Source organism: Lacticaseibacillus saniviri JCM 17471 = DSM 24301 (assembly GCF_001311785.1).
Classification (GTDB): domain Bacteria; phylum Bacillota; class Bacilli; order Lactobacillales; family Lactobacillaceae; genus Lacticaseibacillus; species Lacticaseibacillus saniviri.
In genome coordinates, this window is the sequence record NZ_BBBX01000017.1 from 1 (window position 1) to 57,671 (window position 57,671).

At 49.9% G+C, this 57,671-nt stretch carries 45 protein-coding genes, 11 pseudogenes and 1 riboswitch (1 of these 57 running past the window's edge); of the genes and pseudogenes, 38 read left to right on the forward strand and 18 right to left on the reverse strand.

All coding sequences use genetic code 11. From position 1 onward, the window contains the following. Positions 1–386: 386 nt before the first annotated feature. Complete coding sequence (locus JCM17471_RS09110; RefSeq protein WP_054777628.1) at positions 387–1,457, forward strand: iron-containing alcohol dehydrogenase family protein; 1,071 nt, start codon at positions 387–389, stop codon at positions 1,455–1,457. An 80-nt stretch (positions 1,458–1,537) separates the two neighbouring features. Here JCM17471_RS09110 and mnmG read toward each other — a convergent pair whose 3' ends face one another. The 6 genes and pseudogenes from mnmG to rpmH form a co-directional block, all read right to left on the reverse strand. Next, complete coding sequence (mnmG, locus tag JCM17471_RS09115; RefSeq protein WP_054777629.1) at positions 1,538–3,427, reverse strand: tRNA uridine-5-carboxymethylaminomethyl(34) synthesis enzyme MnmG; 1,890 nt, start codon at positions 3,425–3,427, stop codon at positions 1,538–1,540. An 8-nt stretch (positions 3,428–3,435) separates the two neighbouring features. Next, positions 3,436–4,824, reverse strand: a complete 1,389-nt coding sequence (gene mnmE / locus JCM17471_RS09120) for a tRNA uridine-5-carboxymethylaminomethyl(34) synthesis GTPase MnmE (protein ID WP_054777630.1) — start codon at positions 4,822–4,824, stop codon at positions 3,436–3,438. Between the two features lie 149 nt (positions 4,825–4,973). Next, positions 4,974–5,663, reverse strand: coding sequence for an RNA-binding cell elongation regulator Jag/EloR (jag, locus tag JCM17471_RS09125; protein ID WP_054777631.1), 690 nt, complete (start codon positions 5,661–5,663; stop codon positions 4,974–4,976). Positions 5,664–5,686: 23 nt separating this feature from the next. Then, a complete protein-coding gene (gene yidC, locus JCM17471_RS09130) occupies positions 5,687–6,481 on the reverse strand; it encodes a membrane protein insertase YidC (protein WP_054777677.1) in 795 nt (264 codons plus the stop codon). A 61-nt stretch (positions 6,482–6,542) separates the two neighbouring features. Beyond that, positions 6,543–6,898: pseudogene (rnpA, locus tag JCM17471_RS09135) on the reverse strand (ribonuclease P protein component). 133 nt (positions 6,899–7,031) lie between these two features. Next, positions 7,032–7,172: a 50S ribosomal protein L34 gene (gene rpmH / locus JCM17471_RS09140; RefSeq protein ID WP_003568442.1), complete on the reverse strand. Its 141-nt coding sequence runs from the start codon at positions 7,170–7,172 to the stop codon at positions 7,032–7,034. Positions 7,173–7,685: 513 nt separating this feature from the next. Here rpmH and dnaA point away from each other — a divergent pair. The 14 genes and pseudogenes from dnaA to JCM17471_RS09215 all read left to right on the forward strand — a co-directional run bounded on the left by dnaA (position 7,686) and on the right by JCM17471_RS09215 (position 21,537). Beyond that, positions 7,686–9,022, forward strand: a pseudogene (dnaA, locus tag JCM17471_RS09150) (chromosomal replication initiator protein DnaA). A 164-nt stretch (positions 9,023–9,186) separates the two neighbouring features. After that, positions 9,187–10,326, forward strand: a complete 1,140-nt coding sequence (dnaN, locus tag JCM17471_RS09155; protein WP_054777633.1) for a DNA polymerase III subunit beta — start codon at positions 9,187–9,189, stop codon at positions 10,324–10,326. Positions 10,327–10,633: 307 nt separating this feature from the next. Continuing rightward, entirely contained in the window at positions 10,634–10,969 is a 336-nt protein-coding gene (locus JCM17471_RS09160) for a hypothetical protein (protein WP_156321663.1), read from the forward strand. An 8-nt stretch (positions 10,970–10,977) separates the two neighbouring features. Beyond that, the gene (locus JCM17471_RS09165; protein ID WP_054777635.1) at positions 10,978–11,382 is read left to right on the forward strand and encodes a hypothetical protein; all 405 of its coding nucleotides are present in this window, start codon (positions 10,978–10,980) and stop codon (positions 11,380–11,382) included. After that, positions 11,346–11,765 carry a hypothetical protein gene (locus tag JCM17471_RS09170; RefSeq protein WP_156321664.1) on the forward strand — a complete coding sequence of 140 codons (420 nt, stop codon included), beginning with the start codon at positions 11,346–11,348 and terminating at the stop codon, positions 11,763–11,765. The genes JCM17471_RS09165 and JCM17471_RS09170 overlap by 37 nt, the downstream gene beginning before the upstream one ends. A gap of 248 nt (positions 11,766–12,013) precedes the next feature. Beyond that, positions 12,014–12,232, forward strand: a complete 219-nt coding sequence (gene yaaA, locus JCM17471_RS09175; protein WP_054777637.1) for a S4 domain-containing protein YaaA — start codon at positions 12,014–12,016, stop codon at positions 12,230–12,232. Next, a pseudogene (gene recF / locus JCM17471_RS09180) lies at positions 12,229–13,346 on the forward strand (DNA replication/repair protein RecF). The gene yaaA and the pseudogene recF overlap by 4 nt, the downstream one beginning before the upstream one ends. A gap of 21 nt (positions 13,347–13,367) precedes the next feature. Next, positions 13,368–15,331, forward strand: a pseudogene (gene gyrB / locus JCM17471_RS09185) (DNA topoisomerase (ATP-hydrolyzing) subunit B). Between the two features lie 261 nt (positions 15,332–15,592). Then, positions 15,593–18,157 (forward strand): DNA gyrase subunit A, encoded by a 2,565-nt coding sequence (gyrA, locus tag JCM17471_RS09190; protein ID WP_054777638.1) that lies wholly within the window; start codon positions 15,593–15,595, stop codon positions 18,155–18,157. Between the two features lie 263 nt (positions 18,158–18,420). After that, positions 18,421–19,134 carry a VIT1/CCC1 transporter family protein gene (locus tag JCM17471_RS09195; protein WP_054777639.1) on the forward strand — a complete coding sequence of 238 codons (714 nt, stop codon included), beginning with the start codon at positions 18,421–18,423 and terminating at the stop codon, positions 19,132–19,134. A 432-nt stretch (positions 19,135–19,566) separates the two neighbouring features. After that, positions 19,567–19,863 carry a 30S ribosomal protein S6 gene (gene rpsF, locus JCM17471_RS09200; RefSeq protein WP_054777640.1) on the forward strand — a complete coding sequence of 99 codons (297 nt, stop codon included), beginning with the start codon at positions 19,567–19,569 and terminating at the stop codon, positions 19,861–19,863. A gap of 32 nt (positions 19,864–19,895) precedes the next feature. Then, a complete protein-coding gene (gene ssb, locus JCM17471_RS09205) occupies positions 19,896–20,453 on the forward strand; it encodes a single-stranded DNA-binding protein (RefSeq protein WP_054777641.1) in 558 nt (185 codons plus the stop codon). Positions 20,454–20,491: 38 nt separating this feature from the next. Beyond that, positions 20,492–20,728, forward strand: a complete 237-nt coding sequence (gene rpsR, locus JCM17471_RS09210; RefSeq protein WP_054777642.1) for a 30S ribosomal protein S18 — start codon at positions 20,492–20,494, stop codon at positions 20,726–20,728. A gap of 104 nt (positions 20,729–20,832) precedes the next feature. Then, complete coding sequence (locus tag JCM17471_RS09215; protein WP_054777643.1) at positions 20,833–21,537, forward strand: hypothetical protein; 705 nt, start codon at positions 20,833–20,835, stop codon at positions 21,535–21,537. Here JCM17471_RS09215 and JCM17471_RS09220 read toward each other — a convergent pair. Next, positions 21,475–22,113, reverse strand: coding sequence for a bifunctional transcriptional activator/DNA repair enzyme AdaA (locus JCM17471_RS09220; protein WP_156321665.1), 639 nt, complete (start codon positions 22,111–22,113; stop codon positions 21,475–21,477). The genes JCM17471_RS09215 and JCM17471_RS09220 overlap by 63 nt on opposite strands. Before the next feature lie 92 nt (positions 22,114–22,205). On the opposite strand from JCM17471_RS09220, the gene JCM17471_RS09225 reads away from it, so the two are divergent. After that, positions 22,206–22,694: a methylated-DNA--[protein]-cysteine S-methyltransferase gene (locus JCM17471_RS09225; protein ID WP_054777644.1), complete on the forward strand. Its 489-nt coding sequence runs from the start codon at positions 22,206–22,208 to the stop codon at positions 22,692–22,694. A 365-nt stretch (positions 22,695–23,059) separates the two neighbouring features. Here the strand turns inward: JCM17471_RS09225 and JCM17471_RS09230 are convergent, their stop codons facing one another. The 3 genes from JCM17471_RS09230 to JCM17471_RS09240 form a co-directional block, all read right to left on the reverse strand. Further along, positions 23,060–24,418: a DUF2252 domain-containing protein gene (locus JCM17471_RS09230; protein WP_054777645.1), complete on the reverse strand. Its 1,359-nt coding sequence runs from the start codon at positions 24,416–24,418 to the stop codon at positions 23,060–23,062. A gap of 63 nt (positions 24,419–24,481) precedes the next feature. After that, positions 24,482–25,135, reverse strand: a complete 654-nt coding sequence (locus JCM17471_RS09235) for a potassium channel family protein (RefSeq protein ID WP_054777646.1) — start codon at positions 25,133–25,135, stop codon at positions 24,482–24,484. A 4-nt stretch (positions 25,136–25,139) separates the two neighbouring features. Beyond that, positions 25,140–26,528, reverse strand: coding sequence for a TrkH family potassium uptake protein (locus tag JCM17471_RS09240; RefSeq protein WP_054777647.1), 1,389 nt, complete (start codon positions 26,526–26,528; stop codon positions 25,140–25,142). Between the two features lie 96 nt (positions 26,529–26,624). Here JCM17471_RS09240 and JCM17471_RS09245 point away from each other — a divergent pair, with 96 nt between their 5' ends. Both JCM17471_RS09245 and JCM17471_RS09250 read left to right on the forward strand, forming a co-directional pair. Continuing rightward, a complete protein-coding gene (locus JCM17471_RS09245) occupies positions 26,625–27,143 on the forward strand; it encodes a transcription repressor NadR (protein ID WP_054777648.1) in 519 nt (172 codons plus the stop codon). A gap of 579 nt (positions 27,144–27,722) precedes the next feature. Next, positions 27,723–28,914 (forward strand): annotated as a pseudogene (locus tag JCM17471_RS09250) (MFS transporter). A gap of 315 nt (positions 28,915–29,229) precedes the next feature. On the opposite strand, the gene dapB reads toward JCM17471_RS09250, so the two are convergent. The 5 genes and pseudogenes from dapB to lysA all read right to left on the reverse strand — a co-directional run bounded on the left by dapB (position 29,230) and on the right by lysA (position 34,049). Further along, positions 29,230–29,985, reverse strand: coding sequence for a 4-hydroxy-tetrahydrodipicolinate reductase (gene dapB, locus JCM17471_RS09255; protein ID WP_054777649.1), 756 nt, complete (start codon positions 29,983–29,985; stop codon positions 29,230–29,232). Further along, positions 29,982–30,883: pseudogene (gene dapA / locus JCM17471_RS09260) on the reverse strand (4-hydroxy-tetrahydrodipicolinate synthase). Before dapA ends, dapB begins: the two are co-directional and overlap by 4 nt. Further along, positions 30,880–32,024, reverse strand: a pseudogene (locus JCM17471_RS09265) (N-acetyldiaminopimelate deacetylase). The pseudogenes dapA and JCM17471_RS09265 overlap by 4 nt, the downstream one beginning before the upstream one ends. A 4-nt stretch (positions 32,025–32,028) precedes the next feature. Beyond that, a pseudogene (gene dapD / locus JCM17471_RS09270) lies at positions 32,029–32,738 on the reverse strand (2,3,4,5-tetrahydropyridine-2,6-dicarboxylate N-acetyltransferase). Positions 32,739–32,756: 18 nt separating this feature from the next. After that, positions 32,757–34,049: a diaminopimelate decarboxylase gene (gene lysA / locus JCM17471_RS09275; protein ID WP_054777650.1), complete on the reverse strand. Its 1,293-nt coding sequence runs from the start codon at positions 34,047–34,049 to the stop codon at positions 32,757–32,759. Between the two features lie 107 nt (positions 34,050–34,156). Beyond that, a riboswitch (Lysine riboswitch) is annotated at positions 34,157–34,334 on the reverse strand. Between the two features lie 178 nt (positions 34,335–34,512). Between lysA and JCM17471_RS09280 the strand changes: the two genes are divergently transcribed. The 5 genes and pseudogenes from JCM17471_RS09280 (at position 34,513) to rplI (ending at position 40,568) form a co-directional block, all read left to right on the forward strand. Beyond that, positions 34,513–35,865, forward strand: a complete 1,353-nt coding sequence (locus JCM17471_RS09280) for an aspartate kinase (protein WP_054777651.1) — start codon at positions 34,513–34,515, stop codon at positions 35,863–35,865. Positions 35,866–35,867: 2 nt separating this feature from the next. After that, positions 35,868–36,833, forward strand: coding sequence for a diaminopimelate epimerase (dapF, locus tag JCM17471_RS09285; protein WP_054777652.1), 966 nt, complete (start codon positions 35,868–35,870; stop codon positions 36,831–36,833). An 11-nt stretch (positions 36,834–36,844) separates the two neighbouring features. Next, the gene (locus tag JCM17471_RS09290) at positions 36,845–37,888 is read left to right on the forward strand and encodes an aspartate-semialdehyde dehydrogenase (RefSeq protein WP_054777653.1); all 1,044 of its coding nucleotides are present in this window, start codon (positions 36,845–36,847) and stop codon (positions 37,886–37,888) included. 204 nt (positions 37,889–38,092) lie between these two features. Beyond that, positions 38,093–40,098, forward strand: a pseudogene (locus JCM17471_RS09295) (DHH family phosphoesterase). Between the two features lie 18 nt (positions 40,099–40,116). Continuing rightward, a pseudogene (rplI, locus tag JCM17471_RS09300) lies at positions 40,117–40,568 on the forward strand (50S ribosomal protein L9). Positions 40,569–40,753: 185 nt separating this feature from the next. On the opposite strand, the gene JCM17471_RS09305 reads toward rplI, so the two are convergent. After that, entirely contained in the window at positions 40,754–41,176 is a 423-nt protein-coding gene (locus JCM17471_RS09305) for a VOC family protein (RefSeq protein WP_054777655.1), read from the reverse strand. 256 nt (positions 41,177–41,432) lie between these two features. Between JCM17471_RS09305 and dnaB the strand changes: the two genes are divergently transcribed. The 5 genes from dnaB to JCM17471_RS09330 all read left to right on the forward strand — a co-directional run bounded on the left by dnaB (position 41,433) and on the right by JCM17471_RS09330 (position 47,313). Beyond that, a complete protein-coding gene (gene dnaB / locus JCM17471_RS09310; RefSeq protein WP_054777656.1) occupies positions 41,433–42,830 on the forward strand; it encodes a replicative DNA helicase in 1,398 nt (465 codons plus the stop codon). A gap of 43 nt (positions 42,831–42,873) precedes the next feature. Continuing rightward, positions 42,874–44,034, forward strand: a complete 1,161-nt coding sequence (locus JCM17471_RS09315) for a hypothetical protein (protein WP_054777678.1) — start codon at positions 42,874–42,876, stop codon at positions 44,032–44,034. 172 nt (positions 44,035–44,206) lie between these two features. Beyond that, positions 44,207–45,499 carry an adenylosuccinate synthase gene (locus tag JCM17471_RS09320; RefSeq protein WP_054777657.1) on the forward strand — a complete coding sequence of 431 codons (1,293 nt, stop codon included), beginning with the start codon at positions 44,207–44,209 and terminating at the stop codon, positions 45,497–45,499. Between the two features lie 360 nt (positions 45,500–45,859). Next, complete coding sequence (locus JCM17471_RS09325; RefSeq protein WP_054777658.1) at positions 45,860–46,603, forward strand: helix-turn-helix domain-containing protein; 744 nt, start codon at positions 45,860–45,862, stop codon at positions 46,601–46,603. Further along, positions 46,498–47,313, forward strand: coding sequence for a hypothetical protein (locus tag JCM17471_RS09330; RefSeq protein WP_156321666.1), 816 nt, complete (start codon positions 46,498–46,500; stop codon positions 47,311–47,313). The genes JCM17471_RS09325 and JCM17471_RS09330 overlap by 106 nt, the downstream gene beginning before the upstream one ends. Before the next feature lie 345 nt (positions 47,314–47,658). Here the strand turns inward: JCM17471_RS09330 and JCM17471_RS09335 are convergent, their stop codons facing one another. Both JCM17471_RS09335 and JCM17471_RS09340 read right to left on the reverse strand, forming a co-directional pair. Next, positions 47,659–47,973, reverse strand: a complete 315-nt coding sequence (locus JCM17471_RS09335) for a hypothetical protein (protein ID WP_054777660.1) — start codon at positions 47,971–47,973, stop codon at positions 47,659–47,661. A gap of 102 nt (positions 47,974–48,075) precedes the next feature. Beyond that, positions 48,076–49,086: a LacI family DNA-binding transcriptional regulator gene (locus JCM17471_RS09340; RefSeq protein ID WP_054777661.1), complete on the reverse strand. Its 1,011-nt coding sequence runs from the start codon at positions 49,084–49,086 to the stop codon at positions 48,076–48,078. A 251-nt stretch (positions 49,087–49,337) separates the two neighbouring features. On the opposite strand from JCM17471_RS09340, the pseudogene JCM17471_RS09345 reads away from it, so the two are divergent. The 10 genes and pseudogenes from JCM17471_RS09345 to JCM17471_RS09385 all read left to right on the forward strand — a co-directional run. After that, positions 49,338–51,543: pseudogene (locus JCM17471_RS09345) on the forward strand (alpha-galactosidase). A gap of 91 nt (positions 51,544–51,634) precedes the next feature. After that, positions 51,635–52,081, forward strand: coding sequence for a hypothetical protein (locus JCM17471_RS09350; RefSeq protein WP_263849476.1), 447 nt, complete (start codon positions 51,635–51,637; stop codon positions 52,079–52,081). Then, positions 52,015–52,935 (forward strand): glycoside hydrolase family 65 protein, encoded by a 921-nt coding sequence (locus JCM17471_RS15990; RefSeq protein ID WP_054777663.1) that lies wholly within the window; start codon positions 52,015–52,017, stop codon positions 52,933–52,935. Before JCM17471_RS09350 ends, JCM17471_RS15990 begins: the two co-directional genes overlap by 67 nt. Then, positions 52,935–53,678 (forward strand): glycosyl hydrolase family 65 domain-containing protein, encoded by a 744-nt coding sequence (locus JCM17471_RS15995; protein ID WP_054777664.1) that lies wholly within the window; start codon positions 52,935–52,937, stop codon positions 53,676–53,678. The genes JCM17471_RS15990 and JCM17471_RS15995 overlap by 1 nt, the downstream gene beginning before the upstream one ends. A 262-nt stretch (positions 53,679–53,940) precedes the next feature. Continuing rightward, positions 53,941–55,095, forward strand: coding sequence for an ABC transporter substrate-binding protein (locus JCM17471_RS09365; protein WP_054777665.1), 1,155 nt, complete (start codon positions 53,941–53,943; stop codon positions 55,093–55,095). Then, entirely contained in the window at positions 55,056–55,220 is a 165-nt protein-coding gene (locus tag JCM17471_RS14125) for a hypothetical protein (RefSeq protein WP_156321667.1), read from the forward strand. Before JCM17471_RS09365 ends, JCM17471_RS14125 begins: the two co-directional genes overlap by 40 nt. A 26-nt stretch (positions 55,221–55,246) precedes the next feature. Continuing rightward, the gene (locus JCM17471_RS09370) at positions 55,247–56,125 is read left to right on the forward strand and encodes a carbohydrate ABC transporter permease (RefSeq protein WP_054777666.1); all 879 of its coding nucleotides are present in this window, start codon (positions 55,247–55,249) and stop codon (positions 56,123–56,125) included. After that, positions 56,125–56,937, forward strand: coding sequence for a carbohydrate ABC transporter permease (locus tag JCM17471_RS09375; RefSeq protein ID WP_225354244.1), 813 nt, complete (start codon positions 56,125–56,127; stop codon positions 56,935–56,937). Before JCM17471_RS09370 ends, JCM17471_RS09375 begins: the two co-directional genes overlap by 1 nt. A 387-nt stretch (positions 56,938–57,324) precedes the next feature. After that, positions 57,325–57,564: a zinc ribbon domain-containing protein gene (locus JCM17471_RS09380; RefSeq protein WP_156321668.1), complete on the forward strand. Its 240-nt coding sequence runs from the start codon at positions 57,325–57,327 to the stop codon at positions 57,562–57,564. Then, positions 57,561–57,671, forward strand: the beginning of a protein-coding gene (locus tag JCM17471_RS09385) for a zinc ribbon domain-containing protein (RefSeq protein ID WP_054777668.1). Its footprint extends 1,272 nt past the window's final position; 111 of the gene's 1,383 nt are visible here — the first part of the coding sequence; its start codon is at positions 57,561–57,563; the stop codon falls past the right edge of the window. Before JCM17471_RS09380 ends, JCM17471_RS09385 begins: the two co-directional genes overlap by 4 nt.

Sequence of the window (57,671 nt, forward strand, 5' to 3'; positions counted from 1 at the left end):
GCCCTTCTGAAAAATTCAGAAGGGCCGACAATAGTGCCGGGGGTACCACCCAGGTTCGTCTCCATACGAAGACCTTTAAATGCGTAATCACATCGTAACCCGGTAACGGAGGCACCCGTATTCGACTCAGATTGCCGAATCCATTCAGAGATCATTTTCACCGTCAGCCCGCTCACTGCCTTCTCACCTACTGGCAATTCTCTGTGCTTTGCGCTGCCGATTACTCTTCTCGTCACATCGTTTTTTATCAGTTAAATTTAATTTTTCATTATCATACGGCAGGCAATGAACCCTGTCAACACAAATTTAAGCTTGACAAAAAAATTTTCGAACTCTAACATGACATCATTCGTGAAAAATAAATGAGAAAATGAGAGGTGCTATTTATGAGCATAGAAGACCTCATTCGACCAGGAGCAAACCAATATGTGAGCGCGGAACACGCGCTCGATGAGTTGCCAGATTTACTGACACCCTTTCACCACCCCGTCATCATCACGGGTGACAAATCTTACGCGGCATTCACAGCGCATAGCAACACCGCATTCGACTATCCAGTCCTGCGCTATGACGGTTCCGCCAGTGATGAAGACGGTCAACATCTGGCCGATCAGGCACCCGATGCCGATGTCATTATCGGCATTGGTGGCGGCCGGGTCCTCGACACCGCCAAAGTGAGTGCGGAAGTGCTCGCCATCCCGATTATCACGGTACCGACACTCGCCTCTAACTGTGCGCCATACACCCCAATCGGCGCCATCTACCATCAGGATCACACCTTTAAGCGTGTCGCCTATTTCAGCCAAGCACCCTATGCGACTGTAGTCGACTGGTCATTGATTTTGGATGCCCCACGCGATTACTTCATCGCCGGAATCGGTGATACATTGGCGAAGTGGTATGAGATCCAAGGCATTGTGGCAACGCTCGATCAGCCACTACCCGCTTTTAACCAGCTGGGTTATCTGGCCGCGCAAAATATTCGCGAGGTCATCACCAATCACGCCTTGAATGCCACCCATGACTTTGATGACCATCACCTAACGCAGGAACTAGTTGACGTGATTGATGCCATTATCGGCATTGCGGGGACCGTTGGGGGATTTGCCGTGGCGTATGGCCGCACATCGGGCGCGCATGCAATCCATAATGGACTGTCGTATATCAACGAAACTCATGCGATTCTGCACGGCTCAAAGGTCGCCTATGGCATTCTGGTGCAACTCGCTTACACCGGCCAAACAGATGAAATCGAGTCCCTACTGCCGCTCTATCACGCGCTCGGCTTGCCAACGACACTGGCCGATCTCAACGTCACGACGCAACCGATTGCGCCTGTCGCAGAATGGGCCGCCCAACCCCAAGAATCTTTCAAGTTGATCGATCCCGCGGTCACACCTGACAAGATTGAAGCGGCGATTGAAGCCGTTGAGAAAGTCACCACTGCGGCACATTAACCTGGGAAATATTGTGCACGAGGCACATAAAAAGCGGTTGTGACAAAACCAAATTGGTTTTGTCACAACCGCTTTTATTTTTATGCCGTTACCTTCGCAATCCGGCCCTGTTCGATATAGACGGACAGAATCGCGATATCAGCGGGATTGACACCACTGATTCGGCTAGCCTGGGCAATCGTCTCTGGCTGAATCTTGGTCAACTTTTGACGGGCTTCTGTGGCTAACCCGTTGATGGCTTCATAGTCCAAGCGTTCTGGAATCTTCTTGGCTTCCAACCGCTTCAAGCGATCGATGCTCTGTTGTTCTTTAGCGATGTAACCCGCATACTTGATCTGAATTTCAACCTGTTCAACGACCCGGTGATCCAGATTCTCGGCTGGAATGAACTGCAATAAGTCGTTGTAGGTCACTTCTGGCCGCTTCAAGAAATCACTCGCGAGCACGCCATCCTTGAGAGGTGCTGCACCTAAGCTTGCCAACCAATCATTGACCTGGGCTGGCTTCAAGCGAATGCTATCCAACCGGGCGAGTTCTGCTTCAATCTGTGCCTTCTTGGTTTCAAATTGCGCAAACCGCACATCATTGATTAAGCCCAATCCGTGGCCCATTTCGGTGAGTCGCAAGTCGGCATTATCGTGCCGCAAAATCAAGCGGTACTCTGCACGGCTCGTCAGCAAGCGATAGGGTTCGTTGGTGCCCTTGGTCACCAAGTCATCGATCATCACCCCGATGTAAGCATCGGAGCGCTTGAGCGTGAATGGTGCCTTATTTTCGGCACGTAATGCGGCGTTGATACCAGCGATCAGACCTTGGCCGGCTGCTTCTTCGTAACCGGAAGTCCCATTCATTTGGCCCGCGGTATACAAGTTCTTAACGACCTTGGTTTCAAGGGTTGGGTGCAGTTGCCATGGTTCGATCACATCGTACTCGATGGCGTAACCGGGACGCATCATTTCGGCGTGCTCGAGGCCAGCCACACTGTGTAACATCTTCAATTGCACTTCTTCTGGCATGGAGGTGGAGAAGTCGCCAACGTAATATTCATCGGTGTCACGGCCTTCTGGTTCCAAGAATAGTTGGTGGCGTGGCTTGTCAGCGAAACGCACAACCTTATCTTCGATGGATGGGCAATAACGTGGGCCAACACCCTTGATGACACCAGAGAACATTGGGGCGCGATCGAGATTTTCACGAATAATTTCGTGCGTCTTATCGTTGGTGTAGGTCATCCAGCAAGACAGTTGATCCTTCAGATAGACCGCGTCACTGGTTTCATAACTGAAGTGGTTAGGGGTCGTATCGCCGGGTTGTTCCTCGGTCTTGTCAAAATCAATGGTGTTGCCATCCACACGTGGTGGTGTCCCGGTCTTGAAGCGACGCAGGCTGAAGCCCAATTCCTCGAGATTCTCGGAGAGCTTCACACTAGGCAAGCTGTTATTAGGGCCAGAGCTGTACATCAGTTCACCGATGATAATCTTACCGCGGGAGCTGGTTCCAGCTGTCAGCACAACACTCTTAGCGTGATAACGCGCACCTGTCGCGGTCACAACACCGACACAGACGCCATCTTCAACCAACAAGCGTTCCGCCATCCCTTGACGCAAGGTCAGGTTAGGTTGGGCTTCGATGACTGCCTTCATGCTGCGGTGGTAAGCGGCCTTATCTGCTTGGGCCCGCAATGCACGCACAGCGGGGCCTTTACCGGTATTTAACATCCGCATCTGGATATAGGTCTTATCGATGTTGCGGCCCATTTCGCCACCCAAAGCATCAATTTCTCGCACCACGATTCCCTTCGCTGGGCCACCCAGTGAGGGATTACATGGCATAAACGCTAACATGTCGACATTGATCGTCAACAACAGGGTCTTTTCACCCATCCGTGCCGCTGCCAAAGCCGCTTCAGAACCCGCATGGCCCGCACCGACGACAATCACATCATATTCGTTTGAATCGTACTCGCGCATGTTTTTTCCTACTTTCCTAAACAAAATTGACTAAAGAGTTGTGTAATCAGCTCATCAGGTGCTGCATCACCCGTGATTTGACCCAAGTTATCCCAGGCGCTGGTCATATCGATCTGCACCAAATCGATTGGCATGCCCGCTTGAATGCCATCAATCACGCCATCGAGATCGTGCTGCGCTTGCCGCAACAGGCCGATCTGACGCGAGTTAGAAACCATCACGGTGGTTTGACTGTTCTCGATGCCGCCAAAGAACAATTCCGCAATGCGTTCATCGAGTGCCGTCATGCCTTCACTGGTCAACGCGGAAGTGGTCAACACATCCTTGGCATCGACCAAGGTCGCCAGTTCCTGTTGATCCAGCTGTGCCGGTAGGTCTTGCTTGTTCAAAATCACGATGCGTTTCTTGTCGGCAGTCGCTGCCAACAAGTCGCGATCCTCTTGGGTGAGCGGCCGACTCTGATCCAATACCAGCAGAATCAAATCCGCTTGCGTAATCGCAGCTCGTGAGCGTTCCACCCCGATTTTTTCGACCTTGTCGTCGGTATCATGAATCCCGGCCGTGTCAATCAGCTTGAGCGGCACGCCGCGCACATTGACATACTCTTCCAAGGTGTCACGCGTGGTACCCGCCACATCCGTCACAATCGCCTTATCTTCATGCAACATGTGATTCAGCAGCGAAGATTTCCCAACGTTAGGGCGGCCCACAATCGCGGTGGCCAGTCCTTCGCGCAAGACCTTACCTTGTCCCGCCGTCTGCAGGAGTTGGGCAATCGCGGCCTTCACCACCTGCGCCTTTTCCAGCAACAATTGGGTGGTCATCTCATCGGTATCATACTCTGGGTAATCAATATTGACCTCGACTTGTGCCAACACCTCGAGAATCTCTTGGCGCAGATTCGTAATCAGGTGGTTCAGATTCCCGTCCAGTTGATTGACCGCCACTTGCATCGCGCGATCGGTCTTGGCCCGAATCAGATCCATGACGGATTCCGCTTGGGTCAAGTCGATGCGGCCATTCAAGAAGGCACGTTTGGTGAATTCACCGGGTTCTGCCAGTCGCGCGCCCTGACCGAGCAACAACTGTAAGATCCGATTCGTCGCCACAATCCCACCGTGACAGTTGATTTCGATGACATCCTCACGCGTGAACGTCTTAGGTGCGCGCATCACACTGACCATCACCTCATCCACTGTTTCGTCGTTATCGGGATCGATAATGTGACCGTAATTGATGGTGTGGCTCGCCACTTCCGTCAAATCACGCCCCTTAAATACCGAATTGGCCACCTCTAATGCGGTCAATCCGCTGAGCCGAACGATTGAAATCGCCCCTTCACCAGGTGGCGTTGAAATCGCGGCAATGGTTTCATCTGCTGTTATCACTTGTTCCATAACTGTTGACATCCTCCTTTCGAGCAACAAAAAAGCGCAGTATCCACGAGCCGCACTCAAAAAGGCGACCGTGGACAAAGCACTTTGACTACTTCATCTCGTTATTTAATTGCGTTCATCATAACTAAAAATAAGCGCATTGTCAAAACTTAATGTTGTTTTTGCGGCACAATCACCACGTAACGATAGGGATCATGACCATCCGAACGCGTGTGCACGTACGGATTATCCGCTAAGGCGGCGTGAATGGCCTTGCGTTCAAACGATGGCATCGGGTCGAGATAGACCGGCTGCCCCGTCGCAATCACATCACGCGCACTGCGCTGAGCGAGGCGCTTCACGGTATCCTGACGACGTTCGCGATAGTCACCGACATCGAGCATCAGTGTGAGCTTGTGTTGGCCGTGATGATTGAACAAGGTCTGCGCTAATTCCTGTAACGCATTGATAATACGACCATGCTTCCCAATCAATAGCGCTTCCTTGTCCGTCGCAAATGTAAAGGTAACAACATTGCCTTTTCGCGACTGACTGACAGTGGCATCAATTGCCATGGCCTTGGTCACACTTTGCAGATAAGTTTCAACCAACTGCAGCGCTGTTGCATCATCCGGTTTTTCAGCCGTTTCAGGTGCCGTCTGCGCCTCATCGGGTGCAGCTGCTTCAGGCACCACAACTTTGGGTGTGAGTTCGACGGTAGCTAAACGCCGACCAAACCCCAAGAAACCACGTTTACCTTCATCCACCACTTCAATCGTGACGGTATCACGAGGCACTTGCATCACCTGCAAACCCAGCTCAATGGCAGCCTGCATGGTTTTTCCTTGAAACGTTGGCATCACTGTTCTCCTATAATGAACGTTTAACGGCGCAACGCACGCTTCTTGGCCTTAGCCAGGGCACGCTTGCGTTCTTTTTCCGCTTCCAACTTAGCCTCACGTTCGCGACGAATCTTGAACGGATTTTGGATAATCATGGTCTGTAACAGTGAGAAGGCGTTCGTGACAACCCAGTAGATTGAGATCGCACTTGGCAAGCTGAAGGCCATGAACAAGATCATGATTGGGGTGACCCCAACCATAATCCAGCTCGTCGCATTCCGTGTTGGTTGTGACAACATCGACATGTAACTGGTCAGAGCGGTAAAGAGGGCCGCAACAATTGGCATCACCCAATAAGGATCGGGATGTGCCAGGTTCATCCATAAGAATGAGCCGGCCTTTAAGGCATCGGTCCGCGCAATCGCTTGATACAACGCGAACAGGAACGGCATTTGAATTACTAATGGTAAACAACCCATCACTGGATTGATGCCGGCTTCCGCGTAAAGCTTTTGCGTCTCTTCACGGAGTTTTTGCTGGGTAGCTTGATCCTTACTACTATATTTCTGTTGTAATTCTTTCATCTGAGGCGCAATTTCTTGTTGCTTCCCCATGCTCTTCATTGAGATGTAACTCAATGGGAAGATAATAATCCGAACCAATAAGGTAAAGACGATGATCCCAACACCAGGATTGCCGCCAAAGATGTTTGCGAGCCACAAGATGAATTGGGCTGCGTTATACACGATATATCGGTCCCAGAAGCCAGTACTATTCGCATTGACAGCAGATGTGCCACATGCGGCTAAGAAGACGACCAGACTCATCAGCGCCATGCTGACGAGCAGTCGTTTGGTTGTACGCTTACTCACAAGAATACCTCACTTATATGTATGATTAAATCACGTCAACTTCATCAGCCAGAATGCCGGCCAACGTTAGGGCATGAATTAGATTCTTTTTGGTTTCGGCCATGGTCAATCGCGTAGCCGGTTTGCGGGCGATGACGAGAAATCCGCCTGCGGGTCAATCCGTGGTTTGAGTTCTAAAAGGCTTTGCCGAATGTAACGCTTCACTTGATTTCGCATCACTGCGGTATGGCCAACTTTCTTCCCCACCGAGATCCCCACCCGAAAATGGGGTTGATCGCGTTTGAGCTGATAGATCACGAAGTTCCGGTTGGCCACCGATTGCCCGTGCTCAAACACATCCTGAAACTCGGCTTCTTTTTTAATACGGTATGATTTGCGCACGCTGCTCCCTCACATTCAATGATACGGTTGCCTGAACTGACAATCGGTTGATAGCACAATTGAAGGCAACCACCTCAACAAAGTGCGATGATCGCCTTCTGATAAAAAAACCACTGACCGCGGTCAGTGGTTTTTAGGCAGATAATACTTTACGTCCCTTAGCGCGGCGACGTGCTAAAACTTTACGGCCGTTCTTTGTGCTCATCCGCTTCATGAAACCGTGAACGCGTTCGCGGTGACGTTTCTTTGGTTGGAATGTACGCTTTGTTGTCATTGTATGCACCTCCTGTTTGTAACTTGATATTTAATCAATTAGCTACAGTCATATCAAACATCTCACAATTATACGGGTCACCCACTGATTCGTCAAGTTAGAATGCACGCATTTTCATAAAAAACTTATCCACAAATCCGCGAAATAGCGGATTTTTGTTGATAACTTGTGATTTTAACCCGGACTTGCTTTTATCCACCACAGGTAATTCGCAGGCTTTTCCAGAAATTAACAGCCTGTTTTTATGTTTATCCACAAGGTGAATTTCAGCGGTTAATAACTTGTGAAACATGCATTGCGATAACATTTTAAGATTGCGTCTCATTGTTGATAAGTCGAATATTTTGCGGAGTTTTCCGCAATCATTACTCATCTGTGGATAACGAGTTATGCACCTGTGGTTTTCGCCTTTTTATTTTTGAGGATTGTGTGGATAGTTTGATTGTCTGTGGAAAACTTTTTTAGTCATGCTACACTAAGTCAGTGAACATTTTGGGAATAGGAGGAGCGCATGTGCCAAATTTAGATGAGCTGTGGGCGTATTTGAAAGACAAATTCCGCGCGGACTTGACGCAAGTCGGTTTTAACACCTGGATCGAAACTGCCAAGCCCGTACGCCTCACGCAAACGACGTTAGAAATCAGTGTGCCGGCACAACTGCATAAGAACTACTGGGAAAAGAATCTCGCCACAAAAGTGGTTGAAGGCGTTTATGAATTTGCGCGGTTAGAAGTGACACCCGTCATCAAAACCGGCGACGAATTAGAACCCGACCCTTTAAGCGATATTCAGACCGACCAGCCGATTCCAACGTTTAAGGAAAAGAGTCACCTTAATAGTAAATACACGTTTGAAACATTCGTGACGGGTAAGGGTAATCAGATGGCGCACGCCGCGGCATTAGTGGTTTCCGAAGAACCCGGGGTCTTATATAATCCATTATTCCTGTATGGTGGCGTGGGTTTGGGTAAAACGCATTTGATGCAGGCGATTGGGCATCAGCTTCTGACATCCAATCCAGAAGCCAAGGTCAAGTACGTGACCAGTGAAGCCTTCACCAATGACTTCATCAACTCCATTCGGACCAAGACTCAAGAAGAATTCCGGCAAGAATATCGTAACGTGGACCTCTTGCTGGTCGATGATATTCAGTTCTTTGCTGATAAGGAAGGGATTCAAGAAGAATTCTTCCATACATTCAATGCCTTATATGAAGACAAAAACAAATCGTCCTCACCAGTGATCGCCTACCAAACGAAATTCCAAAGCTGCAAGATCGCTTGGTATCGCGGTTTAAGTGGGGTTTATCTGTCGATGTGACACCGCCTGATTTAGAGACGCGGATTGCCATTTTGCGCAATAAGGCCAACGCCGAGAATCTGGTCATTCCAGATGACACGTTGTCTTACATCGCCGGCCAGATCGATAGTAACGTGCGTGAACTCGAGGGTTCTTTGGTGCGGGTTCAAGCTTATGCGAACCTCAAGCACGAAGCGATCACGACCAGCTTGGCCGCGGACGCGCTGAAGAGTTTGAAGCTCAACACCAAGAATCACGCCCTCTCGATCAGTCGCATCCAGGAGATTGTCGCCAAATATTACGGCACAACCGTCAGCGAACTCAAAGGTAAGAAGCGCGTCAAACAGATTGTGATGCCGCGCCAAATTGCCATGTACTTAGCGCGTGAGATGACCGACAATAGCCTGCCAAAAATCGGTCAGGCCTTTGGTGGCAAGGATCATACGACTGTCATTCACGCACACGAAAAAATCACCGATATGATTACAACCGATGATAGTTTGAAAGCTGATATTCTCGAATTACGCAATCGATTAAAGAATGAACATTGATGGGTGTGAACAAGTCGACAGATATCCTCACTTTTATCTACCGACTTATCCACAGGTGTATAACTGCTGTGCTTAAGTTTCACAGGATTTTCCACATTACCCACAGCCCCTACTACTATTACTAAAAATCTTAAATAATATATATATACTGGAGGTCCCCAGCTATGAAATTTACGATTACCCGTTCGGTATTCCTCAAAACATTGAATGACGTCTCCCGTGCGATTTCATCCAAGACAACAATTCCTATTTTGACCGGACTCAAGTTAGTGCTCAGTGATACCGGTCTTGTGTTAACTGGTAGTGACGCTGATATCTCAATTGAATCACGCATTGATGCCACCAGTGAAAACAACGATCTTCAAATTGAAAGTACCGGTTCGATTGTGTTGCCAGCCCGTTTCTTCAGTGAGATCGTGAAGCGACTGCCTGAAAACACGATGACGTTAGAGGTCAAAGATAACTTCCAAACCTTGATTACATCCGGGTCTTCCGAATTTACGATCAATGGTTTAGATGCCAACAACTATCCACGGTTACCAGAAATCAGCGCCCCACAACCATTGATGTTGAACGCTGAAGTGCTCAAGCAATTGATCAATCAAACGGTCATTGCGGTTTCTAATCAAGAGAGTCGTCCCGTGTTGACTGGGGTCCACTTTGTGATTAGTGGCGCCCAATTGATGGCGGTCGCAACGGATTCTCACCGCTTATCCCAGCGGACATTGGATTTGGAACAACCCACAACCACCGATTACGACGTGATTATTCCCGGGAAAAGTCTGGTTGAACTCAGTCGGATGCTGACGGATGACATCGATCAAGTTGAATTACGAATTGCTGAAAACCAAGTCTTGTTTATCATCGGCCAAACCGCCTTTTACTCACGGCTGTTAGAAGGCAATTACCCTGATACCACGCGCTTGATCCCAACAAGCAGCACCACGACAGTTGAATTTGCGGCACCCGCATTGTTGGCAGCCATTCAACGTGCAAGTCTGTTGAGTCATGAAAGTCGCAACAATGTGGTTCGGTTGACACTGGATGTGGCGACCCAAAGCGCCATCATTTATGGGAACTCTCCTGATGTCGGGAATGTTGAAGAAGTGCTCCAGTTCAGCGCCTTAAGCGGGGAAAACTTAGAAATTTCATTCAACCCTGATTACATGAAAGAAGCGTTGCAAGCCTTTGGTCAGACAACCGTTGAAGTGGCCTTCACCGCACCATTACGGCCTTTCACCTTGGTGCCTTCTGAAGATCGTGACCACTTCATTCAACTGATTACACCGGTCCGCACCTACTAATTGAATAATTATGCATCCTAGTTGTGATTTGTTTCACAATAAGAGCTGAAGCTGTAACCAAAGGATTTCTCAACCTTTTGAAACAAGATTAGCCAATCATGCTCTTAGCAACCATGAGCCTGTGACACCCCGAAAGGGGCTATGTCACAGGCTCTTTTTTTGTGGCTTCGCGTAATTTTAAGCATTAAGGAGGCGAGACCATGTTGAAGAAAATTGTGTTGGGTGTCTTACTCGTTCTTTGGTGGTTACCAAGTGTTCACGTCGATGCACAACTTGACAGTGATTATGATCCCTTTTTGGTGGGTTTGTGGCGCGACCGCCGGAACACTTCATCTTGCCGCGCGGTGTTCAGGTCCGACTAGCGCCAATGGTTTATCCGCCTGCCGCAGCAACCGGGCAAAAGCCGGCCAGGTTCAGCTGGCAAATGCCAAAGGAAATCTCATTGCAGGTTTTTGACAACGCGCAAAGCATGGTGAGTCTGCAGGCACATGCAGTTGGGCAGTATTCAATGACGGTAACGGCAAGCGTTGGCACCTGGCAGTACACGCAGACTTTCTCGGTGACCGTTCAAGAGAACTCGTTGGCGATTCCACCCATGCGCCTCGATCCGGTGAGTCTCAGTAGTTTGTCGGCTTTCCGCTGACACCAATCGTGCGCAATGCCAATGATGAAGTGGTGCTTGAGGTGGATATGATCCGCGGTGTGAAGCCGATTCCGGGGATTGAGCGGACTTATAACACGTTCCATCCCAATCCACCCAGTGTTCAACCCGAGTGGGGCAAAAACATGCCGGAGAGCACACCCGTTCAGGCGGATGTGAACTATATTGAACAGCCCATGATTGCACACATTCAATACGGCGGGACCATGCCGCTCACCATTACGGCCAATCGCGCCTTGACGCTGACGGTAGCGGGAATGCCCGGTCATCGCGATGACACCAGTTTGGATTACACCTGGTACATCAATGGCCAGGTTGTGGGTAGCAGCCAAGCGCCTGCATTCGATGTGCCGGCGTCATGGCCCTTATTAGAGAAGGGCAACACTTATTTGTGAAATTGACCTATCGTCGCGCTAATCAAACGGTGAGCCTGGTTAGTGCCAGAGCCCCAATCACAGTTCTACCAGCCCCGGCTCAACCGGAGCAGCCGGTTCAAGGATTAGCGGTGCAACGCCTAACAGAAGCACCACAGCAATTACGTACGCAGTTGCAATTGCCAGCGCCTGGTCAGCTCGCTGTGACCTTAACGCCACACGTGCCTTTTGTCGTGGGTGGCACCATCGATAGTCAGCGCATTGAAGCGGATGGCAAACCGCACGTGCTAGCGAACACACATCCCGTGGTGCCGGTGATGATTCAGCTGGCGCAAACCAATATTGTGCCGCCCACAACAACGGTGGCGACAGTGACGTGGACGCAAGCACAGACGCCAGCGTAAAAATCCTTGCTAATCGTGGCATAAAAAGGCCGGCAATCTTGGAAAACAAAATTTTAGCCCTTTTTAACGGATTTGAGCATTTTTAGGGAGGGGGGCTAATCGAACCTTAAATCGGCTGAAACGGCCATATATTGGCGAATTAAATTGTAATTGGCCCAGAAAAAGGTATAATATTAGTAGACTTTAGCCAACAAAAAGGCTAAATGACGGCATTTACTCAAGTGAAAACGCAAAGGAGATTGGGTGGCATGGAAACAGTAACAATTACCACCGCTTTTTTAACCCTGGGACAATTACTCAAAGAGGTCGGGGTTATCGACAGCGGTGGCGCAGCGAAGTTTTATCTGGCTGAGCAGACGGTATTGGTTAACGGTGAACCCGATCAACGGCGCGGGCGCAAGTTGTATCCCGGTGACGTGATTGCATTAGAAGACGGGCAACAATTCACCGTGGCGATCGCGGAATGAATCTGAAACACCTCACGTTAAAGCATTACCGCAATTATGCGGCGGTGGATGCCAGCTTCTCACCTTCGATCAACGTGTTGATTGGTGAGAATGCGCAAGGCAAAACCAACCTGCTTGAAGCGATTTATGTGCTCGCATTGGCGCGAAGTCATCGCACCAATAATGACAAGGAACTGATTCAATTTGGAAGTGAGTTTGCGAAGGTGACGGGGCTTGTTGAGCGTCGCACCGGCACACTGCCACTTGAACTGGTAATCAGTCAGCAGGGCAAAAAGCGCGGGTCAATCATCTCGAGCAGGCAAAACTGTCGCAATACTTGGGGCACTTTAACGTGATTTTGTTTGCGCCAGAAGATCTGACCATCGTCAAAGGCAGTCCAGCGGGGCGACGGCGATTCATCGACATGGAATTCGGTCAGATGAGTCCCAAATACCTCTACAACTTGGCGCAATATAAAACGATGTTGAAGCAGCGCAATGCATATCTCAAGCAATTGCGATTTCACCAGGCCAAAGACTTGGTGTATCTCGATGTGTTAACGGATCAACTCGCCGCATTTGGTGCGGAGATTATTGTGACGCGCGCAGCACTGCTCGATGACATGGCGAAGTTTGCGGCTCAGGTGCACAGTGACATCACAACCGCGCATGAGCAGCTGACCTTCAAGTACCAGACGCAAGTCGAACCCGATGCGCGGCATGATGATGAACAGGCGTATGAAGCGCTCAGTGAGAGCTTCAAAAAGTATCGCGCGCGCGAGATTGATCAGGGCACCACGCTGGTTGGTCCGCACCGCGATGACGTCAGTTTTATCGTCAATGAGCGCGATGTGGCGAGCTTTGGCAGTCAGGGGCAACAGCGCACGACGGCCTTAGCGGTCAAGCTGGCCGAAATCGAATTGATGCATCACCAAACAGGCGAGTATCCCGTCCTCTTACTGGACGATGTGCTCTCCGAATTGGACGATATGCGTCAAACGCACCTCTTACGTGCGATTCAAAATAAAGTACAAACTTTTTTGACCACCCCCAGTTTGGATGGTGTGGCCAAGGAAATGATCGATCAACCCACGGTGTTTGAGGTTCATCAAGGCGAATTAACACCGTTATCATAAATAGAAAGTAGGATTGAAATCGTGACGGATCAAGAAAAAGAGCAGTTAGAAGAAAAGAAAGACGCACTTGCCGCTGAATATGATGCGAGTCAGATTCAAGTGCTTGAGGGCCTCGAAGCGGTTCGTAAGCGTCCAGGGATGTATATCGGAACGACCAGTAGCCAAGGTCTGCACCATTTGGTCTGGGAAATCATTGATAACGGGATTGATGAAGCCTTAGCTGGGTTTGCGTCCAAGATTGAAGTCGAAATCGAACCTGATAATTCAGTGACGGTGACCGATGATGGCCGTGGGATTCCGGTTGACATTCAATCCAAAACAGGTCGTCCAGCCCTTGAAACTGTCTACACGATTTTGCATGCCGGTGGGAAATTCGGCGGCGGCGGCTACAAAGTTTCTGGTGGGCTGCACGGGGTTGGGGCTTCTGTCGTGAATGCCTTGTCCACCGAATTAGATGTTGAAGTCACGCGTGGCGGCAAACGGTACTATATCGATTTTCGTTTAGGTAAGGTGCACACACCAATGAAGGTGATTGGCGATGCGCCTGAACACGAACACGGCACCAAGGTTCACTTTGTGCCCGATCCCGATATTTTCACTGAAACCACCGTGTACGATGACAAGATTCTGACGACACGGATTCGCGAATTGGCTTTCCTGAATAAGGGCTTGAAGCTGACCTTCACGGACAAGCGTGCCGAAACGCACGAGAAGCTTGAATTCCACTATGAAGGTGGGATTAAGTCTTACGTTGAATTCTTGGACGACAAGAAGAATACCTTGCTCGATGAACCTGTCTACGTTGAAGGCCAACAGAGCGGGATTACCGTTGAAGTTGCCCTGCAATACACCGACGATTACCACAGCAACTTGATGACCTTTGCGAACAACATCCATACCTACGAAGGTGGGACGCATGAAGCTGGGTTCAAGACGGCGCTAACACGTGTGATCAACGATTATGCGCGTAAGAGCGGCGCATTGAAGGATGGCGATGACAACCTGAGCGGTGAAGATGTCCGCGAAGGGATGACCGCTGTTGTCTCAGTGAAGCACCCGGATCCTCAATTTGAAGGTCAGACCAAGACCAAGCTGGGGAACTCGGACGCGCGTTCCGTTACCGATCGCATGTTCAGTGAACACTTCAGCAAGTATCTGATGGAACACCCAACACCAGCGCGCTTGATTATCGACAAAGCGATCCTGGCAGCCAAGGCGCGTCTGGCAGCTAAGCGTGCACGTGAAGTGACACGTAAGAAGAGTGGGTTGGAAATTTCTAATCTGCCTGGTAAGTTGGCCGACAACACCAGTAAAGATCCTGAAATCTCAGAATTGTTCATTGTCGAAGGGGATTCCGCCGGCGGTTCTGCTAAGTCCGGTCGGAGTCGTCTGACACAAGCGATTCTGCCTATTCGTGGGAAGATTTTGAACGTTGAAAAAGCCAGCATGGAACGCATTTTGGCTAACGAAGAAATTCGGACACTGTTCACCGCGATGGGAACTGGTTTTGGTGAAGAATTCGATGTGGCTAAGGCGCGTTATCACAAGCTGATCATCATGACCGATGCCGATGTCGATGGTGCCCATATTCGGACCTTGTTGCTCACACTGATTTATCGCTACATGCGGCCAGTGCTTGAAGCGGGATACGTTTATATCGCGCAACCACCTCTGTATCGGATTCGTCAGGGAAAATTGATGCAGTACATCGATTCTGACGAACAGTTGCAGGACGTCTTGGGGCAATTGCACCGAGTCCAAAACCTGAAATTCAACGGTACAAGGGGCTTGGTGAAATGGATGCCAGCCAATTGTGGGAAACCACGATGGATCCAGACAACCGTCGCTTATTGCGGGTGAGTCCAGAAGATGCGGCAGAAGCCGATAATATCTTTGATATGTTGATGGGCGATCGCGTGGAACCACGCCGTAAGTTCATTGAGGACAATGCGGTTTATGTGGATGTAAAGAATATTGATGCGTAGTGAGTGCGAGCAATCCCGCTTAGCTGATGAGGACTAACGGGCTTTGAACAAAGAACCTTGGTTTTAAGGTTCTGTGAAAAGCGGGTTAGCCGCAGTCAGCTGGGATTGCGAACACGTTATCGCAGGACGATGCGATTTGTGCATTGGCCAGGGTCGTGATTAGGCGGAATGGTCTGCCCTTGCGAGCACCTAGCACCGATTGATTTTTGATAAAAATGGGCCTGAAAGCCAAAGAACCAACGAAGGGAGATAATCAATACCATGGATGATCGCCAAGAAAGCCGCATCACCAATGTGAACCTGGGCGACACGATGCGCAAATCGTTCCTTGAGTACGCGATGAGTGTTATTGTCGCACGGGCATTACCAGATGTTCGTGACGGCTTGAAACCCGTTCAGCGCCGTATTTTGTATGGGATGAACGAATTAGGGGTAACCCCTGAAAAGCCGTATAAGAAGTCTGCCAGAATTGTCGGGGACGTCATGGGGAAGTACCACCCCCACGGTGACTCCTCGATCTATGAAGGTATGGTGCGGATGGCGCAGGACTTCAGTTATCGTTACATGTTAGTCGATGGTCACGGGAACTTCGGTTCAGTCGACGGTGACGGTGCCGCTGCGATGCGGTATACCGAAGCGCGGATGAGCAAAATCACAACAGAAATGTTGCGTGACATCAACAAAGACACGATCGATTACACGGATAACTATGATGGGTCCGAACGCGAACCTACCGTGTTACCTGCACGTTTCCCCAACCTGTTAGTGAACGGGGCAACCGGGATTGCGGTTGGGATGACCACCAATATTCCACCTCACAACTTGTCTGAAGTGATTTCGGCATTGCACATCTTGATGGACAATCCCGATGCCACAACAGCTGACTTGATGACGGCATTGCCTGGCCCAGACTTCCCAACAGGTGGTCTGGTGATGGGTAAGTCGGGGATTCGTCACGCTTACGAAACAGGTAAGGGGACGATTATCCAGCGCGCTAAGGTTGAGATTGTGACCGAAAAATCCGGTCGTGAACGTATTGTCGTGACTGAAATTCCATACATGGTGAACAAGGCCAAACTGGTGGAACGGATTGCGGATTTGGCACGTGACAAGAAGGTCGAAGGCATCACGGACCTGAACGATGAATCTGATCGTGATGGGATGCGGATTGTGATCGACATTCGTCGTGACGTCTCAGCGAGTGTTGTGCTGAACAACCTCTACAAGCTGACCCCATTACAAACTGGGTTTAGCTTCAACATGGTGGCGATTGTGGATGGTGCGCCTAAGGTATTGAGTCTGAAAGAAATTCTGACGCACTATCTGGCTCACCAAGAAATCGTGATTCGGCGGCGGACGCAATTCGACTTGAAGAAGGCCAAAGCACGTGCCCACATTCTCGAAGGGTTACGGATTGCGCTCGATCATATCGATGAAATCATCAGTATCATTCGTGGTTCCCAAACTGGGGATACCGCTAAAGTGATTTTGATGGACAAGTACCAGTTATCCGAAAAGCAGAGCCAAGCCATCTTGGATATGCGACTGGTTCGGTTGACCGGCTTGGAACGCGACAAGGTTGAAAATGAGTTCAATGATGTGCAAGCAGCCATCGCGGACTATGAAGATATCTTGGCCAAACCAGAACGTGTTCACCAATTGATCTATCAAGAATTACTCGATATTCAAAACAAGTTTGGCGATAAGCGTCGCACCGAATTGTTGGTCGGCGAAGTGCTGAGCCTTGAAGATGAGGACTTGATTGAAGAAGAAGACGTCGTGATTGCATTGACCCACAATGGTTATGTGAAGCGGCTGCCTGCAACTGAATTCAAGTCGCAAAATCGTGGTGGTCGTGGGATTCAAGGGATGGGCGTCCATGATGGTGACTTCATGGAACACCTTGTTTCCACCTCAACGCATGATATGTTGCTGTTCTTCACCAATACCGGGAAGGTTTACCGCAACAAGGGGTATGAAATTCCTGAATACGGCCGTACCGCCAAGGGGATTCCAATCATCAACTTGCTGGGGATTGATTCCGGTGAAAAGGTGCAGACGGTCATTAATGTCGGCAGCGGTGAGGACAGTGAACGTTACCTGTTCTTCGTCACCCGTGAAGGTGTCGTTAAGCGGACACCTGTTAGTGATTTTGCCAACATTCGCAGCAATGGTCTGATTGCCTTGAATCTCAAAGATGGCGACGAATTGAGCAATGTCATCCTGACATCAGGTAAAGATACCATCCTGATTGGGACACATCGCGGTTATTCTGTGACCTTCCTTGAAACCGATGTCCGGAGCATGGGTCGTTCAGCAACTGGTGTGCGGGGGATTCGTCTGCGTGAAGCAGATTACGTCATCGGTTCTGACATCCTCGATCCCGATTCTGAAGTCTTCGTGATCTCCGAAAAGGGTTATGGTAAGCGCACTAAGGCTTCCGAATACCCAACCAAGGGTCGCGGCGGTAAAGGGATCAAGACCGCTAACATCACCGAAAAGAACGGGCCATTGGCTGGTTTGACAACGGTGAAGGGCGATGAAGATATTCTGGTTATGACCGATTCAGGTGTCTTGATTCGTTTCAACATCCAGAGCGTCTCACAAACAGGTCGTGCCACACTTGGGGTTCGTCTGATTCGGGTGGATGATGATGCTAAGGTCGCAACAATGGCCAAGGTTGATCAAGAACCTGACGTTGACGATGAAGCACCAACGACATCTGAACCCACAACACCGACTGATGCACCAGCTGGCGATGCGGATGCGCAAGTTCAAGAATTATTGAACCGTGCTGAAACAGATGATGACGATAGTGATATCTAACGATTAGCAGAGGAAGATGTGACAAAAGGTGTTTAGAGCCGGAGGATTAACGGACATCGGGGCTAAATCTCGTATTTAGGATTTGCACCGAGGTTGGTTAATCGCAGTGCTCTACCTTTTGGAACTCGATTAAACAAAAAGTCGCCTTTCGGGGCGGCTTTTTTTGGTGATAATTTGCTCATAAATGCACACACTTGAAATGGAAAAAGGTATACTGATGATGTTAAATCGCTTACACCGACACAATCGAAAAGAGGATTATCATGAAAAACGCACCAGAAATCGCACTGTCACCTAAAATGCAAACCAAACCACAGGAACTGCGGCAAGGACTTACAAAGCTACGTGCGGGCGTCATGGGCGCCAATGACGGGATCATCTCCACTGCTGGGATGGTGATCGGGGTTTCTGGTGCACAGAAACCGTTGAGTACTGTTTTGATTGCGGGGGTCTTTATGATTCTGGCCGGTGCGCTTTCGATGGCTGGCGGAGAATATGTCTCGGTTTCCTCTCAAAAAGATATGCAACAGGCGAACTTCACTCGGTTGAATCATTTGATGAGCACTCATCCAGAAGCGGTCACCGATATGGTGAAGGATGCCTTACTCAAATTAGGTGAACCGGATGCCCATGCGACAGAATTGGCACAGACGCTGGTTCAAGATCAGGATATGGCTCAGATTCAACAATTGATTTACGGCAGTTCCTCATTGGCCTCACTCGATCCCATCACCGCTGCTTTGTCTGATGGTATCGCCTTTGTGTTGGGTGCCATCATTCCATTACTGTGCATTGCGTTATTGCCACCAGCCATCAAAGTGATTGGTACCATGGGTAGCGTCTTGCTCTGCCTGGCACTCACCGGCTTTATCAGCGCTAAGTTTGGGAAGGCCAATGTGAAACGGTCCCTGTGGCGCAACGTGGCGATTGGGACGCTGACCATGATGACGACTTACATTGTCGGGATTATGTGGTAGTCAAAGCCAATTCCTTTTAAAACAGTTGAGGTTGTGTCACCAGCCATTGAGGCGGGGATGCAATCTCTTTTTATTTTGGGTAAAGGGCTGTCTGTTCCGTTAGTGCTCACAGCCAAACCGTGTGGCTTCGCGCTCTAAACGCGCTCATCCACACTGCCTGTTCCGCCTAACAACACTAGCGCCAATTGCACAACCCGCAATTATTGCGCTAGTTCCGTTAGTGCTCACAGCCAAACCGTGTGGCTTCGCGCTCTCGCTTTTTGCGTAATCTATTTATAGATTCGGCAGCCAAATGAATCTATTTTGATTCGGACGTTGAGATTCAGTAAGAGGTATGCTAAACTAATAGCTTGTGAGTATGTGGCCAAAATGGTCAACGTTACTCCTTGTCCCTGCAGAGGGGACCAAAGTCCATAAGGAGGTGAATCGTCAATGGCTGAAACCAAATATGAAATTACTTACATCATCCGTCCTGATATGGATGAAGCAGGTAAGGCTGCGTTGGTTGAACGTTTTGACAACATTCTAAAAGATAATGGTGCGAACATTATTGATTCAAAGGATTGGCAAAAGCGTAAGTTTGCCTACGTAATCAGTAAGTTCTCTGAAGGCACATATCATATTGTGAATGTGACTGCAGAAGACGCTAGCGCAATTAATGAATTCGATCGTTTAGCTAAGATCTCTGGCGACATTTTGCGTCAAATGATCGTTAAGCGTGAAGACTAATCGCGTAACCAAGTGAAAAGGGGAGCTAAGGGATGATTAATCGCGTCGTTTTAGTGGGTCGGCTGACTCGAGATGTTGATTTGCGGTATACCCAAGGTGGCGCAGCAGTTGGTTCTTTTACCATCGCTGTGAACCGGCAGTTTACCAATCAACAAGGTGAGCGCGAAGCTGACTTTATCAATTGCGTTATTTGGCGTAAGAGTGCGGAAAACTTCAGTAATTTTACACGTAAGGGTTCGTTAGTCGGTGTTGAAGGCCGAATCCAGACACGTAATTACGAGAATCAACAGGGACAACGGGTGTATGTCACCGAAGTTGTCGTCGATAATTTCTCCCTGCTTGAATCACGTTCTACTACAGAGGCTCGTCCTTCTGAACCGGCGAATAATAATCAGAACTTTGGCAATCAGGGCTTTAACGGGCAACAACAAGCCCCACAAAGCTTCGGCAATCAAACGTCCCCAACATCATCTGCGGACCAGAATCAGACTCCAAACAGTTCTGCTAATGGTTCCTTCAATAGTCCAGATCCGTTTGCCAATAATAATGGCCAACCAATCGACATTTCAGATGATGATTTGCCATTCTAGGTGTTCAACACCCATTCTTAAGTAAAGGAGTGACATAAATGGCTCAACAACGTCGTGGAGGCCGTCGTCGTCGTAAGGTCGACTTCATTGCCGCAAACCACATCGAATACATCGATTATAAAGACACTAACTTGCTGGAACGGTTTGTCTCAGAACGGGGTAAGATCTTACCTCGCCGGGTTACCGGTACTAGCGCAAAGAACCAACGTAAGTTAACTATTGCGATTAAGCGTGCCCGTATCATGGGTTTACTGCCATTCGTTTCAGAAGACTAGTTTGGTTTTCAAAAGACCTCAACTGCAGTGATGCGGCTGAGGTCTTTTTGTGTGCAAACCAGGTATTTGGGGTGTACGCTAATGCCAACATGGGAGGTAGACGAATGAAAAAGAAACTCTTAGGGTGGCAATTGGGTATTGTCTGGGCGCTTGTTTGGGGTATCGTCATGCTGGGTTATGTGGTTGTGATGGCGCGTGTGACCAAACCGGATGTTTGGACTGGTGGTCTCCTGATACCGAGTACGCAAACATCGCCAACGGGATTTACCGTTGGCTGGCTCAGTGGATTTGTGGGCTTTGCGCTTGTCAGTGCCTTCTTTATCACAAGGCGCACGGTAGATACCGCGACAAAAGGCTATCTGTTCAGTGACTTATTGGGCTCCTTTGGCTTAACTTACGCGGTCTTCACCGCTTTTGTTGTCGGTAGTGCGCTGATTTATCCGCAAACGGGCTTATCTTGGCCAACACAACACTGGTTTGGCATTGTGATTGTCGTGGCCGTGTGGTTAGCGATGATGGCGCTTGGTTTGTTGTTTGGCCTCTACATGCTCTCAATCATTGCCAGTTATCGGCGCATTCGCAGTGGGAGTTATCTCTTGATCATTCCCATCGCATTATTAGGATTGCAGCGACTGGTTTATCTCAATAACTGGGCGATTCAGTTTCCAGGTGGCACGTATCGGATCTACGCGCTACATCCCACCTTGTTTCTACCATGGTGGTTGATTCTCATCGCCATTGTCCTGTTATTCGCTGGTGTGGTCTGGTTGACCAAATACGCCGCAACTCGATTTGAACGAGCACAATAAAAAGCTGAGCCAACACTCGATAAGAGTGGGCTCAGCTTTATTTTGTTTACGATATTCTCGCGGGCTCATGCCGGTGTGCTGCTTGAATTGCGTGCTGAAGTAAGTCGCACTGAGACCAATGCGTGCGGCAATTTGATGGATTGCCAGTCTTGTCGTGGTCAACAATTCTTTGGCGTGTGCTATTCGAATCGTGATTAAGTGCGCCATCACAGTCATGCCTGTGGTCTTGGTGTAGACGTGTTCGAGATAAGAAGGCGACCCGTGCACAAGTGTGGCAATTGTGTTGAGATCGAGTGCTTCCGCGTAATGCGCCTCGAGAACGGCGTTAATTTCCGCTACCCAGGTTTCAGCACTCACTTGTTGCCCAGTAGGCCGACATCGTTTGCACGGCCTGAAACCGGCTGTGAGGGCCTCATCGGTTGTATCAAAAATTACGATATGGTCGCGATTGGGTAACCGCGAGGCACATGATGGCCGGCAGAAGATGCCGGTACTGGTCACGCCGTAGAAAAATTGGCCGTCAAACGTGGCATCATTGGTGGCAATCGCCGTTAATTGCATGTCAGTCGGATGCATGAGCTCACCTCGGATGAGAAAACCAGATTCTGAAACTTTACCTAGACTGTTTTTGTTAAAATAAAGCCATCAATCAAACGGAGGTTCAAGTGATGGCACTGTATTATGGACAACTCACATGGCATAAGCAAGCAATGTTTCTGGTGAGCAGCGAGCGCGGCCTCGTTTTTGTGGGGACGCCCAGCAAACCGCTCAACGAAATCGATGCGTTCTTCAAAGACATCAGTCTGGTTCACGATCAAACGCGTGTGCAAGCCGCCGCTGATCAGTTGCAGCAGTATTTTGATGGCCACGAAACACTCGATATTCCCGTCGACTTCATCAGTGGGACACCGCTTCAACAGCAAGTTTGGCGCACGCTACAACAGATTCCTCGGGGAACCACGTGGACGTACAGTCAATTGGCTGACGCTGTGGGTAAACCCCAAGCGGTGCGGGCGGTTGCGAGCGCTGTGGGCAAGAATCCCATCACGGTAGTTGTGCCGTGCCATCGCATTATCCGTAAAAATGGCGACATCGGGCAATACCGCAGTGGTGTGGCGATGAAGCGGACGTTGTTGACGATGGAGGGGGCGATATAACGCGCTCCAATCCCCAACAATCTCCGTCTAACGGGCTTTTCGCACATGGCACAGAACGCCATGTCCATCAAAGCTCGTTAGTACTCGATTGCTAACCGGGGCTTGTCGCGCTCTGTCGTGTTTTAAACGCGCTCACCCACACTGCCTGTTCCGCCTAACCTAACTAGCGCCAATTGCACAACCCGCAATTCTAGCGCTAGTCCCGTTAGTGCTCACAGTCACCCGTGTGGGTTCGCACTCTGTCGCGCTCTAAACGCGCTCACAAAGGCAAGACACTCCGGTTAGCTCAGCTTTGCCGAATCCATAACCCGGATTCTGTCAAAGCCAGCGCTAATCCTCGTGTCTTAACCGCCTTTACTCGCGCTCTAAATCTCTTTATTACTCAAGGCCTCCACGAAGCGCTGATAGTCCTTTTGCACCTGTTGGGTATAATCCCGCACCCAGGTGGTCACAGCGTCGTCAAAGGTGTCTTTTTTGCCGAGATAACCCGCAATCAGTGGTAGGGTTGGACTCTGTGCATGTGATGAGGCGAGAAGGTAGGCACAACTCTTAGCGTAGGTCTGGAAGTTCTCCCAAGAGAGGCTAGTGAGTTCAATACTTTCCTTCATGTCCCGGAATTGGCGCACATAATAGCTGTGCTCATCAAGCGTGAAGTAACCGAGGAAAGGATCGGAAGCTTTTTGCAGAATCTTTTGAGCATCGATAATCCGCTGGCCTTCAGTGACTTCTTGGCTCCGAGTCAATTCGTGGTGTGGGGTGAAGAAGCGGCGATTTGGCAAGGCTTCTTTGACCTGTAAGACCAAATGACTCTGATCGTTACTGGTCAGTAAGACCAAGTAACAGCGCGTGCCAAAGCTGCCGACACCCACACTGTGGCGGATGATATCGGTGACGTGATAGTTAGAGAGCAACAGATTGATATCGGCGCGCGTGGTTTTGCGATACATATTGATGCCCGCGTGAATCTCTTGATAATTCTTCTCACTCAAGTGAATGGACTTAGGTGGTAGGTCGCGGAAAATAGTGTGGCCCATTTTGTCCGTGGTAGTGAACTTGTCGACCACGTTCTCGGAATTGTGGCGCATGGCCTTGCTGATGACGGGTTGTAGGAATTCAGCCGCATCGGGACTCGCATCGAGCTGATCGAGCAGGGTTTTGACTTCACTTGAAATATAGAAGCGATCCAGCGTGGATAGCTCATTGTTGCTGCGAATCCCTTCGCGGTAAACCTCGGCGGATTCGGTGACCAGCTGCAGGAGGTCTTCGGTTTCAAAGCCGTTGAGCTGTCCCGCTAATACGATACTAGTCAGTAGGCGCTTGACGTCGAATTCAAAACTCGCGACACCGACTTCATCAAAATCATTGAGATCAAATAATAATTGGCGTTCAGGCGAAGCGTAGAACCCGAAGTTCCCGATGTGGGCGTCACCGGATGCGACGACCGGGATGTCCGCTTGTTTTTGCGCCGCGAGATCCTCGGCCATCAGTTCAGCGGTGCCGCGGAAGAAAGCAAAGGATGACGCCGCCATTCGTTCGTGACGCATGGGAATCAACTCTGCAATCAGAGCTGATTCGACCTGCTTAATCGGTTCGAGTGGATCGCGGGTCGGTACCGTGAATTCAGCTAGTTGTGCGATTGGTTGTGATTGGCGATGTAGCTTGCCGTCTTTTGTGAGTGTATCGTGACTCTGATCGACGTGTAGTTGCGTGAGATCAAATGCCATGTGAAAGCCCCCTTTAATTGTTCCCATTATAAGCAACAATACCAATTAATGCGGGTTTGACGCTCACTTGGGCGTGGTGTCGTCCTGTTCGATCACAATCAACACGTCATTGGCCTGCAAAATTGTGGTGGGTTTGACGGGAATAGTCACGTGGTCATCGCGAATCATGGCCAGAATATTGATGTGAGCTTCTTGGCGAATGTTAGCTTCAGCGATGGTTTGATTGACCCATTTGGCATCGGGGTGCATCTCGGTGATCGAAATACCATTAGCCTGATCCAGGAAGTCCAAAATATTGGGGTTGACCAGGCTTTTGGCGACCTTGGCCCCCATCTCAACTTCCGGCAAAATCACTTGATCGGCTCCGATGCGGTACAGAATCTTGGCTTGGCGCTTGTCCAATGCCTTGACCACAATCCGTGCGGTGCCTTTTTCTTTGGCCATCATGGTCGCCATAATCGCGGCCTCAAAGTCTTCACCCATCGCAAAAACGGCGACGTCAAAATCGCCAATCCCGATGCGATCGAGCACGTCCTCATCGCTTGCGTCACCAGTGACCGCGTGATCGACGGTATCGATAATTTCGTTGACCTTATTCATATCCTTATCCACGACGAGCAACTCGACGTCATAGGTGGCTAGGTTCTTCACCAGACTGGTGCCGAAGCGTCCCAGTCCAAAAATCACAAAGCTGTGTGCCTGCATTTCTTTTGTCATAGTTTTACCCCACAATAATATTTTCTTCTGGATAGTCGATGTGATGGTCGGTGTGTAAGCGGCCATTGAGTGCAATCGCCACCGTCATCGGGGAGAGTCGGCCAATGAACATACAGAGCGCCAAGACGATTTTGCCGACAGGGGAGAGCGTTGGCGTCATACCGGTTGTGACCCCCACGGTACCGGCCGCGCTGGAGGTTTCAAAAATCAGGTCCAGGATCTGCGGATGAAATGGATTGTTGGCCTCACTAAAGTGTAAAATGAGGACCGTGAGTAAGACCAAAATCGCTAATGTGCCTGAAATGGCGAGCGCTTTTTGAAGTGCCTCGAGTGGCAACCGGCGATTAAAAATCACGAGGTTGCGTTCACCGCGTAAGGCAGAAATCACAGCGACGAACAACACGGCCAAGCTGATGGTCTTGATCCCGCCGGCGGTACTGGCGGGTGAGCCCCCGATGAACATTAAGGTGCTACCAATCAGTTTCGCGTAGTCGGTGAGTCCGCCCTGGTTCAGGCTATCGAATCCGGCCGTGCGCAGGGTGACCGATTCGAACGTGGCATTGAGCAACTTATTGAGCGGGGAAAGTGGGCCCAAGGTCTTGGGATTGTTCCATTCCAACCCCAAAAAGATGACGATGCCAAAGAGGAAGAGACCGGCTGAAGTGACGAGCACGAGCTTGGTATGTAAGGAGAGGTGTGTCAGTCGCCGCGAGAGCCGAAACTGCCGCTGCTTGAAGAAGATGCTGAGTTCGTGCAAGACCGTGAACCCGAGGCCACCCAAGAGAATGAGAAGCATGAGCACGATGAGGAGTGGACCATTGGTTTGGAACTCGACCAGGCTGTTGTGGCCGATGATGTCAAAACCGGCGTTACAAAAGGCTGATATGGCGTGGAAAATCCCGTAACCCACCGATTGCAGGAAGGTGTAGTGGAAGTCGCCAAAATAGAAAATGAGTGTCAGTAAGATGGCACCGATACCTTCAATGATGGCGGAATATTTGAGGACTCGGCGGACCAATTTGACCATACCACCGACCGAACTCTGGTTGAAGCTGGTCTGAATCGTGGTGCGATTGCGCAGGCTGATGCGTTGCCGCAGCAGGGTCATCAGCCCGGTAGCGACCGTCATGAAGCCGAGTCCGCCCAGTTGAATCAGCGTAATGATGACGATTTTGCCGAACAGGGTCCAGTGGGTCATGGTGTTGACAACGACAAGGCCGGTCACACAGTTAGCGGAAGTCGCGGTGAACAGCGCATCGATAAACCCGATACTCTGGCCAGATTGGCTGGCAATCGGTAGACTGAGTAAACACGCTCCGATCAGAATCATGGCCGCAAAACTCAACAGAATCAATTGCGGCGCGGTGGGATGACGCAACGAGGATAAGGCCATAGGTTTCCCCTCTTTCTTAGTGTGGCATGGTAAGCATGCGTTACCACTAATGTACCCAACTCAATGCTTAGTTGCAAAATAAATGGAGGATACAAGATGTCGACAAGTCATGAACGACAATTACAGATCAAAGCCATATTGAAAACAGCGGATGAGGCGATCAGCGCCACTCATTTTGCCAAACAGTTCTCAGTCAGCCGTCAAACGATTGTGGGGGATGTAGCCTTGTTGCGGGCACAGGGTGAGGCGATTATCGCGACACCGCAGGGCTATCAGTATCAGGCGGAACCCGAAACGACCACGACGATTGTATGCAAGCACACACCAGAAGAGATGCTGGCGGAACTTGAAATCATGATCGAGTATGGCGCCACTGTGCGCGATGTCAGTGTGGATCATCCTGTCTACGGTCAGCTGAAGGGACAATTGATGCTCAGCAGCATCAGCGATGTCAAATTGTTTGCGCACCGCGTGAAGCAGGAACAGGCGCATCTCTTATCGGAGCTGACAGGTGGCATTCATCTGCACACAATCAGCTTGCGTGACCCGGAACAGTTGCCGGCGTTGTTGCAAGCACTGCAGGAAGCGGGTTTCTTGTACTCAGGAGAAAATTAAATTAGAGCGCAAGCCCACACGGTTTTGGCTGTGAGCACTAACGGGCCTAGCGAAGCAATCGTGGGTTTTGACGATTGTCGCTAGGCTGGTTAAGCGGAACAGGCAGTGTGGGCGAGCGCGTTTAGAGTGTGACGAGCCCCGGGTAGCAATCGAGTACTAACGGGCTTTGAGGCCCATGGCGGTCTATACCATGTACGAAAAGCGAGTTAGACGGAGATTGTTGGGGCTTGGACCACGTTTAATCTAAAAATAGCGAAAAAAGGTTGTGAAATCTCGCAGCCTTTTTTTATGTGACGAATTGTCAAATCAAGTGCAACGTTTGACCATAAAAGACTTCATGTGGTGTTTTCCAGCCTAAGACCTTGCGAGGACGATGAGTCTTTTTTTATGTTCTTACAGGTGTTGTACTTGAAGTGTAAATTCGTCGTACCAATTATTGTGATAACAACTCAAAAACATATACCAATAGCTATAAAACACATCAATTGGAACGCCGCTTGACAATTACAGCCAAATGGCGTGAACTAGGAGTTACCGTTTAGGGTGTCAAGACACCTAGCTAGGAAAAATTTGGGGGTGATCGGTGTGCAACAAACAGCACCGAAGAAATTATTGGTTGTATCGGGATTGGCGTGGCTTTTTGATGCCATGGATGTGGGCTTACTCGCTTTTGTCATCGCAGCATTGAAGACAGAGTGGCAATTAACGCCTGGTCAGATGGGATGGATTGGTAGTGTCAGTTCAATCGGGATGGCGGTTGGCGCGATTTTCTTCGGAATTTTAGCTGACCGCATTGGCCGCAAAGATGTGTTGATTTTTACGCTGTTGCTCTTCTCCGTCGGGGCAGGGTTATCCGCGTTTGCGACAGGCTACACGATTTTCTTAGTGATTCGATTCTTCGTTGGCGCGGGATTGGGCGGTGAATTGCCCGTCGCCTCAACATTGGTGTCGGAACAAGTGGCGCCAGAACATCGCGGGCGCATGGTCGTGCTGCTGGAGAGCTTCTGGGCGGGTGGCTGGTTATTGGCCGCCATCATCGCTTATCTCGTGATGCCAACGTGGGGCTGGCGTGTCGCTGTGTTGGGTTCTGCACTCACGGCACTCTACGCGCTTTACCTACGCTACGGCTTACACGAAGCACCACACGCGAGCGGCCAGCGGCAATCTGTTGGGCAAAGTCTACGTCAGTTATGGCAGCCCACTTATTGGCGGGCGACGCTGATGCTATGGATTGTGTGGTTCATGGTTGTGTTCTCTTATTACGGCATGTTCCTCTGGCTACCGAGCGTCATGGTGCTCAAGGGCTTCACCATGATCAACAGTTTTGGGTACACGTTACTGATGACCATCGCGCAGCTGCCGGGTTATTTTGTTGCCGCGTGGTTGATTGAAAAATGGGGTCGCAAGTCAGTCTTGGTTTGGTTCTTGCTGGGGACAGCTGCGAGTGCCATCGCATTTGGCCTGGCCAACAATACGGCAATGCTGCTAACAGCGGGGAGTCTATTGTCCTTCTTCAACCTGGGGGCATGGGGCGCACTGTACGCGTACTCACCAGAACAATATTCCGCAGTGATCCGGGCCCAGTGGTAGTGGGATTGCCGCTGGGGTGGGTCGAATTGGCGGTATCTTAGGGCCGCTGTTGGTCGGTTCGCTGGTCGCACAAGGTGTCAGTCTGCCACTGATTTTTGGTATTTTTGCTGGCGCGATTGTGATTGCCGTTGTTGCGATCATTACGCTAGGTCGCGAAACAATGGGTGTGCCGCTGGAGTAAGCACCGCAATTGAAAATAGCTGTCCTAAACCGATAGTGGTTTGGGACAGCTATTTTTGTGTTTTGGCGGCACTGTTGGGTTAAACGCGCTCCAAAAGGCAAAACATTCCGGTTAGCGCATCTTTGACGAACCCATAGACCGGATTCTGCCAAAGATTTTGCTAATCCTCATGTTTTAACCGCCTTTTGTCACGCTCTAAACGCGCTCCAATCCCCAACAATCTCCGCCTAACTCACTTTTCGCACATGGCCAAAACTGCCATGTCGCTCAAAGTCCGTTAGTGCTCGATTGCTACCCAGGGCTTGTCGCGCTCTGTCACAGCACCTTATCTAATCCGATTTGTAGTTCATTCAATGTGGCGACCTTGCGTGTTGCCAACAAGACACCAGTCATAAAGCTGGAACGATCCATCGTGTCCTGGCGAATGGTGAGCAGCTCGCCACTTCCGCCAAACAGGACTTCCTCGTGGGCTAATAGTCCGGGCAACCGCACCGCATGTACGGGCACATCATCGATATCGGCACCGCGGGCCTCGTTGTGCACTGTGGGTTGGGGTGCGTTCTGACGCGATTTTGCAATCAGATGTGCGGTAGCACTGGCCGTCCCGGATGGTGCATCGGGTTTGTCACCGTGATGGTATTCGATGACCTCAGCATCCGGAAAATATTGCGCAGCTTCCTGAGCGAACTTCATCAGTAAGACAGCGCTCAAGCCAAAATTAGGCACAATTAAGCCGCCCAGATGTGCGGTGACGGCTTGCTGTTGTAACTCTTGTTGTTGCTGTGGCGTCAAACCGCTGGTACCAATAATGGGGTGAATCCCGTGTTGAATCGCGAGTACCGCATTGTGGTAGGCTGCTTCAACGGTCGTAAAATCGATCCAAACATCGGCCGCTGTGACGTCCACATCAGTGGTCCACAATGCAACATCATCAGGCAGCTGAGTCATATCGGCTGTCGTGGCATGCGGATCAAAAACGGCGACGAGCTTCATATCAGCTTGATTGCGGACAGTTTGTACCGTGGCTTGTCCCATGGCGCCGCGGAAACCGGCAATAACAACGTTAATCATGCTGTGACTCCTTCCTTAATCTGGTCGAGTGTGGCGACATCGAGTAATTGCGCCAGTTGGGTTTGTTGGGCTTCGGTGAGTGGTAAAAGCGGCAGGCGAGGCACACCCGTTGAGAAACCTTGGGCATTCAATACCGCTTTGACTGGTGCGGGTGACGGCCAAGCGAACAGGGCGGCCATTTTGGGTAACAACCACTGTTGGAGGTGTGCCACTTGCGTGAGATCACCGGTTTTGAGTGCCTGATAGGCGGCCTGCATGGTGTCACCGTAGAGATGGCTGGCGACCGAAATTACACCATCGGCACCTAGTGTCGCCGCGGTAATGAATTGTTCGTCCTCGCCGGTCCAAACGATAAAATCATCGGGGGTGCCGGCGATAATCGCACTGAGTTCTGGCAGTGAGCCGCACTGTTTGATGCCCGCAATGTTCTCATGTTCGGCGAGCGTGATGACAGTTTCTGGGATCATGGTCACGCCGGTACGACCGGGAATGTTGTACAGCACAAGTGGCAGGGGGCTCGTGTCGGCGATGGCCGTGAAGTGGGCCACCATGCCTGCCTGGTCGGGTTTGTTGTAGTAGGGCACCACGGTCAATAAGGCATCGATACCCGCGATTTGGCCAACTTGCTGTGCCATTTCAATGGTGGCGACAGTATTATTGCTACCGACATTGGCAATCACGGGCACACGACCATTAACGAATGTCGCGAAATGTTCGTACAGCGTGATTTTTCGGTGTCAGTGAGGGTCGGTCCTTCGCCGGTGGTACCACCGATGACAAAACCGCGGCTGCCGTGATTCAATAAGGCTTCGGTGAGCTGTTCTAAGGCAGCGTAATCGATATGGTTTTGGGTATCAAATGGGGTCACGATGGCGGTAATGAGATTCGTTGCTTTCATGAGCGACTTCCTTTCTGCATGCGATGGGTGAGGTAACCGATCATCGCGTTGACGGCGGGTTGCAGCGCGTGTTCATCCGGATTGAAGGTACTGGTGTGAAGCTCGGTCGTGTCTCCCACGCCCAGCCAAAACATGGTGCCTGGAATGTGGTGGAGTAAATAACCGAAGTCTTCGCCCGTCATCACGGGTTCAGTGCGTTCAAAATCCACAGGTGCTGTTTGCATGTAGGTGATGAAGTCTTGTGTGATCGCTGCATCGTTGACGACGGGATAATAGCCGCCTTGTTCCAGCGTCACATGGACGTCACAGTTATAGCTTTTGGCAATGCCACTCGCGAGTTCCTGGATGCGTTGCTTCAAATAGGCGATGTCCTCTTGGGTGAAGCCCCGCAGCGTACCTTCGAGATGCGCGGCGCCGGCGATGACATTGCGAATCGTGCCCGCTTCAAACTTGCCGATGGTGATGACCGCACTGGCCGTGGGTGCAATATTGCGCGCGACAATGCTCTGTAGTTGTGTCACGAACGCGGAAGCCGCGACCACCATGTCGTTGGCGGCCTGCGGAAACGCCGCATGTCCGGTGCGACCGGTGAAGTCGATCGTGATTTCGCTGGTCCCCGCAAAGAGGGTACCGATGCGCGTGGCGATGGTGCCAGCGGGTAAGTTGGGGCGGTCATGCAGACCATAGAGTTCATCGATGTGCCAATCACCGGTAAAGCGTCGGCGTCATACGCGATTTTGCCACCGCTGTGACTCTCTTCAGCGGGTTGAAAGAAGAAAATCAGATTGTCCTTGGGTTGATGTGTCGCAAAATGCGCCAAAATTCCCAGAGCGACGGTCATATGTAAATCGTGCCCGCATGCGTGACTGATGCCCGCATGTGTGGAACTGAACGGCAGCTCAGTGGTTTCATCAACGGGCAGGGCGTCCATATCAGCGCGGTAACCCAGTGTTTGCGTCGGCTGACTACCCGTGATGTGAACCAAAATCGCGGTGGGCAAAACTTTAATCGTCCGCACGGTTAGCCAGGTCTGTGGTAGTTGGGCGATGACCTGCAATAAGTAGTCATGTGTTTCTGTTTCATTCAGCGCAAGCTCTGGGATTTGATGAAGATCGCGTCGTGTTTGAATCAAATCAATCATCTGCTCACAGCTTTCTCAAATCATCGACGAGTTCAGTCTTAGCGCTGGTCTTGGCGTTGACCGCTTTGATGACGCGGGCGGGAACGCCAGCGACAACGGTGTGTGCAGGCACGTCTTCAGTGACGACCGCACCAGCCGCGACCACGGCACCTTGCCCGACGTGAATGCCTTCCAGCACGACCGCATTCGCACCGACACCACGTCATCGTCAATGACGACGGGGGGTTGCCGAAGGTGGTTCCACCACACCGGCTAACACGGTACCCGCACCGATGTGACAACGCGCACCGACTTGGACACGGCCGCCTAAGACGACACCCATATCAATCATGGTCTTATCACCAATTTCGACACCGATGTTGATGATGGCACCCATCATGATAACGGCTTGATTGCCGATGGTGACGGGATTTCTGATGATGGCACCAGGTTCAATGCGCGCATTCACGGGTTTGATATCCAATAGCGGCACACCGGTGTTGCGCCCATCTGTTTTGACCACTTGATCACTGATCTGGTCAGCGTGAGCCGTCAAAACGGGTTCAATCAACGCCCAATCACCGATAACGGTGCCGGTATGCGTTTCAAGAAAAACATGAACGGTGTCAGGAAAATAATATCAGCGAGATCACCCTTGAGATAAACGGTCACAGGGGTGGTCTTTTTGGCGTTGGCAATGCTATCGATAATGGCTTGTGAGCTGAGTGTGGACATAAGTTGACCTACTTTCTTCTATAGATAGGATTGATCCAGATGAATCAGATCGGCAAAAGTTTCACGTGAAACAACAATTTTGGCTTGGCCATTCTCCACAAAGACAACGGCCGGTCGTGGATTGCGATTGTAATTGGAGGCCATGGCATACCCGTAGGCGCCTGTGGCACAGACCGCGACGATATCACCGGGATGGGTGGTGGGAAGCGGCTGCCGATCGATCAGAATATCGCCCGATTCACAGTACTTGCCGACCAGGTGCACGGTCTCTGTTGCTGGTGCCTGTGGGGCACTGGCGAGGACCGCTTCATACTTGGCCTGATAGAGTGCGGGACGAATATTGTCACCCATACCGCCATCGACGGCGACGTAGGGCAGTAATCCGGGCACGTCTTTGCGACTGCCAATGGTGTAAAGCGAGTAGCCAGCTGGGCCGACGATGGCGCGCCCCGGTTCAATCCAAATCTGTGGCAGGGACATCTGTAGGGCCGTGCTGTCAGCTTTGGCCGCTTCGACAATCGCTTGGACAAAGGCTTCCGGTGGCAGTGGATCGTCATCTTTGGTATAGGCAATCCCGAAGCCGCCACCGACATTGAGTACTTCTGGGGTGAAATCAAAGGTCTGTGCCCAATCGGCGAGCAGTGACATCAACTTGTGAGTGACCGCGATGAAGCCTTCCAGTGCAAAAATTTGGGAACCGATATGCGCGTGAATACCACGAAGATTCAGGTACGGTGCCTGCATCGCCTGTGCCACCGCCGCTGTCGCCTGATTGGAATCAAGGTCGAAACCGAACTTGCTGTCGACTTGACCGGTCTGATCGTACTCGTGCGTATGCGCGCTGATACCGGGCGTGATGCGCAATAGAATATCGACGGGTTGCTGACGCGCCGTCGTCAGGTGATCGAGTAGGGCGAGTTCGTGGAAATTATCCACGATGATGGTGCCGACATGCGCGTCCAGTGCCATGACCAATTCGGCTTCACTCTTGTTATTACCGTGGAAGCTGACGTGTGGCATGGGAAACTGAGCCGCAATCGCCGTGGTGAGTTCGCCACCAGACACGACATCGATGTGCGCGTTGAGCTGCTGCATCACTTGATACATCGCGATGCTCGCGAATGCCTTTGAGGCGTAACTGACGATGCCGTCAACATGCGCGGTTTCAAAAACGTGTTGGAAGGCGCGTACCTGCTGTCGAATTTGGGCCACATCGTAAACGACGAGTGGCGTTTGATAGTCGGCTGCGAGTGTGAGGGCATCGGCACCACCGATTTCGAGGTGTCCAGCGTGATTGGTTGGTAATGACATGGCGAACTCCTTTCGAGGTGGGAGACGCAGGCCGAAACACCAAAAAGGGATCCTCTTGGTTTCAGCCTGACGCGAAACAAAGAGAATCCCTGTGGAAGAAATTCGGAATGTTTGATAGCGCCCCGCCAACTGAATTGGCGACAGTGCAAGATCTATTCGACCTTGTCCCAACAACCCGGCGTCCACGCGCAAGATTGTTTCGGCGATCTTCCCTTTTGCACCGGGTCAACGTGTTGTGGACACTAACCGGTGGGACTGATGTTAATCGCAACCTCTATCTGATTTTTAACCAGTCTATAATTTTAGCTAACGAATGTCAAATAATTTTTGACGCTTTTATTACTATGAGATGCCGTAAAATCGGGACGAAATGACAAATTTTAACGCTTGAAGTCCGTCAGATGTGTGCTAAACTGCGTGATTAAATCATCAAATTCTCATTTTAGACTTTGGAGGGACAGTTATGCGGGTCGTCAAATTCGGAGGCACATCGCTTTCAACCGGAGAACAATTCGAGCGCGTGAGTCAGATTATGCAGGCAAATCCTGAGCGGCAGGTGGTCGTCACCAGTGCACCAGGCAAACGCTTCAAACAAGACATCAAGGTGACCGATCTCTTGATTCAAGCCGCAAAAAATTGCGACGTGTTACCAGACATTGTGGCTCGCTATCAGGCCATCGCGAATTATTTTAACCTAGACCAATCTGTTATTGATTGGATTGAGAGTCAACTAGACCAATTATCTCGAGAGATGGTTTCGAGGTCACAACATCTGGCGAATTTTAAGGCCCAAGGTGAACGCTTCAGTGCTTACCTGCTGACAGCCGTACTCAAATCACAGGGGACTGACGCGACTTTCGTTGAACCCGCCACACTCGGATTGGTCGTCAGCGGTGAAAGCGATGATGCCCAGATTGATCCGGTGACCTATCGCAATCTCGCGGCCTTCCAGCGACCACGAGGCATTATGGTGGTGCCGGGCTTCTATGCAACCACGGCGGCAGGTGATATCGCGACATTTTCCCGCGGTGGTTCCGACATCACAGGTGCGATTCTCGCCAAAGGCTTCGGTGCCGAGCGTTATGAGAACTTCACCGATGTTGATGGCGTGTATGCCGCCGATCCACGTGTGGTTAATCAGCCGCAGCCTATCGCGACCATGACGTATCGCGAGTTGCGGGAGCTGTCGTATGGTGGCTTCGGGGTCTTCCATGATGAGGCGATTATTCCGGCCATTGAAGGCCAGATCCCCATCAATTTGAAGAACACCAATGCGCCGCAGCTGCCGGGCACGATGATTGTGCCGGAAGCGGGATTCGAGGCGCGGCACGCGATTACGGGGATTGTGAGCGCGGATCACTTCAGTGCCATTTATCTGCATCGTTACCTGCTCAACAAGGAGACGGGGCTCACGCTCAAGCTGCTCGAGCTGCTGTATCACTATCACTTGAGTTACGAGCACATGCCCAGCGGCATCGATGACCTCACACTGATTTTGGATGATACACAGCTGGATGCGGCCACCAAAACAGCGCTGTGTGCGGATATCAAACGGGTCTTACAACCCGATGTGCTGGAATGGATCGATGACTACGCGATCATCATGGTGGTCGGTGAAGGCATGGCGGCACACACCAGCTTGATTCAGACAATCCTGCAACCACTGGCGGCCGAACACATTCATGTGTCGATGATCAATCAGGGTGCCTCACAGATTTCACTGATGCTGGGTACCGATCAAAAAGATGCCGCACGCGCCGTTCAAGCGATTTATCGCACCTTCTTTATTCCCGTTAATCAACGATTGGAGGCTTAACAATGAGTGACTTATATCGTGTTCACGGTTCGGAGAATCAATTCTATTTGTTAGATCAAACGCAACTACAGGCGGCATTGACGCCAGAAGAACAACAGCAGCTCGCCATTGAATTGGCCCAGCGCGAGCATGTCGATGGCCTCTTAGTCGTCGATGAGAGTGACAGTGCGCTGGGTAAGATGACGGTGGTCAATGCGGACGGTAGCCTGGCCAAGATGTGCGGTAATGGGCTGCGCACCGTGGCGCGGTACCTGAGTGAACAGCAGCATCAACGTGATTTTGCGGTGACGACAGCGCTCAAGGACTTGAGTGTGGCGCAGCAACCGGATCTCGCACCAGGCGTTCCGGCATTTGCGGTGGAAATCGCACCGGTCAGTTTCGACCCCACCGCCTTGCCGTTCACACCAGCTCTGAGCGAGACACCGATTATTGATCAAGTGCTGCCCGCGCTGCATCCCAGCCTCCATTTCACCGCTGTTGCCGTCCCCAATCCGCATTTGATTGCGCAGGTGACGCGGGAACAGATGGCGAGTCCACTGTTGCAGACCTTGGGTGAACAGCTCAATACCAGCAATCCCTATTTTCCAGAAGGGGTCAACGTGAGCTTTGCCGTTCAGTTGGCACCCAATGAATTGTTTGTCCGTACCTACGAACGCGGCGTTGGTTTCACCAATGCGTGTGGCACAGGGATGGCGGCGACCACACTCGCATTGAGTCAGACGAAAGCCGATGTGGCCATGAATCAATTGGTCTCGGTCTACAACCCAGGCGGCATGGTCAAGACGTGGGTGCACCACGATGATACGGGATTTTGGATCGATCTCATCGGTAACGCCACCGTCATGGCGCACGCGACAATCGATGAAGACGCGCTACATCGCGGGCAATGGCGGGATGTCACGATTGAAGCCACACCAGAACAAGCGGCCTATGAACAGTTTGTGGCCACACTACCACGGGAATTTTAGGAGGAGAGCACATGTATCGAATTGCAGTTGTGGGCGCAACAGGCGCCGTTGGGACCAGAATGTTAGCCATGTTGGTGGAAAGCACCTTGCCGATTGAAGAAGTCGTCGCGTTAGCATCGAGCCGCTCGGCAGGTAAGCAGGTGCGTTACGGGGATCAGTTGCTCACGGTCCAAACACTGACAGCAGATTCGTTTGCCGGCATCGATATCGCCTTATTTTCCGCGGGCGGGGCCGTGTCAAAGCGGTTTGCCCCTATCGCGGTCGAAGCGGGTGCTATCGTGATCGATAACACCAGTGCCTTTCGCATGGATCCCAACGTGCCGCTGGTTGTGCCCGAGGTGAATGCGCAGGCGTTGACGACACACCACGGCATTATCGCAAATCCGAATTGTTCGACAATCCAAATGGTGGTGGGCTTAGAACCGATTCGCCAACGGTTTGGTTTGGAGCGCATCATCGTCTCGACCTATCAGGCCGCTTCTGGGGCGGGCCAACAAGCGCTAAATGAATTGATGCGAGAAACCCAGGCCGTGCTGGACAACAAAGATTCCGAACCCGCGATTTTGCCAGTCGCAGGCGAAGCACATCACTATCCCATCGCCTTCAATCCGATTCCCCAAATCGATGTGTTTGAAGCGGATGGTTACACGCATGAGGAGTGGAAAATGATTCACGAAACCAAGAAGATTATGTTAGGTGACATGGACGCCGCCGCGCTCAAGGTGACGGCAACCTGTGTTCGTGTGCCCGTGCCGATTGCGCATTCCGAAGCCGTTTATTTTGAGGTCAGTGACAAGAATGCAACGGCGGATCAATTGCGGGATGCACTGACAGGGGCACACGGCGTGGTGGTTCAAGACGATCCCGCGCAACAACTCTATCCACAAGCGCGCAATGCGGTTGGGTCAAAGGCGACCTATGTGGGCCGTATTCGGCCGGATCAGGAGGTTGCGGGTGCCTTTCATATGTGGAATGTGTCCGACAATCTATTGAAGGGCGCCGCCTGGAACAGCGTGCAGATTGCGGAAACCATGATGGACATGAACTTGCTATAAATATAGAAGCGCACACAAAGAGAGCTGTGATTCAGTTGATCACGGCTCTTTTTGTGTCTTCACATGCACCGTCCATAAGCCGGTATTCGTGCATTTTAGCAGTGTGGTAAAATAGATAAGAATAACTTAAATTCAAACTGGGGTTAGTCCCTGACTGAACCCATATCTCATGTTAGAGCACAGTTTGCGAAAGAGAGTTTGATAATGAAAAATTTAATTGCGCGAATCAAGTTACCGGCGTTTCTTGAGGATCTCCGCTTGCGGTACATTTCGATTGTGATGGTACTGCTCACGCTGGCCGGCATCACCGTCGGCTTCTTCATTCGCCCTTGGCTGGCGTTAGTGTTATTGCTACTTTTAGTCGGTATCATGGTGACGAGCTTCTATGAACTTGAAACCATCACCAAGAACACGAATCAGTACATTTCGGATTTATCGTATCGCATCAAACGTGGTGAACAAGAAGCATTGATCAAGATGCCTGTGGGGATTTTGATTTATGACAAGTCCTTGAATATCGAGTGGATGAATCCTTATCTGCAACAGTATTTTGATAATACCGAGCTGCTGGGCAAACCCCTTGATGTTATCGATGCTGAGCTGGCTGATCTGATCAAGTCAAACCAAGACACTGGTGAGACCAAGATTGTGCATTGGGGCGAGCATCAATTCGAAATCATCGTTCAAAAGAGTATCGGTGTGGTCTATCTGATGGACGTGACGCGTTACGCGGCGATTGAAGAAAAAGCCGAAGAGGAACGCCTCGCTATCGGCCAAATCTTCTTAGATAACTACGATGAAATCACGCAGAGCTTGGACGATCAGGTGGTTTCAAACCTGAATAATTACGTCACCAATCAATTGACGGATTGGGCCAATCAGTTCGGCATGTTCCTCAAGCGAGTGGATGACGATCATTTTATCGTGATTGCCTATGTGCGGGCGTAACCGCATTGCAAAACGACAAGTTCAAGATCTTGGATGTCATTCGTCAAGACACGTCCAAGCAGAATTATCCGTTGACCCTGTCCGTTGGGATTGCGTACGGCGATGAAGATCTCGCCCAGCTGGCCTTAACGTCACAATCCAATTTGGACTTGGCGTTAGGTCGGGGTGGTGACCAAGTGGTGGTCAAGTCAAAGGACGGCCAAGCGCGTTTCTATGGCGGGAAGACCAACCCAATGGAAAAGCGGACCCGGGTTCGAGCGCGGATGATTTCGCAAGCCTTACAAGAATTGTTCAAGCAAACCGACACGGTCTTTGTTGTCGGACACAGTCGGCCTGACATGGATGCGATTGGGGCATCGATGGGAATTCGGCGGATTGCGCAGATGAATGGCATTGATTGTCGCATCGTAGTTGATCCCGAGAACTTGCATTCAGACGTCGAACGCCTAATGGAAGCCACGGCGAATGATCCTGAATTGGCCAATGCCATTATCACACCGGAAGCGGCAGTCGCTGCCGCAACCGATCAGAGCATGATTGTGATGGTCGACCACAGTAAGCCTTCCATTACAGCGGCACCCGATTTGTATGAGAAGTTATCGTCACGGGCCGTGATTATCGATCACCATCGTCGCGGTGAAGAATTCCCAGACAATCCCATGCTGGTTTACATCGAACCTTATGCGAGCTCAACGTGTGAGTTAATTACCGAAATGTTTGAGTATCAACCAACCGGCGTACCTGCCATCAACAAGCTGGAAGCAACGGCGATGTTAGCTGGGATTACGGTCGACACCAAGTCATTCTCACTGCGTACCGGGACGCGGACATTCGATGCTGCGAGCTACTTGCGGTCGATGGGTGCCAACGCCTTGATGATTCAGAACCTCTTGAAGGAAAATGTTGATAGCTACATTCAAAAGAATCATTTGATTGATACGATTGAAATGGTCGCAACAGGTATGGCATTATGTACTGGAGAAGATGATCGCATTTATGATCCAGTGATTGCCGCTCAGGCCGCTGACAGTTTGTTGTCACTGAGTGGGATTGAAGCCGGATATGTGATCACACGTCGCAGCGAGGATCAAATCGGGATCTCTGCGCGCAGTCTAGGCGACATCAATGTGCAAGTGGTCATGGAACGCTTAGGCGGCGGTGGTCACTTGAGCAATGCGGCCACGCAGATTAAGGACCATAGCGTTGCAGAAGCGAAGCAGATGCTGATCGATGCGATTCAAGCGGTGGCAGAAGAAGATTAACGAAAGAAGGACACACACATGAAGGTTATTTTTACAGAAGCGTCCGTGGTAAAGGCAAGCGCGGTGAAGTGAAGGAAGTACCAGATGGTTACGCTCAGAACTTCTTGATCAAGAACGGCAAAGCCAAGCTGGCAACGGCGCAAGCAATGAGCCAATTAGCTGGTCAACAACGTGCCGAAGAAAAGAAGGACGAAGAGGCACTCGAAAATGCCAAAGCGCTGAAGGCTAAGATTGAAGACGACAAGACTGTCGTTGAAATTCAATCAAAGGCCGGTGAAGATAGCCGCTTGTTTGGTTCCATTCCTAGCAAGCAAATTGCGCAAGCCTTAGAAAAGCAATACCAAATCAAGGTTGATAAGCGCAAGATTGACTTACCAGAACCAATTCGTGCTTTGGGCTACCGCAATGTGCCCGTTAACCTGTACAGCAACGTGGATGCAACGATTCGTGTCCACATCACAGCACAATAAAAAGAGCAAAAGAGCGTGACCCCACACGCTTTGGCTGTGAGCACTAACGGAACTAGCGCAACAATTGCGGTTTGTGCAATTGGCGCTAGTTGGGTTAGGCGGAACAGGCAGTGTGGGTGAGCGCGTTTACAATTAAAATAGCTGAGACCAACTTAAAGCGGTTGGTCTCAGCTATTTTAATTTCTTTACTCTCCACTTTCCGGCATATTCATCCACGATACCGACAAAATATTACCGTCGGGATCGGTGACTTCCAGCTCGTACATCTGCGATTCTGGAATCCCCATCTCAACGTGATAGTAGTCGCCACCGTTTTGCTTGGCTGTCTCAGCAAATGCTTTGACGGCATCGATGCTTTCAAGGGCAAAGGCTGTCATCGTGCCACTGACCTGCGTGGTGTCAGCTAGCGTGTGCTGTTTCAGGAACTTCTTGTAAAAGTCATGCGTCAGTAACATCACATAGATATCCTGGCTCCAGACCATGGAACTAGCATTCTCATCGGAGAACATGGGATTCTTGGTGAAGCCCAAAGCCTCGTAAAATTTGGTTGCCCGTGCCAGATCAGCGACGGGCAGATTAACAAAGACCATTTTTGCATTATGAACCATCCTTTGTTTGACGTGTGCGCCAAAAGACTGAACAGAACCGACTGAATGATGCCTCAAGCCTAACAGTCGCGACGACGGCCAAGCAACTAAAATGCTTGAAAATAAGGCGCAAAATATTTCCATCTGGCTGTGTGCCAGTGGTCGCGTTATTCCACTGGTTAAAGGAGTCAGTGGGCGGTTGTCCCAAAGGTCAAACTTCGTTAAATGGTAAGTTAGAACTATGCGCACAGATTGTGAGCACGAAAGGAAGCTAGCAATGGATAATGAGTTGATTGAGCGACAACAGCCGCAAAACATTGAAGCAGAGCAGGCCATTCTAGGTGGGATTTTCTTGCGACCAGACACATTGGTTGAGGCCCAAGAATTTATCACCGCGGATGACTTCTATCGGCGCGCCCATCGGTTGATTTTTCAGGCCATGGTCGACTTGTCGGATCGCAGTGACGCCATTGATCCATTGACCGTGCAGGAGTATTTGGATGCGCACGGCCAACTCGATGATGTCGGTGGCACCAGCTATCTGGTCGAATTGGCGGATGCCGTGCCAACCGCAGCCAACGTGGTTTACTATGCCAAGATTGTGGCCGAAAAAGCGCAGTTGCGGCGTTTGATTGGCGCAGCGCAGACCATCGTCGATCGCGGTTACGCGGAACAAGATGATGTGCCGAATCTGCTTGAAACAGCCGAACGGGACATCATGGCGGTCTCTGAGAATCGCAATCAAGCGGGCTTCAAACCGATTCGTGATGTCTTAAACACCGCGATGGAACAGATCGATGCGTTGTACCAAAACGATCAAGAAATCACTGGATTACCAACGGGATTTCGTGACTTAGATAAAATCACAACGGGATTGCATGAAGATGAATTAATTATTTTGGCGGCGCGGCCCGCTGTCGGGAAAACCGCGTTCGTTTTGAATATCGCTCAGAACGTGGGTACCAAGACGGAAAAGAGTGTCGCGGTGTTCAGCCTTGAAATGGGTGCCGAACAGCTGGTCAACCGGATGCTGTGCTCTGAAGGCAGTATCGATGCGAACCATTTGCGGACCGGTCAACTCGATGAAGAGGAATGGCAGAACTTGATTATTGCCATGGGGAGTCTGAGTAAGGCGGAAGTCTACATCGATGATACTCCCGGTGTGCGGATGGCCGAGATTCGGGCCAAATGCCGGCGTCTCGCCAAAGAGCGCGGTAACTTGGGATTGATTATCATTGACTACCTGCAATTGATTGAAGGTAGCGGCCAAGAAAACCGGCAACAGGAAGTTTCCGCGATTTCACGGCAACTCAAGAAGTTAGCCAAGGAACTCCACGTGCCCGTCATTGCGCTGTCCCAGCTGTCTCGTGGCGTTGAACAGCGCCAAGACAAGCGGCCCGTGCTCTCCGATATTCGTGAATCCGGTTCGATTGAACAGGATGCGGACATCGTGGCCTTCTTATATCGTGACGATTACTACCGCGATGCTGAAGGTGACGACGATAATGATTTTGCCCAGAACCAAGCACCCGCAGCTGATCCAGATGATCAAGATGTCGGTGAAGTTGAAGTCATCATTGAGAAAAACCGTTCAGGGGCGCGGGGCACGGTTAAGTTATTGTTTGTGAAGTCGTATAATAAGTTTAGTTCAATCGCGTATGTACCGGGAGGTTAGCGCGATAATCGGAAAAACAAGATTCAAGGAAGGATAGATGACCATGGATGCAATCTTAATGAGCCTCATGGCCGCATTGAATGAGCGGTTGCTTATCAATGTTTATCAACGCGATACGGATGATTTTTATACCGGCTATGTCCAGATTCTTGGCCAAAATAGCGTGATTCTGGCGACGTATAGCGACGCGGGGATCGCCGATGGTTCAGTATTGATTGCGTTTAATGCGATTGATCAAGTCGAATTTGCGGGCGACGATCTCGATAATATGAGTTTCCGCATCGCTGTCGCTGAAGATGAGCACTTCTTGTCGATTCACAATCAAGAAGCGCCGTTGAAGTTCAATCCCAAGACGTCTTTACTGCCACAATTGGCTAAACAGGTGCAAGCCAGCGGCCAAATGGTGATGGTGATTCTGGCGGATGATGATGCCTATCTCGAAGGTCAAATCACAGCGCTGGCGGATGATCGCTTCACGCTAGCGGTGTTCAATAAGTTTAATTACACGGATGTCCGCTACCTGCAGGTCGATTTCTCCGATGTCTTGGTGATTGAATTCCAAGGCCTCGACCTGTATCTGGAAACCCTGCTGGTCAAGCAACGCGATCAACTGAAGCATGTGCGCACGGAGCTCCATCAAAATGATGGCCAGTTGCCCGCAATTTTTCGGGATGCACAGGTCAACCAAGCGGTGGTCTCTGTGATGCCTAAGGACCGCGAAGATCAGTTCTACGTCGGCACGGTGCGCGCCATCAATGATGAAGTGGTGGTGCTCTCACTCAAGGATCGCGCCTCACAATTCGGTGGGTATGCGGTGATTCGTTTCACGGCGATTCAGAGTGTGATTACGGCCTCGGATTATCTCCAAACAATGGCGTTCTATCAGAAGTGGGATGAAGCCAATCATTTCACGCAGCAACCTGTTTTGAACGCGGATCGTGAATTCGAGGGCGGCCCAGACCTGCTACCACAGATCATCAGTGAAGCCGCTAATTTTGGTCAGGTATTGCGCATTCGCATCGCCGGTGAGGATGATCACTTGTTGGGTTATCCGAGCGACGTGAACGATACCACCTTCACACTCAACCTGATTGAGGCAGAAACGGGCGATCAAGTGCCGATTCGTTTCGACCAGATTCTAGAACTAGCATTCGGCCATATCTACTCGTATCTTCAAGAGGCACAGTTGAACAGCCGAGATTAAAATTCGGAATTATGCGTCAAAATAAAAACACGAACATTAATTGTTCGTGTTTTTATTTTTAATTTATATAGATATTCAATAATATTCGGATTTTGCTTGTTTTCAAACTATGGCCTTGGTACAATCATTACTGGCGGTTTGATACTGCACATTGGCGCAAGGAGCGATTCAAATGGGAACAGTAGTAGTTGTTGGAACCCAATGGGGCGATGAAGGTAAAGGTAAGATTACGGATTTCCTGAGTGAGGGTGCACAGATTATCAGTCGCTATCAAGGTGGCGATAACGCGGGGCACACGATTCACAGTGAGGGCCAAGTGTACAAGTTACGTTTGATTCCTTCAGGGATTCTGTATCCTAACCAACTCTCCGTTGTCGGCAACGGGGTCGTGGTCAATCCTAAGAGTTTGGTCGCTGAACTCGCTTATCTCAAGGATAAGGGCGTCGATGGCTCAAACCTGCGCATCTCAGATCGCGCACACGTGATTTTGCCTTACCATATCAAGTTGGATGGCTTACAAGAAGCTGCCAAGGGTGATAACAAGATTGGGACAACCAATCGCGGTATCGGCCCTGCCTACATGGATAAAGCAGCGCGTGTCGGCATTCGGATGGCCGATCTGTTGGAACGCGATACCTTTGCGGAAAAACTCAAAAGCAATCTCGAAGAAAAGAATCGCCAGTTCACCAAGTTATACGATGATGAACCTATGGCGTTCGATGACATTTTTGAAGAATACTATGAATACGGGCAACAACTCAAGCAATACGTGACGGACACATCTGTGATCCTAAACGACGCGATTGATCGCGGCGACCACGTGCTGTTTGAAGGGGCCCAAGGCGTGATGCTCGATATCGATCAGGGGACTTACCCATTCGTCACGTCATCCAATCCTGCCGGCGGTGTCAGCACGGGTTCTGGTGTCGGGGCTTCCCGGATCGATCGCGTGGTCGGTGTGGCCAAAGCTTATACCTCCCGTGTCGGTGATGGGCCATTCCCAACACAATTAGACAACGCGGAAGGGGATTTCATTCGCGATGCTGGTCACGAATATGGTACCGTTACTGGTCGTCCTCGTCGCGTGGGTTGGTTTGATGCCGTGGTGGTTAAGCACGCGCGTCGTGTGGCCGGGATTACAGACCTGTGCCTGAATTCAATCGATGTTTTGACGGGTCTCGATACCGTCAAAATCTGTACTGCTTATGAACGCAATGGCGAAGTGATTTATCACTATCCTGCTTCACTCAAGGAATTGGCTGAATGCAAACCTGTCTACGAAGAATTACCAGGTTGGAAGGAAGATATCACGGCTGCCAAGACACTGGCTGATTTGCCAGAAGCTGCCCGCAACTACGTGAAGCGGATTGCAGAATTAATCGATGTCGATCTGTTGACCTTCTCCGTTGGTCCCGATCGTGAACAGACTAATATCTTGGAAAATGTATGGGATAAGGTACAATAATCAATCCTGTGCTTAAAATAAGAGGCGCCGTGCCAAAACCCACTGGGTTGTGACGCGACGCCTCTTTTTATCGCTTGATTATCAAAATGTGCGTTATTTGAGTAACTATTTGATAAAATTCTTTTGTTTTTTAAACATAGTGACGGAAAAATTGCTAAAATAATTTAGGACACAAAAAATGGCAAGTGCGGCTGACCTTCTGAACGCGAATGCGCCGATCAACTGATACACTTGCGTGGTTTGGCACCGTTACGCAGTATAGCATGTTTGAATAGACATTGACAAGTTATGGGGGAAAGAAATATAACTAATTTGAAGCAATGGCTGCGTGTTTTGGTGCAATATTAGGAGTGTAATCGTATGTTCAAAGCCGCCTTTTTAACCGCCAAAGAAAATTTACAGATGGAATTGATTAGTGAGTTGTGGGAGACGCAACTGCCAATCTCGCTGCAGAATTTGATGTTGAAGCATCAATTATCTAAGAGTGCCTTGCTGCGGCAACTTCATCAGTTGGCACCTTTACTACATCAAGAACAATTAGTGCTCGTCTTTACCAATCAAACGGTCCAGTTGGATCATACCCCCGAGCAATCGTTTCAAATCTTTTATCTGAAGTATTTGCAGAAAACAGATTTGTTCCAGATACTGCGTCTGAGTCTGATGCAGCCGGGCTTGTCCGTGGCTGCGCTCAGCCAACGGTTGCACATGGGGACAGCAACGCTTTACCGGCGCATTCACTATCTGAACCAGTCGATCTTGAACGAGTTTCAGCTGCAGTACCAACAGGGCGAACTCGTGGGGTCTGAGCTCCAGATTCGTTACTTCTACGAGCAGTTCATTTTGGCGTTTGCCCAAGACCAGGTGGGTGATCGCCAGTTGTTTGGTTATACCAACGTGACTGCGGACCAAGATGTCCTGACTGCGATTGAACGTTTCATTCAGGATGATTTGTCGGAGATCAGTCGAGGTAAAATCAGAACACTTTGGCCGTTTATCGCTTGCGACGAAATGCGCGGCAGTGGCCCAATTTCAGCGCCTTTAGTGAGAACCAAACGTTTGCCCGGTTTGCTGAACTGGTGCGCCCAGCACTCAATCGGGCCCTAGGCGAACCGGCCAGTGTGTCGGAATTAGCCGCGTTTTTCTTGTTTGTGATCACGCAATCGATTTTGAATTTCGACCAACCGCAGTACCGACCGCTCTTTGAGGCGTTAGAACGGTCCAATCATCCTATTTGCCGGATGATGAAGCAGTTAGCAATGGATCTGTCACGCCTGAATCGGACTTGGTCGTTTAATGTGATTCGCGATGCGGTGTTCGTGGCGCATTTACGCGCCTATTGGCTACGCGGACATATTATCTCATTCAACCGCTCATCGGGTATCACGGTGCTTTTTCGTCAGTTGAGCCGCAACTATCGATTGGCCAAGAAACTGGTCACCAAGCAACAAACAATTCTTGCGATGAGCGACTCGACCCGAGCGCTGTTGACCTATCAATATGCGCTGGCCTTGCGTGAGTTGCAGCAACAAGCATCTGATCGACTACAAATTGGCGTGGCAATCAATCTGGATCGCTCAGAATCACCCACGGCGTTGCGTTATTTTGAGCAGATTATTTCGCTTTTCTGTCCTGCTGAGATTGAATTGTATACACCGATTCACACGTACGATTTGATTTTGGCGGATCACGAGATTGCCCACAAACAAACATTTATCGTAACCGATGTGCCGCTGGCCGATGATTACATGAACTTGTACCAAAAGGTTGAAGCAATTTACTTTGCACGTTTCATCGATGAAACCGCCATCGACTAAAGCCACGCAATGCGGAAATTGAAATAGAAGCTGTGACAAAAGATGCTTTGAGAATGAAGATTAACAAGGATTGATGACAAAGCCCGAACTTAGGCTTTTAAATCAATCCTTAACGTGTTTGAACTCGCAACAACTTGCGCCCAGCTTGGTTCGTTATTGGCAGAGACCGCCAATTAAACGAACCCATGCTGGTGCTCAGTTGCTGGGCGCGAGTTCGCACACTTCTTTGTTAACCGGAATTCTCAGTCTTTTGGAACGCGATTAGTCTAGTTTGTTCGGAAATTGAAATAGGGGTTGTGACAAAACGTAGTTTTGTCACAACCCCTATTTTGTTTGAATACGAAGTTAAAGTGATAATCCTTGCTGCGGATCTTGATGTGCAGCAACGCGGTTCAGGAATTGATGGTGGTACTTATCGTGCTTGAGATCAGCTGCAATTAACAGTGGTTCTAGTGGAATCGGTTGGTTGTTTGCGAACTGATTGGTACCATTTGGAAAACTGAGGTCCAACAAATAATCGTGCAAGTCAGCGTAAATCGGATCAGACTGAGCCAGTTGCATGATGATCTGTTGTAGAATTTGCCGATTATGACTGCTGTTTTCAACAGTGATATTCGGTGAATACGATACCACCTCTAGGGCATTGAATAGGCTATCCATAATGCTTACTCCTCGCGCGTATAATATCACTAGTATAACGTGCGTTGCTGAAAAGATGGTATCAATTTGTCTCGATTTAATTGCGAAAAATGAAAATGAAAATTACAGCAAATGTTTGGTATAACTTTCACGATAGGTGATTGTTGGTTCAAAAATAACGTGGCTCGCATGGGTCCGCTTGCCTGAAAGCCGCTCTGACGATAACCGGATTGCATTTTCACCAAATAGCTGGAGCGGAATTTCAATTGAGGTCAGTGCTGGCGTTGTATAACGTGACATATCAGTATCATCAAAGCTGAGCAATTGTGGGAAGTCACTCGGTGAGACCTTGGCCTGCATCAGGCCCCGGATGAAGCCGATTGCTAGCGGATCGCTGGCAAAGACCACGGTTTTCGGCCGCGGGTTCAAGCCCAAGAACCATTCCGCTTGTGCTTCGCCGAATTCGGATGTCCAGGGCCCTAATTGTGCCTGCATTGGCATCTTCTTGGCCTCTGAAACAGCCTTGTATGCCAAGTAACGACTTTCGTTATCATCGGTGACTTCGGAGCCGTCGAGATTGCGTTGAGACCGTTGCCCCCCGATATAAGCCACACTGCCATCGGTTTGCTCAAAAATTTGTTGGAACAGGCGCTTGCCAAAGTCTAAGAGGTCGACATAAACGCCATCCATTGAGGTCGGAATAGTGGCATCGTCGACGACCACCACATTATCATTGGCTTCATGTAGTTGCTCGAGCGCCTCATGTGTAAAGCCGCCAATAACCAAGACGCCACCGACTTCGCGAATCGCATCCATATCAGGCATGGTGCGGGCCCCAAAAATACGAATGGTGGGTGTCAGATGAATGGTACGTTTCTTGGCTTCTTCTTCGATGGCAAGGCGCATCGTGCGGAAGTACGGATCGATCACTTCCATGGCCCGTGACTGTGAGGACACGATCTGAATCGTTTTGGTGTAGCGTTCTGGTTTGATATAGTCGAGACGTTCAGCGGTGTTGCGCACTAATTGTCGGGTTTGGTCACTAACTGAGAATGTTGGATCATCGTTGAGAACACGTGAGACGGTTGCGGGTGAGACGCCGGCTTCGTGTGCAATTTGTCGTATGCTTACCATTAATTTTTTCTCCACTTCAAAATCGATTGTTTAGTAATAAAGATATTCTACCGCGAAACACAGTAAACGGGAAGCGTAAACCCTCCAAATGACTCATTATCAGGAAAATAATTTTTGTATGTTTAGTAGGACCGAAAAATTTGACAATGACTGGGATTGCTGAATATACTGGGTGGGTGAACAGTAAAGAAAGCGTTTTAAAGATAGTGTATGTTTAATAAATAGTTTACTATAAGACAGGAGGCAGAGCTGTGATTACTTTTGATGACAACAACCGGTGTTTTCACCTCACCAACCAGCAAATCAGCTATGTAATGCGTGTCAGTGAATTGGATGTATTGACGCATGTGTATTTTGGTGCGGCCGTGCCGTTCGTTGGCGGACTGCGGCAATACCCACATGTGGATCGAAGCTTCTCACCGAACTACGCGGCGGCGAAGAGTCGGGCTTATTCGATGGATACGCAACCGCTCGAATATCCGACCGGCAACGGTGACTTTAGAGAAGCGGCCATGTTACTGACCCAAGCTAACGGGGCGCAGTATTTGGATCTACACTATGTGGATTACGAAATCATCGCCGGTAAGCCAGCATTAGAAGGGTTACCAGCAACGTTTGCGACACCACAACGATCTGCGGAGACGTTGAATATCGTGATGCGCGATGCGGCCAATCAAATCGATGTCATTTTGAGCTACAGCATCTTTGCCGACCTGCCGATTGTGACGCGTTCTGCCAAAGTCATCAATCGTGGTGAACAGATGGTGACCCTCAATCGCGCTTTGAGTGCCAGTGTCGATTATCCCATGGATGATTGGGAGGTGCTCAATCTGATCGGTGGCTGGAGCAAAGAACGCAGTATCAGTCGTCATCCCGTCACTATGGGTGAATTTGTCATCGATAGTAAACGCGGTACCAGTTCGCATCAACATAATCCATTCATCGCATTGCTGCATCCGGCAACCACCGAAGACCAAGGGGAAGTCTATGGGTACAACTTGGTTTACAGCGGCAATCATCAGATGCGGGTGGAAGAGGATCAACTGGGCGCCGTTCGTGTGCAAGCGGGCATCAACGACTTTCATTTTAACTGGCAGCTGCAACCCGATGCCAGTTTCCAGACCCCAGAAGTGGTGATGGCATACTCCAATCACGGCCTGAATGGGATGTCACACGCATATCACACCCTATATACCGACAACTTGATGACCAGTCGTTTTTGCGCATGAAGAGCGACCAACCCTGATTAATAACTGGGAAGCCACCTTCTTTGACTTCACCAGTGATAGCTTGAAACCGATCATTGATCAGGCAGCGAACTTGGGTATCGAGATGTTTGTGCTGGATGATGGCTGGTTTGGCCATCGCGACAACGATAACAACTCGCTGGGGGACTGGTTTGAATCAAGGGCAAAATTGCCGGGGGGGTTGGGTCATTTTGCCCAATATGTCCATCAACGTGGGTTGAAGTTTGGCCTGTGGTTTGAACCCGAAATGGTATCGGCTGATTCTGAACTCTACCACAAGCATCCGGATTGGGCGTTTGCGGTACCGGGCAACACCCCGCTTGTGGGTCGTGACCAATACGTGCTCGATTTCTCCCGGCAGGACGTGCGTGACTTCATCGAAGACGAAATCACGGCGGTCTTAGATCAGGTGCAGATTGACTACATCAAATGGGATATGAATCGCAGTCTGACTGATGTTTTCACTCAGAGTTTGCCGGCTGATCGGCAAGGTGAGGTCTATCATCGCTATGTCTTGGGCCTGTATCAAATGCTCAATCATCTGACCAAGCGCTATCCTGATATCTTATTTGAGAGCTGTTCGGGTGGTGGCGGTCGCTTTGATCCCGGTATGTTGTACTACATGCCACAAACCTGGACCAGTGATAACACCGATGCCGTCGATCGCTTAAACATTCAATATGGGACCAGTCTGGTTTACCCACCGGTCGCGATGGGCAGCCATGTTTCTGCCGTTCCTAATTCACAAAATGGGCGTGAAACCAGTCTTGAAATGCGGGCGGCTGTCGCGATGGGCGGTAACTTCGGTTATGAGCTCGATCTCAATCAATTGAGTGACGGCGAACGTGCACAGGTCAAAGAGCAAGTGGCATTTTATAAGCAGCATCGTCATTTGATTCAGTTTGGGACGTTCTATCGACTGCGCAGTCCCTTCGATCAAGGCAATTTGGTCAGTTGGGGCATGGTGGATGCCAAGCAGCGTGAGGCGATTTACTTTGTCTACACCCTGAGTGCGCGCGCGAATGCCGATTTGCAGGTTATCAAGTTTGCTGGCCTCGATCCCAACACGCGGTATCGCGTATCGGGTATGCCTGATGTGTATAGCGGCGCAGAATTGATGCAGATTGGTTTCTATTTGGACCCAGCTGCCTATCGAGGCGACTACAATCAACGAATTTATACCGTCAATGCGGTGGAGGAGAAGGCATGACCAACACGTATCAACTCACCTTGGCAGACATTGCCAGTCAAGAAGCGGCGTATGTCGAAACCATTTTTCACTCGCCAATGGTCACTTGGGCTTGCGGGCCAGTGATCCTGTGATGACCAGCGCCACGGCCGGTACCATCGTCAATGGCTTCTATGAAACACGGCCCATTGTGTATGGAGAAGCGGCGGTGGGCTATGCCAAGAATCATCAGACCATTGTGAATCTACCGGACTTACGCCACATTCATGTGCAAACGGCAACGGGGGATGTCTTCCGTGCCAGTGAGCGCCAGGCGACCACACTGAATCTGGCGACGGGTCAGCTCACAGAACAATTTGAGTTGCGGACGGCTGCTGATCAGCGCATTCGCTTAACTTTGACCAGTGTTGTGGGCCAAACCACGAATGAAATCGGACTGCGGTACCAATTTGAGGCGATCAATTACACGGGGCAGCTGCAGGTGACCAAACGTTGGCAGCGATTGATGGCGATGAGGCCAGCGACGATCCACGCAAGGCGCGCCAAGTCACGAGCTTGAATTTCGCGACCGCACAGGTATCACCGCGTCAAACCAATGTCACAATCACGACCCAAACCAGCCACAAAGCGATTACGCTCGGTGTGCTGGCGATGGGTGAAGCCCTGACACAGACCATCGAGTTGGCAGATAAGCCCGTGCTCGATTACATCGGCGCGGTGTCAGTGATTGATCAACCGCTGCCCGCGATGGTCGGTGATTTTGCCACAATTGCGGCTGACAGTGCCCAGTATTGGCGAAAAGTGTGGGCCAACAGTGCCATCACGATTGAGGGTGACGATCAACTGACCCAGGCGCTACACTACAATCTGTTCCAGCTGAATCAAGCGGCAGGCCGTGATGGTGTGACCAACATCGCCGCCAAAGGGCTCAGTGGGACGGGCTATGAAGGTCATTATTTCTGGGATACCGAGATGTACATGTTGCCTTACTTCATCTACACGCAACCCGAATTGGCGCGTCAGTTGCTCGCTTATCGGTATTCGATTCTGCCCCAAGCCCGGAAACGAGCCAAGGCACTGGGCGTAGCGCAAGGGGCACTCTTTGCCTGGCGCACGATTAATGGTGAAGAGGCCTCGGCCTATTATCCAGCTGGCACCGCGCAGTATCACATCAATGCCGATATCGCGTACGCGGTGGGCACGTATATGGATGTCACCGATGATCGCGATTTTCTCAACCAAATGGGCTTTGAGATTGTGCTGGAGACCGCGCGTTTCTGGGCGCAATTCGGGTCCTATCGTGAGACCCAAGCGGGACGCCGATTCGAATTCTTTGATGTCACCGGCCCGGACGAATACACCGCAATCGTCAATAATACTACTACACCAATCGCATGGCCAAGCATAATCTGATGTTGGCTCAGCAATTGGCGCGACTGGTCGATCCCGCGGTTTTGCGACGGCTCAACGTGCTGGATTCGGAAGTGCAGGCATTCGGTCAAATCGCTGATGATATCTATCTGCCATACAATCAGGAACATCAGATCAATGCGCAAGACGATAGCTTCTTTGATAAACCCGTCTGGCCATTTGAAAGCACCCCAAAGAGTCATTATCCGCTGTTGCTGCACTACCACCCGCTGACAATCTATCGGCATCAAGTGGCCAAGCAGGCGGATACCATCTTGGCGGAATATCTTTTTCCAGCGGACACGGATCAGGATCAGTTATTGCGTGAGTACCGCTACTATGAACAGATTACGACCCACGATTCATCCTTATCGCGCTCTGTGTTCAGCATGGTGGCCTCGAGATTGAATCAAATGGATGCGGCCTATCACTTCTTCATGGATACGGCGCAGATGGATCTCGTCGATCTGCAAGGGAATGCGGCGGACGGGTTACATCTGGCTAACTTGGGTGGTTCTTGGCTCGCGCTGACGACAGGTTTTGCCGGGATGCATATTGTAAATGGTCAGTTGCAGTTTACTGGTCATTTACCAGCGGCCTGGTCCAAATTAACTTTCCGTGTGCGCTATCAAAATCGGTTGTTGCAAGTTGAGATTGATCAGCAACAATTGGCTGTTGTCCTGTTAGAAGGGGATGCGCTGACGATTACCATCGATGGCGAGATTCAAACCATTCGGCAGGCGTAGTAAACAAAATAAACGAAATTAATAGCCTAATTTATGAATTAGGCTATTTTTCTTTTGTTATTCCGGTGGTTTATGGTTGCCATGCACCATAACGCATGCTATATTATAACCGTAAACGGTTACAAAATGCCGAATGCACTAGACCAGGATTAACGAGAGATTTAATTTACTAAATTGTTAACTAAGGAGGATTGGACACGCGGTCCTGGGACGACTCGGCAACTGTCAACACAACGATGACTTTAAGTGGAGGAGCTTAATCATGAAGAAAATGACAAAAGTTTTAGCAGGCTTAGTCAGTGCAGCAGCACTCACTTTAATCCTGACAGCATGTGGCAGTTCATCAAGTAGCAGTTCAAGTACAAGCAAAGATGGGACCCAAACCGTTCAATTCTTCTCAACGAAGAGCGAAAACGGGACAACATATAAGAAGTTGATCAAGGAGTTCGAAAAGGACAACCCAAAGATCAAGATTGAATATCAATCCCCACAAAACCAAGCCACTGTATTAAAGACAGATCTTGCTAAAGGCACATTCCCCGATGTTGTTTCTATCGGTGGTGACGCGGTCTTCAAGTCCATGCAAGATGCGAAGGTCTTCAAGGATTTGAGCAACGAATCTTACGTGAAAAACATTAACCCTACTTATAAGAACATGATTACCAACCTGTATTCAGAAAAAGGGCTGTACGCTGTGCCTTACGCAACTAACGCCAGTGGTGTGATCTACAACAAGGATCTCTTCAAGAAGGCGGGCATTACCGACACACCTAAGTCATGGAGCGAATTGATCGCTGACGCTAAGAAGTTAAAGGCTGCTGGCATCACACCATTTGGGGTTGCCTATAAGGATGCTTGGACAGCTGCTGTGCCTTGGGATCAGGCCGCTGCTAACCTGACACCAAAGAACTTCACGACCCAACGCTTAGACAACAAGACGACATTTGCTAAGACGCATAAGGAAGTTATGAGCCGGTTCTTAGACATTATCCAATACGGTGAAAATGACTTCATGGGTCAAGGCTACAACGATATCAATACTGCATTTGCGCAAGGCAAAATTGCGATGATTTTCCAGGGTAACTGGAACATCCCAGAATTAACCAAGTTGAACAAGAACTTGAACGTGGACATGTTCGTTTCCCCAATGAGCAATAAGGCTGGCGATAGTAAGTTAGTTTCTGGTGTTGATGTTGCACTCGGGATCTACAACAAGACCAAGGTATCTGCCGCTGCTAACAAGTGGGTTTCATTCTTGATGGAAAAGAAGAATGCGCAAACCTACACCGACGAACAATTCGCCTTCAGCGCTGTTAATGGCGTTACCCAAGACAGCAAGACGGTTGCCGGCGTAAGGCTGATATCGAAGATGGTAAAGTGCTCGACTTCCCAGATCACAACTATCCAGGTGCTTTAGATATCACCAAGCCATTATCTCAGGCTGCTTTGAATGCAAAGAACGGGATGAGCCGCAGCGAAAACACGACCCAAACCCTCAAGGCATTCGATACCGCGTACGATTCTGCCAATGTGAAGAACTAGAACGATAGAAAGACGGTGAATTGCCGATGACAAAACATGGCAAACGTAAAGTTAGTTTGGTCACCTATCTCGCAGTAGCGCCAATGTTGATTCTCTTCTTCATTTTTCACACGATTCCCTTCCTTCGTGGGGTGCTCTATAGCTTTACCGATTGGCCGGGATATGGTGATTGGCACTTTGTTGGATTGAGAAACTATATGTATATGTTTGGGAACGGTCAGATCGGCGATGCGTACTGGTTTACCTTTAAGTTCGCGCTTGTTGCGACCATTGTGGTCAATATTTTGGCGTTAGCAATCGCCGTCGCACTGAATTCCAAGATCAAATTCCAGAACACTTTAAAAGCAATCTATTTCTTACCTTACATGTTGGGGACCCTGATTGTCGGGTTCATCTTCAACTTTATCTTTGGTCAGCTGTTACCACAGTTTGGACAAGCGCTGCATATCGGCTTCCTGAGTACCAACATCTTGGGGACCACCAGCGCCTGGATTGGGATTTTGATTGTGACCGTTTGGCAAGGGATGGCGTTTAACACCTTGATTTACTTGTCCGGACTGCAATCAATCGACAGTGAAATCTATGAAGCGGCCGAAATTGATGGCACAACGCCGTGGAATCGCTTCTGGAAGATCACATTCCCACTGATTGCACCATTCTTCACCATCAACTTGGTGCTATCCGTTAAGAATTATCTGATGGTTTTCGATCAGATTATGGCGATGACACAAGGGGGACCAGGGAACTCCACCACATCCATTTCCCTGTTGATCTACACGCAAGGGTTCCAAGGCTCGCAATTTGCGATTCAATCCGCCAACGCGGTGGTCTTGTTCCTTGTGATTGGGATTATCTCCCTGTTGCAATTACAGGTACTGAATAAGCGAGAGGAGCGGTTGAGCTAATGGAAGCAGCACAAACAACACCCACAACAACCAAGCGGCTGCACCATAAGAAACCGCAAAAAGCGAATTACACGTTGACTGCTGTGTTAGCGGTATTAGCCATCTTTGCGATTCTGGGCCCGCTCTATATGACATTTGTGATTGCGGTCAAAGATCCGAGTCAAATGCTGAATGTGTTGTCTTGGCCAAAGGTCTTCCACTGGTCAAACTTCGCTGATGCATGGCAAATGACTGATTTTCCACAGAAGTTCATGAACACCTTATTCATTACAGTGGTCAACATCGTCTTCACTGTGATCACCAATTCTTATGTGGCCTATGTGATTACGCGGAATCGGTCATCAAACAAGTTCTTCAACTTCTTGTACTTCTATCTGGTATCCGCCATGTTCATTCCCTTCAACGTGGTCATGCTGCCATTGGTTAAAGAAGTATCCGCCTTTCACATGGATAACGTGCTCGGAATTACCGTCCTGTACGTCATCTTCGGCCTACCGATGAACACCTTCCTGTACTCAGGTTTTGTGAAGCAGATTCCAATCGCACTTGAAGAAGCCGCGATTATGGATGGGGCGAGCCCACTCCAAGTTTTCTTCAAAGTGGTCTTCCCAATGCTCAAACCGATGCATGCGACCGTTGCGATTCTATCCTTCATGTGGACATGGAATGATTTCTTGATGCCACTGATTCTGTTGAGTGATCCCAAACAACAGACACTGCAACTGGCACAATACGTCTTCCAAGGCCAATTCTCAACGAACTATAACTTGGCCTCGCTTCCTATATCCTGGTGCTGGCACCCGTATTACTGATGTATGTGTTCTTCCAACGCTACATCATTGCCGGGGTCACCAACGGGGCTGTGAAGTAGGCCAGTTGTGTCAACAAAGCGGCTGTGACAACCCATTCGGGTCAAGTCATGGCCGCTTTTTGTATGCCCATTTTGATAAGCCGTGGGCATAAAATAACCTGGGAAATGACTACGTGTGATGATTAAGCGTTATCATAATACTCATTGAGATGGTTAAAGGGATAGATTAAGTGAACGAAATAGATGCTGTTTTACGCTCTTTTGTGTTCAAAAAGGAGCGCTTTTTAGTCTCAGCGATATTAAAAAGCGAATAAATATGATAACATAAGTAATGCATATGAAAATTTGATGGATGAGTGATATGAAGGGTACATTGGGATAATATGGTGTGGCTGACATGGGGATGTCACGCACCAACTGGGTAGCCATACATAGGCGGGATAAAACCGCCAACCATATGATGAACATTGCATCAAATGATAACCCGTATGCCAAAAATTTCATTATTTGGAGGATTATCATGGAAAATAGCGCGAGTGATTCGATGAGTGCTAAGCGCTTCTGTCCCAATTGTGGACATGAAGTCGCTCAAGATGCTGTTTTTGTCCTAACTGCGGCTATGATTTGACCAAGAATCGCGTTGAATCAGCGACACAAAAGGAAGAAACAGCACAACCACAACAATCGCAGCCAAAGCCACAACCGCAGGCGCAACCACAAGTTGGTACGCGGGCT

Coding starts and splice junctions, on each gene's coding strand:
- dnaN (WP_054777633.1), top strand. CDS start 9,187: ATGAAATTTACGATTACCCGTTCGGTATTCCTCAAAACATTGAATGAC.
- mnmG (WP_054777629.1), bottom strand. CDS start 3,427: ATGCGCGAGTACGATTCAAACGAATATGATGTGATTGTCGTCGGTGCG.
- rpsF (WP_054777640.1), top strand. CDS start 19,567: ATGGCTGAAACCAAATATGAAATTACTTACATCATCCGTCCTGATATG.
- JCM17471_RS09235 (WP_054777646.1), bottom strand. CDS start 25,135: ATGACAAAAGAAATGCAGGCACACAGCTTTGTGATTTTTGGACTGGGA.
- dapF (WP_054777652.1), top strand. CDS start 35,868: ATGAGTGACTTATATCGTGTTCACGGTTCGGAGAATCAATTCTATTTG.
- JCM17471_RS09230 (WP_054777645.1), bottom strand. CDS start 24,418: ATGGCATTTGATCTCACGCAACTACACGTCGATCAGAGTCACGATACA.
- JCM17471_RS09290 (WP_054777653.1), top strand. CDS start 36,845: ATGTATCGAATTGCAGTTGTGGGCGCAACAGGCGCCGTTGGGACCAGA.
- JCM17471_RS09240 (WP_054777647.1), bottom strand. CDS start 26,528: ATGGCCTTATCCTCGTTGCGTCATCCCACCGCGCCGCAATTGATTCTG.
- dnaB (WP_054777656.1), top strand. CDS start 41,433: ATGGATAATGAGTTGATTGAGCGACAACAGCCGCAAAACATTGAAGCA.
- JCM17471_RS09315 (WP_054777678.1), top strand. CDS start 42,874: ATGGATGCAATCTTAATGAGCCTCATGGCCGCATTGAATGAGCGGTTG.
- JCM17471_RS09340 (WP_054777661.1), bottom strand. CDS start 49,086: ATGGTAAGCATACGACAAATTGCACACGAAGCCGGCGTCTCACCCGCA.
- JCM17471_RS09335 (WP_054777660.1), bottom strand. CDS start 47,973: ATGGATAGCCTATTCAATGCCCTAGAGGTGGTATCGTATTCACCGAAT.
- JCM17471_RS09195 (WP_054777639.1), top strand. CDS start 18,421: ATGAAAAACGCACCAGAAATCGCACTGTCACCTAAAATGCAAACCAAA.
- ssb (WP_054777641.1), top strand. CDS start 19,896: ATGATTAATCGCGTCGTTTTAGTGGGTCGGCTGACTCGAGATGTTGAT.
- yaaA (WP_054777637.1), top strand. CDS start 12,014: ATGGAAACAGTAACAATTACCACCGCTTTTTTAACCCTGGGACAATTA.
- JCM17471_RS09110 (WP_054777628.1), top strand. CDS start 387: ATGAGCATAGAAGACCTCATTCGACCAGGAGCAAACCAATATGTGAGC.
- JCM17471_RS09245 (WP_054777648.1), top strand. CDS start 26,625: ATGTCGACAAGTCATGAACGACAATTACAGATCAAAGCCATATTGAAA.
- yidC (WP_054777677.1), bottom strand. CDS start 6,481: ATGGCGCTGATGAGTCTGGTCGTCTTCTTAGCCGCATGTGGCACATCT.
- JCM17471_RS09325 (WP_054777658.1), top strand. CDS start 45,860: ATGTTCAAAGCCGCCTTTTTAACCGCCAAAGAAAATTTACAGATGGAA.
- rpmH (WP_003568442.1), bottom strand. CDS start 7,172: ATGACAACAAAGCGTACATTCCAACCAAAGAAACGTCACCGCGAACGC.
- JCM17471_RS09170 (WP_156321664.1), top strand. CDS start 11,346: ATGGCCCTTATTAGAGAAGGGCAACACTTATTTGTGAAATTGACCTAT.
- jag (WP_054777631.1), bottom strand. CDS start 5,663: ATGCCAACGTTTCAAGGAAAAACCATGCAGGCTGCCATTGAGCTGGGT.
- lysA (WP_054777650.1), bottom strand. CDS start 34,049: ATGTCATTACCAACCAATCACGCTGGACACCTCGAAATCGGTGGTGCC.
- gyrA (WP_054777638.1), top strand. CDS start 15,593: ATGGATGATCGCCAAGAAAGCCGCATCACCAATGTGAACCTGGGCGAC.
- JCM17471_RS09365 (WP_054777665.1), top strand. CDS start 53,941: ATGAAGAAAATGACAAAAGTTTTAGCAGGCTTAGTCAGTGCAGCAGCA.
- JCM17471_RS09375 (WP_225354244.1), top strand. CDS start 56,125: ATGGAAGCAGCACAAACAACACCCACAACAACCAAGCGGCTGCACCAT.
- JCM17471_RS09305 (WP_054777655.1), bottom strand. CDS start 41,176: ATGGTTCATAATGCAAAAATGGTCTTTGTTAATCTGCCCGTCGCTGAT.
- JCM17471_RS09370 (WP_054777666.1), top strand. CDS start 55,247: ATGACAAAACATGGCAAACGTAAAGTTAGTTTGGTCACCTATCTCGCA.
- JCM17471_RS09320 (WP_054777657.1), top strand. CDS start 44,207: ATGGGAACAGTAGTAGTTGTTGGAACCCAATGGGGCGATGAAGGTAAA.
- JCM17471_RS09215 (WP_054777643.1), top strand. CDS start 20,833: ATGAAAAAGAAACTCTTAGGGTGGCAATTGGGTATTGTCTGGGCGCTT.
- JCM17471_RS09220 (WP_156321665.1), bottom strand. CDS start 22,113: ATGCATCCGACTGACATGCAATTAACGGCGATTGCCACCAATGATGCC.
- mnmE (WP_054777630.1), bottom strand. CDS start 4,824: ATGGAACAAGTGATAACAGCAGATGAAACCATTGCCGCGATTTCAACG.
- JCM17471_RS15995 (WP_054777664.1), top strand. CDS start 52,935: ATGTTGGCTCAGCAATTGGCGCGACTGGTCGATCCCGCGGTTTTGCGA.
- JCM17471_RS09280 (WP_054777651.1), top strand. CDS start 34,513: ATGCGGGTCGTCAAATTCGGAGGCACATCGCTTTCAACCGGAGAACAA.
- rpsR (WP_054777642.1), top strand. CDS start 20,492: ATGGCTCAACAACGTCGTGGAGGCCGTCGTCGTCGTAAGGTCGACTTC.
- dapB (WP_054777649.1), bottom strand. CDS start 29,985: ATGATTAACGTTGTTATTGCCGGTTTCCGCGGCGCCATGGGACAAGCC.
- JCM17471_RS09225 (WP_054777644.1), top strand. CDS start 22,206: ATGGCACTGTATTATGGACAACTCACATGGCATAAGCAAGCAATGTTT.